Below are 41,350 nucleotides of genomic sequence, written 5' to 3'. Positions count from 1 at the left end.
GCGGAGAAGGCCGCGGCCGAGCGTGCCGCGCGCCAGGCCGCCGCACAGGGCCGTCCACCGCCGCCGCCCACCAAGGTTCCGCCTGCGGTGGCGTCGGCGCCGGCGCCGAAGGTCGGTGGCCTGGGCTGGCCGTTGTCCGGCAACCTGCTGGCCCGTTATGGCGGCAAGCTGCCTGACGGCCGCACCAGCAGCGGCGTGCTGATCGGTGCGCCGGCCGGCAGCACCGTCACTGCGGTCGCCGACGGTACCGTGGTGTTCTCGGACTGGATGACCGGTTACGGCATGATCCTGATCGTCGACCACGGCAACGGCTATATGAGCCTGTACGCGCATAACGACACCCTGCTCAAGGATGCCGGTGCACGGGTCAGCCGCGGCGATGCCGTGGCCAAGGTCGGCAATTCCGGTGGCCAGGGCGTCACTGCGCTGTACTTCGAGCTGCGCCGTGGCGGGCAGCCGGTCAATCCGGACAGCTGGCTGCAGCGGCGCTGAATCCGGCGTCGCCGCGTGCACGGCGGATTCAACGGGAATTTAGCCGTGCTTCGCGCATAATCGGGCCATGTGCCTTGGGCACGATGCCAACGTCGACAGGAGTGATCCATGCGCGCAGCCCGTACCGCCACCCTCTTGCTGGCCCTGTTGCCAGCGCTGTCCTGGGCGCAGCAGACCGCGCCCGCCCCGAGCCAGGAAACCAGCGGGCAGACGGCGAACAGCGAGGAGGCGGTGACCTCGAAGGTGCCGCTGGAGGAAATCCGCCGCTTCGTGGCCGTATACAATGCGGTGCGCGCCGCCTATGTCGATCCGGTCGACGACAAGAAGCTGATGCAGTCCGCGGTGCGTGGCCTGCTGCTCGATCTCGATCCGCACAGCACCTATTTCAACAAGGAAGATGCGCAGGCCTTCGACGAGCAGGCCAATGGTGCCTACGAGGGCATCGGCGTGGAGCTGCAGCAGCAGCCGGACAACGCCAGCATGAAGGTGATCTCGCCGATCGACGACACGCCGGCGGCCAAGGCGGGCATTCTCGCCGGTGACCTGATCATCGCCATCGATGGCAAGCCGATCAGCGCGATCGATGCCAGTGAACCGCTGCGTGGCCCGGCCGGCAGCAAGGTGGTGCTGACCATCGTGCGTGCCGGCAAGCCCAAGCCGTTCGATGTCAGCCTTACCCGCCAGACCATCCGCGTGACCAGCGTGCGCAGCCGCCTGCTGGAGCCGGGCTACGGCTACATCCGCCTGAGCACGTTCCAGGCCGACACCGGTTCGGATTTCCAGAAGCATGTGCAGCAGCTGCAGAAGCAGTCCGGTGGGCAGCTCAAGGGCCTGGTGCTGGATCTGCGCAGCAACCCGGGCGGCCTGCTGACGGCCGCCGTGCAGGTGGCCGATGACCTGCTCGACAAGGGCAACATCGTCAGTACCCGCGGCCGCATCAGCATCAGCGATGCACGATTCGATGCGACGCCGGGCGACCTGCTGAAGGGCGCGCCGGTGGTGGTGCTGGCCGACGCCGGTTCGGCCAGCGCGTCGGAAGTGCTGGCTGGCGCGCTGCGCGACAACAAGCGCGCGCGCGTGGTGGGCAGCCGTACCTTCGGCAAGGGCTCGGTGCAGACCGTGCTGCCGCTGGACAACGGCGATTCGGTGAAGCTGACCACCGCGCGCTATTACACGCCCAGCGGCAAATCGATCCAGGCCACCGGCATCGTGCCGGACGTTGAACTGAAGCCCGCCGCGCGCCCGCAAGACGACGCGTTGCCGGCCAGCCTGAGCGATTACAGCGAAGCGACCCTGCCGGGCCACCTGCGCGGTGACGATGAAGGCACCGAGGGTTATCACGCCGGGGCGGTGCTGCCGGGTGATGGCCCGATCAACGATGCGCTGGCCGAACTGAAGAACCCGGGGTCGGTGGCGGCGCGGCTGAAGGCCGAAGCGGCCAAGGCGGACGCTGCCAGGGCGGCGAAGGCCGCGGCAGCCAAGCCTGAGGCGAAGCCGGAAGCCAAGCCCGAAGCCAAGCCCGAAGCCAAGCCCGAAGCCAAGCCGGACGCCAAGCCCGCCCCGGTGCCGGCCAAGCCCTGACGGTAGCGCCGGCGTTGGCACAGAGGGTGTCGGCCTGCGGCCGGCACCCGCCGCAGGGTCAGAACCCGTGCCGCTTGCGCAGCCGGCGGGCGATCGCGGCTCGCACGTAGACCCCATACACCACGCCGAACACGAAGCCCCCGATGTGCGCCCACCAGGCCACCATGCCGAAGCTGGGCCCGATATGGGCGAACACCACCTGCAGCGCGGCCCATACGCCGATCAGCAGATAGGCCGGGGCGCGCACGAACTCCAGGAACAGGCCGAGCGGGATCACCACGCCCAGCCGCGCCCCCGGGAACAGGGCCAGGTACGCGCCGATCAGTGCCGACACCGCGCCACTGGCACCGATGATGATCTGGTCGGGGCTGCCCATGGTGTAGATCGCCACCAGGTTGGACACCGCGCCGCCGACCAGGAACAGCAGCAGCAACCGCCACGGCCCCAGTACCCGCTCGGCGGGCAGGCCGAAGATCAGCAGGAACACCAGGTTGCCCAGCAGGTGCGACCAGTCGGCGTGCAGGAACAGCGCGGTGAACAGGCGCAGCACGCTGCCGTCCTGCAGCGTCGCCCACCAGTCCAGCGGGTGGGTCAGGCCGGTGGACAGGGCGCCCCAGTCCAGCCAGAGACTGCCGCGGGCGTCATCCGGGCGCGAGATCGACCACAGGAAGGCCAGCCACAGTGCCGCAAAGAGCACGGGCGTGGCCCAGCGCAGGGCCGCCTTCTTGCGCGACGGGAGGGAGACGAACATGGCATTAGCCTAGCGCGCGGGCGCCTGCGGCGGGGATTGTCCTGTTCAGCTTTTGAGACGAAAAAACCGCCTGTCCTGTTATTGTTTCATTAACAGCTCTGGGTAATACTCGCATACGGCGTCGTATGTCGGGAGGGGAATCCGGCGCGCTCCGAAGGGCCTCAAGGCCGCTCGGGCGCAGGCGCACTCAGAGCACCATCACCGCTTACCGGAGAGAGAACTACGATGCAAACCGCTTCCACCATTGCCCGACTGACCCTGCTGGCCGTCGGCGTTGCCGGTGCGCTGGCTGCTGCCGATGCCAACGCTGCCGCCTTCCAGCTGAAGGAAAACAGTGCCAAGGGCCTGGGCCGCGCGTTCGCCGGTTCCGGCAGCGCCGAGGGCGACGCTTCGATCATCGCCGTCAACCCGGCCGGCATGCGCCAGCTGGAAGGCACGATGATCCAGGGCGACGTCAGCGCCATCAGCTTCGGTGCCAAGTTCAAGGGCACCGGCCGCACCGGCGTCAGTGCACGTACCCCGAACGGCGCTCCGGCCCAGGGCGGCAACGGCGGCGACGCCGGCATGATCGCTCCGGTTCCGGCTGCCTATTTCCACATGCCGATCGGCGAACAGGCCCACTTCGGCGTGTCGCTGACCGCTCCGTTCGGCTTCAAGACCGAATACGACAACGGCTGGGTGGGTCGCTACAGCGGCCTGAAGACCGACCTGAAGGCCATCGACCTGGGCTTCGCCGCGTCGTATGACGTCAACCCGTACGTGTCGTTCGGTGCGTCGGTGTTCGTCGAGCACCTGACCATCGAGCTGACCAACGCCATCGACTACGGCGGCATCCTGGCGGGTCGCGTTCCGGGCTTCGCCCCGGGCAACGCGGATGGCACCCTGAAGATCGAAGGCGACAACAACGCCGTGGGCTGGACCGTTGGCGGCCTGTTCTCGATTGACGAGAACACCCACATCGGCCTGAGCTACCGTTCCAAGGTCAAGCACAAGATCACCGGCGGCGATGCCACCTTCGACGGTGCCGACCGCGCTCGTGCTCTGCTGACCAACTCGCCGGGCACGATCGGCTGGTTCATGAGCACCAGCGGCAAGGCCACGGTCACCATGCCGGCCTCGGCCACCCTGAGCGTGACCCACAAGGTCAACGACCGCTGGACCGTGATGGGCGACGTGACCCGCACCGCCTGGAAGACCGCGTTCGACAGCGTCACCGTCGACTACGCTTCGCCGCAGCCGGATTCGGTGCTGAAGTTCGGTTACCGCGACACCACCTTCGTGTCGCTGGGCGCCGACTACAAGCTGAGCGATACCGTCACCCTGCGCGGTGGTGTTGCGCTGGACCAGACCCCGACCACCGACGCCCACCGCGACGTGCGCGTGCCGGATACCAGCCGCAAGTGGCTGTCGCTGGGCGTGGGCTGGACCCCGTCGGCGAACACCGAGTACAACCTGGGTTACACCCACCTGTTCACCAGCGACCCGAACGTGTACGTGCCGGCTGGCACCAACAACCAGGGCAACTCGCTGACCGGCAAGTACAAGGTCCGCGGCGACGTGCTGGCTGCTTCGTTCCAGTACAAGTTCTGATCCAGGCGTTGGCCTGACGCAGTACCCGGAAGGCCCCGCGCAAGCGGGGCCTTTTTTTTCGGGGGCACTGGCCATCCACGCCTGGCGTGGATCCACGACAATAGGGCGATGAACCTGTCCGACCCGAATTTCCAGCTGGAGCTGGCCGCCAACATCGCCGTTGCCGGCTCGATCCTGCTGGCCGGCCGCAACAATGTGCACACCTGGTGGCTCGGCATCGTCGGCTGCGCGCTGTTCGCCGCTGTGTTCGAGCGCTCGCACCTGTATGCGGACATGGTGCTGCAGGTGTTCTTCATCGCCATCAGCGTGCTGGGCTGGTGGCAGTGGCTGCGTGGCGACCACGGTGCGCCCTTGCCGATCACCACGCTGCGACCTCGGGCCTGGACCTGGCTGGTACCGCTGGCGGTAGTGGCGACCTTCGGCTACGGCTGGATGCTGACCCGGCTGACCAACGCCTATGCGCCCTACATCGATTCGGCGGTGCTGGTGCTGAGCGTGATCGCGCAGATCCTGATGATGCGGCGCAAGCTGGAATCGTGGTGGCTGTGGCTGCTGGTCAACACCGTGGCCGCGCCGTTGTACTACAGCCGTGGCCTGCACCTGACCTCGATCCTGTACGTGGGTTTCTGGATCAATGCGCTGGTCGCATTGCGCCATTGGCGACAGCTGATGCGGGGGTAGAGCCGGGCCCATGCTCGGCTTGCATTGCTTGCCCGCCAGGAGCAGCCGAGCGTGGGCTCGGCTCTACAGCAGACGAGGCACAAAAAACCCCGCTTTCGCGGGGTTTTTCGTTTACCGGATCACTGCGGCGATCAGTCGCCCAGGGTCAGCAGCGAGGCGTTGCCGCCGGCGGCGGTGGTGTTCACCGTCACCGTCTTCTCGGTGGCGAAGCGCAGCAGGTAGTGCGGGCCGCCCGCCTTCGGGCCGGTGCCGGACAGGCCCTGGCCGCCGAACGGCTGCACGCCGACCACCGCGCCGATCTGGTTGCGGTTGACGTAGACGTTGCCGACGTGGACACCAGTGCTGATGCGGTCCACGGTTTCGTCGATGCGCGAATGCACGCCCAGGGTCAGGCCGTAGCCGGTGGCGTTGATCTGGTCGATCACCGCATCCAGCTGGTCGCCCTTCCAGCGGATCACGTGCAGGATCGGCCCGAACACTTCCTTGTGCAGCTGGCCGAGGTCCTTCAGTTCATACGCACGCGGTGCGAAGAAGGTGCCATTGGCGGCCTCGCTGGACAGTTCGGCGGCGGCGATCAGGCGTGCCTCACGGTCCATGCGAGCGGCATGGTCCTGCAGCAGCTTCAGCGCGTCGGCGTCGATCACCGGGCCGACGTCGGTGGACAGCAGGCCGGGGTTGCCGACCTTCAATTCCTTCATCGCACCGGCCAGCATGGTCATCACCTTGTCGGCGATGTCGTCCTGCACGAACAGCACGCGCGCGGCCGAGCAACGCTGGCCGGCGGAAGTGAACGCCGAACCGATGGCGTCCTTGACCAGCTGTTCCGGCAGCGCCGAGGAGTCGGCGATGAAGGCGTTCTGGCCGCCGGTCTCGGCGATCAGCACGCCGATGGCGGCGTCACGGGCAGCCATCGCGCGGTTGATCGCACGGGCGGTCTCGGTGGAGCCGGTGAAGGCAACACCGGCCACGCGCGGGTCGGCGGTCAGCGCCGCACCCACGGTGGCGCCGTCGCCCGGCAGGAACTGCACCACCTCGGCCGGCACGCCGGCGTCGTGCAGCAGCTTCACCGCGTAGTAGCCGATCAGGTTGGTCTGCTCGGCCGGCTTGGCGATGACGCTGTTGCCGGCCGCCAGCGCCGCGGCGACCTGGCCCAGGAAGATCGCCAGCGGGAAGTTCCACGGGCTGATGCACACGAACACGCCGCGGCCGTGCAGCTGCAGCTCGTTGGATTCACCGGTCGGGCTCGGCAGCTTCTCGGCGTGGCTGAACTGCTCGCGCGCCTGCTTGGCGTAGTAGCGCAGGAAGTCCACCGCTTCGCGCACTTCGGCGATGCTGTCGGGCAGGCTCTTGCCGGCTTCCTTCACGCACAGTGCCATGAACTCCGGCATGCGCGCTTCCAGCTGGTCGGCGGCGTGTTCGAGGATGGCGGCGCGGCTGGCGGCCGGGGTGCGGTTCCAGGCCGGCTGCGCGGCCACGGCATTGGCCAGCGCCTTCTGCACGGTGGCGGCATCGGCGGCCAGCCACTGGCCAACCACCTCGCGGGTGTCGGCCGGGTTGGTCACCGGCAGCGCGGCGCCGGCCGGGTTGGCACCCGGCACCAGCGGCGCGGCCTGCCACGGCTTCACGGCGGCGTTGATCTGCTCGGCCAGGGCGCGCAGTTCGTTGTCGTTGGCGAGGTTGGCGCCCATGGAGTTCTTCCTGTCGTGGTTCTGGCTGCGCAGCAGGTCAACCGGCAGCGGGATCTTGGGGTGCGGAATCGATGCGAACGAAGCGACCATCTCGACCGGATCGCGGATCAGGTCGGCGATCGGCACGCGCTCGTCGGTAATGCGGTTGACGAAGCTGGAGTTGGCGCCGTTTTCCAGCAGGCGGCGCACCAGGTACGGCAGCAGGTCTTCATGCGAGCCGACCGGGGCATACACGCGGCAGGGCAGGCCGAGGCGATCGGCCGGCACCACTTCGGCGTACAGGTCATCGCCCATGCCGTGCAGCTTCTGGTGCTCGTACACGCCACCGTTGGCAATGCTGCGCACCGCGGCGATGGTGTGCGCGTTGTGCGTGGCGAACATCGGGTAGATCGCGTCGGCGTGGGTGAACAGGCGCTTGGCGCAGGCCAGGTAGGAAACGTCGGTGTTCTGCTTGCGGGTGAACACCGGGTAGCCCGGGTAGCCTTCGATCTGCGCGCGCTTGATCTCGGCATCCCAGTAGGCGCCCTTGACCAGGCGGACCTGCAGGCGGCGACCGGCGCGGCGTGCCATGTCGGCCAGATGGTCGATCGTGTACGGGGTGCGCTTCTGGTAGGCCTGCACGACCACGCCGAAGCCATCCCAGCCGGACAGCGAGGCATCGGAGAAGACCTGCTCGATGATGTCCAGCGACAGTTCCAGGCGATCGGACTCTTCCGCGTCGACCGTGCAGCCGATGCCGTAGCTCTTGGCCAGCTGCGCCAGTTCAAGCACGCCCGGAACCAGGTCCTTCAGCACGCGCTCGCGCTTGGCGTGCTCGTAGCGCGGGTACAGCGCCGACAGCTTGATCGAGATGCCCGGCGCGTTGTTGACGTCGCCGTCGGCGCGGCCACCGCGTGCCTTGTGGTCACCACCGATGGCGTGGATCGCACGACGGTAGTCTTCCAGGTAGCGCAGCGCGTCCTTCATGGTCAGCGCGCCTTCGCCCAGCATGTCGAAGGAGTAGCGGTAGCTGGCGTTGTCGCCCTTGTGCGAGCGCGACAGTGCTTCGCTGATGGTGCGGCCCATGACGAACTGGTGGCCCATGATCTTCATGGCCTGGCGCACGGCCAGGCGCACCACCGGCTCACCGACGCGACCGACCAGGCGCTTGAACGCGCTGGGCGCATCGGCGCGGGTGGCGTCGTTCATCTGCACCAGCTTGCCGGTCAGCATCAGGCCCCAGGTGGAGGCGTTGACCAGCACCGAGTCGCTGCCGCCCAGGTGCTTTTCCCAGTCGGCGTCGGCCAGCTTGTCGCGGATCAGCTTGTCGGCGGTGTCCTGGTCCGGAATACGCAGCAGCGCTTCGGCCACGCACATCAGCAGCACGCCTTCTTCGCTGCCCAGGTCGTACTGGCGCATGAAGGCTTCGATCGCGCCCTGGTCCTTGGCGCGCACGCGCACGCGGCCGACCAGGTCGGCGGCCAGCGCCTGCACCTTGGCCTGCTCGTCGGCGGGCAGGCGGGCCTGCGCCAGCAGCTCGCGGACGTGGCTGGCCTCGTCCTTCAACCAGGCATCGGTGATGGCCTGGCGGAACGGGTTGGGGGGCGCCGGCAGTTCCGGCGACAGCAGCGCGCCGGGACGCGGGGCGTCGCTGGCGGCAGGGGAGGAGGAAGGTGCGTTCATGCCGGTCCGGCCAGTGGAAAACTTGGCGATTTTAATCATTTTTGCGGCCACAGGAAGTGCCTTGCGGGCCCCTTCGTGAAGCGCTGATAGCCCCTAACTGCGGTGGGTTCAGCGTGTTCAGCAGGCTCGACAGCATTTGTGCTGAATTCGTCATTCGTGCCGCCGACCTCATGCTGTGTTGCAGCATCGGAAAAAGTGTGAATGCACCCTTGCTACGGGCGAGAGGGCAGGGCTACCATCGAGACGTTTCCCGCGGCAGGAACGCGGTTGCGACATGATCGAGGTGCTTACAGCTCCGGATGGGTCAGGTACGCAGCTGCGGCTGCGTCCCCCACGGGCGCTCGATGCCCGGCAGTTCGTCCTGTTGTTCACCGTGTTGTCGGGAGCGATGTGGCTGGTGTCCGCCCTCGGGTGGTTGGCCGGCAATGCATTCGCTCCCCTGTTCGCGCTGCTGTACAGCCTGGTGCTGGCGGCGGCGCTGCGTGCCTTGTGGCGCAGTGGTGAACGGCAGGAGGAGATCCGGGTAGTGCCGGCGTACGTGGAGGTCATCCCCGTACCCGGTGGATCGCCGGTGTTCCGGGCCCACCCGCACTGGGTGCGCCTGCTCACCGACGATGAGAGGGTCCGGCTGGCATCCAGCGGCCGGCAGGTGGAGGTGGGGAGTTTCCTCGCGCCGGCCGAACGTCAGACGCTCGCAGAGACACTTGAAAGCTTGCTCGCCGCCAGCGATGGCGGCAACCGACGACGCTAAGGGTCTAGGCAATGAAGCAAAGCAGCAGGTGGGGCACGAAGTGCGTCAACGCGGCCATCACAGTGATGGCCGGGGGACTGATTCCGGCATTGGCCTGGGCCCAGGCGGCCGATCCCAAGCCGTGGCAGCTGAACATGGGCAAGGGGGTCACCCAGACCTCGCGCCTGGCCTGGGAATCGAACAACCTCTCGCTGATCATCTGTACGGTGATCGGCGTCATCGTGTTCGGTGCGATGGCCTATGCCATCTTCAAGTTCCGCAAATCCAAGGGCGCGGTCGCCGCCACCTTCAGCCACAACACCAAGGCCGAGGTGATCTGGACGGTGATCCCGGTGATCATCCTGATCGTGATGGCCTGGCCGGCCACGGCCAACCTGATCAAGATGTACGACACCCGCGATGCCGAGATGACGGTCAAGGTCACCGGCTACCAGTGGATGTGGAAATACGAATACCTCGGCGAGAACGTCACCTTCACCAGCCGCCTGGACCGCGAGTCCGACCGCGTGCGGCAGAGCGGCATCGTGCCGACCCGTGAGAGCCATCCGCACTACCTGCTGGACGTGGACAACCGGCTGGTGCTGCCGGTCGATACCAAGGTGCGCTTCGTGATCACCTCCGACGACGTGATCCATGCCTGGTGGGTACCGGCGCTGGGCTGGAAGCAGGACGCCATTCCCGGCTTCATCAACGAAGCCTGGACCAGCATCGAGCAGCCCGGCGTCTACCGCGGCCAGTGTGCCGAGCTGTGCGGCAAGGACCACGGTTTCATGCCGATCGTGGTCGAGGCGGTGTCCAAGGAACAGTTCAAGCAATGGCTGGCGCAGCGCAAGCCGGCCCCGCCCGCAGCCCCTGCGGCACCGGTTGAGCCGGCCGCACCTGCGGCGGAGACACCCGCTGCACCGGCCGCGGCGGACACCGGCAGCGCGCCTGCCCCCGCCGCCAGCGGAGCGTGATGTAAAGCCCGCGGCCGCTCGCGGCCGTGGTGACAACCGATTCTGAGAGGTGTTTTGCAATGGCGCACTCGGCAGTTGGGCACGACGATCACCATCACCACCCGAGCTTCTTCGAGCGTTGGTTCTTCTCGACCAACCACAAGGACATCGGCACGCTGTACCTGGGTTTCAGCTTCATCATGTTCATCATCGGTGCGGCGATGAGCGTGGTGATCCGGGCCGAGCTGGCGCAGCCGGGCCTGCAGTTCGTCAAGCCCGAGTTCTTCAACCAGATGACCACCGTGCATGCGCTGGTGATGATCTTCGGCGGCGTGATGCCGGCCTTCGTCGGCCTCGCCAACTGGATGATCCCCTTGCAGATCGGCGCGCCGGACATGGCGCTGCCGCGCATGAACAACTGGTCGTTCTGGCTGCTGCCGGTGGCCTTCAGCCTGCTGCTGCTGACCCTGTTCCTGCCGGGTGGCGCGCCGGCCGGTGGCTGGACGCTGTACCCGCCGCTGTCGTTGCAGGGCGGCTACAACGTCGCCTTCAGCGTGTTCGCGATCCACGTAGCCGGCATCAGTTCGATCATGGGCGCGATCAACATCATCGCCACCGTGCTGAACATGCGGGCGCCGGGCATCGATCTGCTGAAGATGCCGATCTTCTGCTGGGCGTGGCTGATCACCGCCTTCCTGCTGATCGCGGTGATGCCGGTGCTGGCCGGTGCAGTCACCATGCTGCTGACCGACAAGTTCTTCGGTACCAGTTTCTTCAACGCCGCCGGTGGTGGTGACCCGGTGATGTACCAGCACATCTTCTGGTTCTTCGGCCATCCCGAGGTCTACATCATGATCCTGCCCGCCTTCGGCGTGGTCAGCGAGATCATTCCGACCTTCAGCCGCAAGCCGCTGTTCGGCTACCAGGCGATGGTGTACGCCACCGCCGCGATCGCGTTCCTGTCGTTCATCGTCTGGGCCCACCACATGTTCACCGTGGGCATGCCGCTGGGCGGCGAGATCTACTTCATGTTCGCCACCATGCTGATCTCGATCCCGACCGGCGTGAAGGTGTTCAACTGGGTCAGCACCATGTGGCGCGGCTCGCTGACGTTCGAGGCGCCGATGCTGTGGTCGGTGGCCTTCGTCATCCTGTTCACCATCGGTGGTTTCTCCGGCCTGATGCTGGCCATCGTGGCCGCCGACTTCCAGTACCACGACACCTACTTCGTGGTTGCCCACTTCCATTACGTGCTGGTCACTGGCGCGGTGTTCGCGCTGATCGCCGCGGTCTACTACTGGTGGCCGAAGTGGACCGGGCGCATGTACAGCGAGAAGTGGGCCAAGGTGCATTTCTGGTGGTCGATCGTGTTCGTCAACCTGCTGTTCTTCCCGCAGCACTTCCTCGGCCTGGCCGGCATGCCGCGCCGCATTCCGGACTACAGCGTGGCCTTCGCCGACTGGAACCTGATCAGCTCGATCGGCGCGTTCGGCATGTTCGTCACCCCGTTCATGATGGCCGCGATCCTGCTGTCGTCGCTGCGCAATGGCGAGAAGGCCGAGGCCCGTTCCTGGGAGGGCGCGCGCGGCCTGGAGTGGACGCTGCCGTCGCCCGCACCGGCGCATACCTTCACCACGCCGCCGACCATCCGCCCGGGTGATCTGGCCCACGACGACATCACGCATTGAGGTGGGGCATGCATAACGAAAGCCCGATCGCCCCTTGTAGAGCCGAGCCATGCTCGGCTGAAGCCGCGTCGCGAACCCTGGAGCAGCCGAGCATGGCCCGGCGCTGCAACAGCGAAAGCGAAGCCCGGAACCCGGGCCTCGAGCAGCAGCGCCAGCGCGCGCGGCGCACCGCGATGTGGGTCGGCGCCATCGCCGTGCTGGTCTACGCCGGCTTCATCCTCAGCGGGGTGATCGGCCGATGAGCGAGGCACCGGCCAGTCCCCCGTCACGCAGTGCCGGGCTGCCACGCCTGATCGGCGTGGCGGTGGCCGTGTTCCTGCTGACCTTCTCGCTGGTGCCGCTGTACCGCATCGCCTGCGAAAAGGTGTTCGGCGTGCGCCTGGAGCGCGGCCCGGGCGGCGAAGCCAGTGCCGGCGCGGCCGCCGGCAAGCGCACCGTGCGCGTGGAGTTCGATGGCGGTGTCAATTCACGCCTGCCGTGGTCGTTCCATCCCGAGCAGCTGACCATGGACGTGGTGCCGGGCGAGCTCAACGAAGCGCTGTACTTCGCCCGCAACGACAGCCGCCAGGCGGTGGTCGGCAGCGCGGTACCTTCGGTGGCCCCGGCGCGCGCATCGGGCTTCTTCAGCAAGACCGAGTGCTTCTGTTTCACCGCGCAGACGCTGCAGGCCGGCGAGAAGCGCGACATGCCGGTGCGCTTCATCGTCGATCCGGACCTGCCGCCGGAAATCAAGACGATCACCCTGTCCTACACCTTCTACCGCAACGATGCGTTGTCCGATCGGCTGGCCCCGGCCGCCACCTCGGAAGGCGCACACGCCGCACCCTGACCCGGATACCGACATGGCCCAGACACCGACCGACGCCAACGTGTACTTCGTCCCGGCCCAGAGCAAATGGCCGTTCGTGGGCTCCATCGCAATGATGGTGACCATGGTCGGCGTGGCCAGCTGGCTCAACGATGCCAGCTGGGGACGCTGGACGTTCTACATCGGCATCGCGATGCTGGTGCTGACCCTGTTCTGGTGGTTCAGCGACGTGGTGCGCGAGTCGCAGGCCGGCAACTACAACCACCAGGTCGACGGGTCGTTCCGGATGGGAATGATCTGGTTCATCTTCTCCGAGGTGATGTTCTTCGGTGCCTTCTTCGGCGCGCTGTTCTACACCCGCAATCTCGGCCTGTCATGGCTGAGCGGCGAAGGCCGCGGGGTGATGACCAACGAACTGCTGTGGCAGGGCTATTCCGCCGGCTGGCCGACCAATGGCCCGGCCGCGATCGGTGGCGCGTTCCAGACCATCCCGGCCTGGGGCCTGCCGCTGATCAACACGCTGATCCTGCTCACGTCCGGCGTGACCCTGACCATTGCCCACCACGCACTGAAGGCCGGCAACCGCCGCCAGCTGCTGATCTGGCTGGGCCTGACCGTGGTGCTTGGCCTCGGCTTCCTGACCCTGCAGGCGGAGGAGTACATCCACGCCTACAAGGAGCTGAACCTGACGCTGGGTTCGGGCATCTATGGGTCGACGTTCTTCATGCTGACCGGCTTCCACGGCGCACACGTTCTGCTCGGCACGATCATGCTGATCGTGATGTGGCTGCGCTCGGCCAAGGGACACTTCACCCGCGACAACCATTTCGGTTTCGAAGCCGCCGCGTGGTACTGGCACTTCGTCGACGTGGTGTGGCTGATGCTGTTCCTGTTCGTCTACGTGCTCTGACTGTGCCGGCGCTGGCGGCGTCAGCCGCCGATGCCATGCGGTTTGATCCAGCCCATGTAGATGCTCACGATCACCAGCAGGATCAAGGCCACCGACACCGAGATGCGGCGCGTCAGTGCGTTGACCGTGCGCTTGGTCTGGCCGCGGTCGACCAGCAGGTAATACAGGCCGGCGCCCAGATTCCAGACGATGACGATCAGAAACGCGATTACCAGCAGGGTCTTCAGCGAATCACTCATGCGCGGCTCGAGGGCAGGGTGGATGCGCCTATCTGACCGCGTTTGCACGGACTTGTCATGATGCGCCAGCACACACGCCTGCTCGGATGGCTGCTGGCCCTGCTGGCGATGGCCGGATTCACTGCGCTGGGGCTGTGGCAGCTGCAGCGCATGCATGCCAAACAGGCAATGTTGGATGCGCAGGGTCCAGCTGCAGCGCAGGTGCTGACCCTGGCGCAGGCACTGGCGGCGCCGGGCGCGTTGCACGGCGTGGCCGACCACGGCCGCTTCCTGCCCGGCGTGGTGCTGCTGGACAACCAGACCCGGCATGGCCGCGCCGGAGTGAAGATCTACCGCCCGTTCCGCAGTGACGATGGCAGCGTACTGCTGGTTGATCTCGGCTGGCGCGCGCTGCCGCCGGATCGCACCCTGCCGGAGGTGCCGGCGCCCCCTTCGCCGGTGGCGGTGCGCGGACTGCTGGCGCCGCCGCCCTCGGCGGGCCTGGCACTGGGGCCGGCGTTCTCGGCCACCGGTGCAGCCGGGCGCTGGCTGGCCAGCCGGCTGCCGGCGCAGGGGCTGGCCGGCGCGCTCGGGCTGCCGGCGTTGCCCGAGCGCGTGCTGCGGCTCGATCCGGCGCTGCCATTCGGCGATGAGCGCGACCTCGACCTGCTGCCGAACACGCTGCCGCCGCAACGCCACCTGGGCTACGCCGTGCAGTGGTTCGGGCTGGCGCTGACCGTGCTGGTGGTCGCGCTGGTGCTGGAGCGGCGCAGGAGGCGCCCGATTGCCCAGTAGTGCCGGCCGCTGGCCGGCTCCGCTGGTTTCCTGGATGCCGGCCAGTGGCCGGCGCCACCGGGGCACCCCACCCGCATCCCTTTCCCAACCATGAGAAAATGCCCCGCATGAACACTGCTACGTCCCCGCAGGCGCGCGGCTCCGGCCGCCGGACCCTGGTGCTGCTGTTTGCCGTGTTCTTCGGGGCGATGGCGCTGGCCGCCGTGCTGCGCTTTTCCGGCTGGCAGCCGACCGCGCACCGCAATGCCGGCCAGCTGCTGAAGCCGCCGGTGGACCTGCGCCAGCAGGCGCCGACCCTGGCCAGCGGCCAGCCCTACCCGTGGAATCCCGAGGCCCGTACCTGGCGCTTGCTGGTGGCGCCGGGCGGCGCCTGCGACGCGCAGTGCGTCACTTTGTCGCAGGGACTGGGCAAGGTGTGGCAGCTGTTCGGCCATAACGCCGATAATGTCGAGATCCTGTGGCTGGGTACGCCACCGGCGTCGATCGCCTCGCTGCCCGCGCTGCGGCCGCTGGCTCCGTCGCCAGCCCTGCGCGCGGCGTTGCCGGGCGTCGATGATCCGGCGGGACTGCCGGTCTACGTGATCGATCCGAACGGCTTCGTGATCATGCGCCATGCCCCGGGTTCCGACCTCGGGGGCCTGCGCAAGGACATGGCCACGTTGCTGAAACTGAAGTGAGTCCCGTTTGATGAGCCTTTCCGCGCGTCCGGCGCTGCACCGCAATTTCCACCGCCTGGCGTGGTTCGCCATGATCATGACCGCGAGCACGATCATGTTCGGTGCCTTCGTTCGCCTGTCCGATGCCGGCCTGAGCTGCCCCGACTGGCCGACCTGCTATGGGCAGGCCACCTGGCCGCAGCACGTGGAAGAAACCCTGGGCCACCCGGCGGCGGAGATCCGCCCGCTGGAGACCCACAAGGCCTGGCGCGAGCAGGTGCACCGCTTCCTGGCGGGTGCGCTGGGCATCGAGATCCTGACCCTGGCCCTGCTGGCCACGCGCAAGCGCCGTTTCGGAACCACGGCGGTGGTGACCGCCTGCGTGCTGGTGGCCGCCGGCATACCGCTGTACATGATGGGCTGGCATGCAACGGCCAGTGCCCTGGCCTTGATCGGCGAAGCGATCCTGCTGATCGCCGCGCTGCGCTGGAGCAACATCGACCTGGCACGGGCGGCCCTGCTGACGCTGGCGGTGGTGATCTTCCAGGCGCTGCTGGGCATGTGGACGGTGACCCTGCTGCTCAAGCCGATCGTGGTGATGGGCCACCTGCTGGGAGGCATGCTGATGTTCGCGCTGCTGGCCTGGATGGCCTGGCGCGCCACGCACCGGCCGATCACCCTGGCCGAGGCACCGAAGCTGAAGTGGCTGCTGCGCATCGGCGTGGCCGTGCTGGTCACCCAGATCGCACTGGGCGGCTGGGTCAGCGCCAACTATGCGGCGCTGGCCTGCGGTGGCGGCAGTGCCTCGCTGGACAACTTCCCGCGCTGTGCCAACCAGTGGTGGCCGCAGCACAACTTCGCCGAGGGCTTCACCCTGTGGCGCGGCATCGGCGTGGACTATGAAGGGGGCGTGCTGGACGGTGCCTCGCGCATTGCCATCCAGATGGCGCACCGCCTGTTCGCGGTGGTGGTGGCGGTCTACCTGCTGTGGCTGGGCGTGCGCCTGTTCCGCCTGCCGAGCATGCGTGGCTGGGCTAGTGCGCTGATCGCGCTGCTGCTGCTGCAGGTCACCCTCGGCATCCTCAATGTGAAGCTGGCGCTGCCGCTGGAAGTGGCAGTGGCCCACAACGGCGTGGCCGTTGCCCTGTTGTTCGTGCTGGTCAGCCTGCTGGCCCGCCTGCGTGCCCCGGACTGATTCCATGTTTTCCAATTACCGCCAGTACTGGGACCTGACCAAGCCCAAGGTCGTCGCCCTGATCGTCTTCACCGCCCTGGTCGGCATGGTCCTGGCCATCCCCGGTGTGCCCAGCTGGGAGCAGGTGCGCGCCGGCGTGCTCGGTTTCCTTGGTATCTGGCTGGCGGCGTCGGCCGCAGCCGCGATCAACCAGCTGCTCGACGCGCACATTGATGCGCAGATGGCGCGCACCTCGTGGCGCCCGCTGGTGGTGGGCAAGGTCAAGCCGTGGCAGGTGCTGGTGTTCGCCGGCGTGCTGATCGTGCTGTCGATGACCATCCTGGTGCTGTGGGTGAACCTGATCACCGCGGTGCTGACCTTCGCCTCGCTGATCGGCTACGCGGTGATCTACACCGTGTACCTGAAGCGCGCGACCTCGCAGAACATCGTCATCGGCGGCCTGGCCGGCGCCATGCCGCCGATGCTGGGCTGGGCCGCGGTGACCGGCATGCAGGGGTCGTCGGACTGGGCGTACTCGTCGCTGCTGGTGCTGATCATCTTCATCTGGACGCCGCCGCATTTCTGGGCGCTGGCGATCTTCCGCCGCGAGGACTACGCCAAGGCGGAGATCCCGATGCTGCCGGTGACCCATGGCGTGGTGCACACCCGCAAGCAGATCATGGTGTATTCGGTGGTGCTGGCGCTGGTCTGCCTGCTGCCGTACCTGGTGGGCATGAGCGGAATGTTCTACCTGGGCGGCGCGATCGTGCTCAACGCCGTGTTCCTCTGGTACGCCTGGCGCATGCTGGACCCGCCGGACGAGCTGTTCTCGATGAAGATGTTCTATTACTCCATCGTCTACCTGATGGCGCTGTTCGCCTTCCTGCTGGTCGACCACTGGATCCTGCCCTGGTTGTGACCTCGGGGTCGGATCCCCGAAGGGGCTCTGACCTCCTCTGATACCGGACGCATCCACGCATGGCGTGGATCTACTTCTGGATCCAGGGTCGGATCCCCGAAGGGGCTCTGACCCCGTCTGATATCGGGCGCATCCACGCATGGCGTGGATCTACTCCGGATCTCAGGCGTCAGCCGAGCATGGGCTCGGCTCTACAGTAGATCCACGCCATGCGTGGATGGATTCCGGCTCAGGGCTTGCGCCTGGCGTAGCGCTGCGCGATCACGCCGCAGACGATCAGCTGGATCTGGTGGTAGATCATCACCGGCAGCACGATGGCGCCGAGGCTGCCACCGGCGAACAGCACCTTGGCGATCGGCACGCCGGTGGCCAGGCTCTTCTTCGAGCCACAGAACACGATGGCGATCTCGTCCTCGCGGCCGAAGCGCAGCCGGCGGGCGATGAAGGTGATCAGCGGCATGGCGATGCCCAGCAGCACCGCGGCCACCACCGCCACGGCCAGCAGCGACAGCAGCGGGGTCTTGCTCCAGAGCCCCTCGGTGACGGCTTCACCGAAGGCCGAATACACCACCAGCAGGATCGTGGCCTGGTCGGTGTAGCGCAGCAGCGCGCGCTGCCGCTCGACCCAGCCGGCAATCCACGGCCGCAGCAGGTGGCCGGCCACGAACGGCACCAGCAGCTGCAGCATGATGCCGCCGATCGCATGCAGCGGGTCGTGCACGCCGCCGGACGTGCCGGCCAGCGCGGTCAGCAGCAGCGGGGTCAGGAACACGCCGAGGATGCTCGACAGCGAGGCGCTGCATACCGCTGCGGGCACGTTGCCATGTGCCATCGAGGTGAATGCGATCGATGACTGCACGGTGGAGGGCAGGGTGCACAGGAACAGCACGCCGAGGTACAACTCCGGGGTCAGCAGCCAGCCCGACAGCGGCTTGAACATCAGCCCCAGCAGCGGGAACAGGATGAAGGTGCAGGCCAGGATGGTCAGGTGCAGCCGCCAGTGCAGCATGCCGCCGATGATCGACTCGCGCGGCAGGCGCGCGCCATGCAGGAAGAACAGCGCGGCGATGGCGATGGTGGTGACATCGTCGAGGACGATGGCGGCGGCGCCCTTCATCGGCAGCAGCGAGGCCAGGCCGACGGTGCACAGCAGGGCGAGGGTGAAGTTGTCCGGTCGCAGGCGCGACCACCAGCGGGTCATGGCGGGCAGGGTCCTTGGTGCGGAGGGGTCAGGGCGAAGCGGCTGGCAGGTCCAGGCGCTGGCGGGTGGCGGCTTCCAGGGAGGTCAGGCCGGCACGCTGGCCGAGCTGCAGCGCCTGTTCGGCGCTGGCGTGTTCGTAGCGTGCATTGACCAGGCCGAGCACGGCACCGGCGCGGTTGCCGGAGGCGCAGTGCAGCAGCACCGGGCCCTGGCTCTGCTGCAGGGCCTGATGCACGGCGCGGATGTTGGCCGCGTCCAGGCCTTCGGCGCCCGCCACCGGAATGCGCACGTAGCGCAGGCCGAGCGCTTCGGCGGCGCGGGCTTCATCGAAGCCGCGCTCCTCGCCGGGCTGGCGCAGGTCGATCACGGTGCGCACGCCCTGCGTGGCCAAGGCCCGCAGCTGCTCGGCGCTGGGCTGGCCACCGCTATACAGGCCGGGGCGGACTTCGGGCAGGGCAGGGGCTTCGGCCCAGGCAACCCGGGGCAGGCAGAGCGACAACAACAGCAGGCAGGTCAGGCGCAGCAGCATGGTCTCTCCGCAGGGGGCTGCCGCTACAGGCGCAGTGTGGCGCGTGCCTTCAGCAGTTCGCGCAGTTCGTACTTGTCAGTATCGTCCAGACCCTGTTGGCGCTGCTTTGCCAACAATTCTTCCAGACGTTGCACCAGCAGCTGTTTCTCCAGCTGGGCGACGGCATCGTGCAGTTCCTGGGTCCACATCGCGTCGTCGCCGGGCATCGTCTGCGCCGCCAGCGTGTGCAGCGCGGCCTGCTCTTCACGCCCATCGAAGTGCTCCAGCAGGGCGCCGGTGCTGATGTCCGGACGCTGCTCGACCAGGCCCAGCAGCTCCAGCAGCAGTTCCACGCCGGGCAGGCGCAGGCCCTGGAAGTGGTGCTTGCCGCCCAGCGTCAGGCCCAGCGACGGCTGCTGCAGCAGCACCGCGATCGCGCCGCGCACCAGGCTGCGCTTGGCCACCGGCTGGATCGTGCGTGGCGGCTGCCGTTGCGGCATCGCCGGGCGCGTGGCCTGGGCGTTGCCACCAAGGCCGGTCAGCTGCGCCAGCTGCTGCTTCATCAGGTCGCCGAAGGCACCGTCGGGGATCTGCGCCAGCATCGGCTTGGCGCGCTCGGCCAGGCGCGCCTTGCCATCGAGCGTGCCGAGGTTGATCTCGCGGGTCAGCTCGTCGAAGAAGAACTGCGACAGCGGCGTGGCCTGCTTCAGGCGTTCGTCGAAGGCCTCGGCGCCTTCCTTGCGCACGATGCTGTCCGGGTCCTCGCCATCGGGCAGGAACAGGAAGAACGCCTGGCGGCCATCCTTCATGCGCGGCAGTACCGACTCCAGCGCCTTCCAGCCGGCGCGGCGGCCGGCGGCATCGCCGTCGAAGCAGAAGAACACGTCCGGCGCGTTGCGGAACAGCAGCTCGGCATGGTCCGGCGTGGTCGCGGTGCCCAGTGTTGCCACCGCCTGGGTGACCCCGAACTGGAACAGCGAGACCACGTCCATGTAGCCCTCGACCACGATCAGCCGCTCGATCTTCTGGTTGGCCTGGCGCACCTGCCACAGGCCGTACAGCTCGCGGCCCTTGTGGAACAGCGCCGTCTCGGGCGAGTTGAGGTACTTGGGGCCGTCGTCCTTCTCGAACACGCGGCCACCGAAGGCGATCACCCGGCCACGACGGTCGAAGATCGGGAACATCACCCGGTCGCGGAACTTGTCGTAGACGTGGCCGCGGTCGTTCTTGGAGAACAGGCCTGCGCGGTCGAGCAGCTTCATGCGCCGCTCGTCCTTGCCCAGTGCATCGCGCAGGCCGCTGTAGCCGTCCGGTGCGTAGCCGATCTGGAAGCGCGCGCGGTTGGCTTCATCCACGCCGCGGCCATCGAGATAGCTGCGCGCCTTGTCGCTGCCTTCCAGGTTCTTCTGGAAGAACTTGGTGGCGGCGTCCAGCGCCGAGTACAGCTCGCGGCTGTCGTCCTGCTGCTGGGGGCTGCGCGGGTTCTCGTTGCGTGGCACTTCCATGCCGGCGCGCTTGGCCAGCTCATCCACCGCGTCGAGGAACTCGAGGCGGTCATAGTTCATCAGGAAGCTGATCGCGGTGCCGTGCGCGCCACAGCCGAAGCAGTGATAGAACTGCTTGGTCGGCGAGACCGTGAACGATGCCGAGCGCTCGTCGTGGAACGGGCAGCGCGCCGCGTACTCCTTGCCCTGGCGCTTCAACGGCACGCGACTGCCCACCACCTCGACGATGTCGGTGCGGGCCAGCAGGTCGTCGATGAAAGCGTCGGGGATACGGGCCATGGGCAACAGGGCAGGGCGCGGCCGCCAGGGCGCGCAGCAGGGGCGGCAGATTCCCCCTAGTTTACTCGCTGGCGGCGCCGGGGCCGGGCTGATGCGCGTCGAGTTCGGCCGTGGCCAGCTGCGCCCGTGCCTCCAGGCGCTCGTCGATCACCGCCGTCATCAGCGCGCCGACGAAGAACACGGCGGTGGCGTAGTAGATCCAGACCAGCGAGATCACCAGCGCGCCCATCGAGCCGTAGGCGCTGCCCGGGGCCACGGTGGCGATGTAGAGGCCGATGCCATAGCGGCCGAGGGTGAACAGCACCGAGGTGATGGCGCCGCCGATGAAGGCCTGGCGCCAGGCCACGCGGCGGTCCGGCAGGTAGTGGTAGAGGAAGGCGAAGGCCATCGCATACAGCAGCAGCGAGGTCAGGTAGCCGATCGCGGGCAGCACCGAGGGCAGCTGCGCGAACACCACCTGCAAGGCGGTGGTCGCGGTCATCGACAGGATCAGCAGGAAGCCCAGGGCCAGCACCACGCCGAACGAGAACACGCGCTTGCGCAGCCAGGCCTTGACGCCTTCCAGGCGCTGGCCGCTGGTGTGGAAGATCCGGTTCAGTGCGTTCTGCAGCTGCGCGAACACCGCCGTGGCACCGACGAACAGCAGCAGCGTGCTCCACAGCCCGGCCAGCGAACCGACGCTGGGCTGGCTGTTGGCGTTGTGCAGTACGGTGTCGGCGACGCTGGCCACGCTGCTGCCGGCCACCGAGCCGATCTGGCCGATCAGGGCCTGCTGCGCGGGCGGGTACAGCGAGGCGGTCAGCCACAGCAACAACACCAGCAGCGGTGCCATCGACAGCAGGGCGTAGAACGAGACCGAGGCGGCCTGGGTCAGCACGTCGATTTCAACGAAGCGCTTGGCGACGGCCATCGGGAAACTGGCCTGCAGGCGCTCGGCGTAGTGGCGCAGCCGCGCAGGGATACCGTGGGGACGCGTGTCGGCAGGGGCGTGCGATTGCTCGACCATGGGGGTGTTGTAGCAGCCGGAGGTCGAAGGGACGGTGAAGCGGGTGCATCGATGGGGTCAGAGCCCTTTCGCGCGGCGAAAGGGATCCGACCCCGGCCATGGCTCAGGCCAGCAGCTGCTTGACCAGCTTGGAGACCAGGCCCATGTCGGCCTGGCCAGCGAGCTTGGGCTTCAGTGCGCCCATCAGCTTGCCCATGTCGGCCGGACCGGACGCACCGGTTTCGGCGATGGCGGCCTGGATGGCGGCGACGATCTCGGCTTCGCCCATCTTGGCCGGCAGGTAGGCTTCGATGACCACGATCTCGGCGCGCTCGATCTCGGCCAGGTCTTCGCGGTTGGCGGCTTCGTACTGACTGACCGAGTCCTTGCGCTGCTTGACCATCTTGTCGAGCACGGCGATCACCGCGGTGTCGTCCAGCTCGATGCGCTCGTCCACTTCACGCTGCTTGATGGCGGCGTTGATCAGGCGGATCACGCCCAGCTTGTGCTTCTCGCCCGCCTTCATGGCGGCCTTCATGTCTTCGGTGAGCTGCTGCTTCATGCTCATGAGGAACCTCGTAGTGGTGGTGGGGCGGATGCCCGGACCCGGAAACGCAAAAAGCCGGCGACGCTCGCGCGTGCCGGCTTCGGCTCCATCGCGACAGGCAGGCCCGCCGCAATGAAGATGCGTCCGATCAGTACAGGCGCTGACGCTTGGTGACGTCGCGCGACGAGCGGCGCAGCTGACGCTTCACAGCAGCGGCGGCCTTGCGCTTGCGCTCCTGGGTCGGCTTTTCGTAGAACTCGCGCTTGCGGGTTTCGGCCAGCACACCGGCCTTTTCGCAAGTGCGCTTGAAGCGGCGAAGAGCAAACTCGAAGGGCTCGTTCTCGCGGACTTTGACGCTGGGCATGGAATCTCCGGGACACAGTAGAACCGGGTCACGCCCGGCGAGCCGCACATTATAGCGGCGAAACGACAAACTGCAAGCGTCCAACCCTGAATACGGGCCGGGGGTTCGAAAGCAGTGAGATCTGCACGTCCCCCGAGGGGGCGGCAGGGGCGTCATAATAGCAGGCATGCGAGTCCTTGGCATCGAATCTTCCTGTGATGAGACCGGCGTGGCGGTGTATGACACCGACCTGGCCGGCAGCGCGGCCCTGCGCGCCCATGCGGTCTACAGCCAGATCGCCCTGCACGCCGAATACGGTGGTGTGGTGCCCGAGCTGGCCAGCCGCGACCACGTCCGCAAGCTGTTGCCCTTGGTGCGCCAGACCCTGGCCGAGGCCGGCCTTGGCGTGGGCGACATCGATGGCGTGGCCTATACGGCCGGCCCCGGCCTGGTCGGCGCGCTGCTGGTGGGGGCGGGCGTGGCCCGCTCGCTGGCCTGGGCGCTGGAGGTGCCGGCAGTGGGCGTACACCATATGGAAGGCCACCTGCTGGCCCCGCTGATGGAGGACGATCCGCCGCAGGCCCCCTTCGTGGCGCTGCTGGTGTCCGGTGGCCACACCCAGCTGGTGGCGGTGGACGCGATCGGCCAGTACCGCTTGCTGGGCGAGACCCTGGACGACGCGGCCGGCGAGGCCTTCGACAAGACCGCCAAGCTGATGGGCCTGCCGTACCCGGGCGGCCCGCAGCTGGCCCGGCTGGCTGAGCAGGGCACGCCGGGCGCGTACCGCTTTGCGCGGCCGATGACCGATCGGCCGGGGCTGGATTTCAGCTTCTCCGGCCTGAAGACCCAGGTCCTGATGGCCTGGCGGGACAGTGACCAGAGCGAGCAGACCCGCGCCGACATTGCGCGTGGCTTTGAAGATGCGGTGGTCGAGACCCTGTCGATCAAGTGCGAGCGCGCGCTGGAGGCGGCCGGGACCAACGTGATCGTGGTGGCCGGCGGCGTCGGTGCCAACAAGCGCCTGCGCGCGCGCCTGCAGCAGATGGCCGAGCGGCTGGGCGGACGGGCCTGTTTCCCGCGCCCGGCACTGTGCACCGACAACGGCGCGATGATCGCCTTCGCCGGTGCGCTGCGCCTGCAGGCTGGCCAGCACAGCCCGCCGAAGGTGGATGTGACCCCACGCTGGGACATGGCGACCCTGCCGGCGGTGTAAGCGGCGGCGGCTGGCGTCGGGCAAGCCCCGGCGCTACCGGCGGCGGCGCCGCTGCGATCGCGGCCTCGCCCAGTGTCTTTGCAGGATCCGCCCAGTGCCCGTTCCGGGCAGGGTCACTGCCGTGCCGTTACCATGACCGCCTGTATTCGCGCTGGTAACCGCAATGGACAAGGTTTTCATCGAGGGGCTGACGATCGACGCCCTGATCGGTATCTACGATTGGGAACGACGGATCCGCCAGGACCTGGTGTTCGACCTGGAAATGGGTTTCGACAACCGTCGTCCCGCGGCTACCGATGACATCGCGCACACGCTGAACTACAAGGCGGTGAGCAAGCGCCTGGAGCAGTTCGTGCGCGAGTCGGAATTCGGGCTGGTGGAAACCCTGGCCGAGCGCTGCGCGCAGATCGTGCTGGCCGAATTCGATGTGAAGTGGCTGCGCCTGAAGCTGAGCAAGCCGGGTGCGGTGCGCGGCGCGCGCGCAGTCGGCGTGATCATCGAACGCACCCGGGACTGACCCGGCAGTGCCGCCCGCGGGCCGGCAACCCAGCAACAACCCAAGAGAAAACAGCTAAGGAGACAACGGATGGTGGACGCGGTGGTGGCGGTACAGTGGCTGGAACGGCTGCAGAACACACTGGAACCCTATCCTGGCGCCTACCTGGCGTTGATGATCTCAGCGCTGCTGATCGCGGCGGGCCTGGCCAACTGGGTGACCAAGCGGATCCTGCTGCGCGGGCTGCGGCGCCTGCTCAACCGCCTGCCGGGGGCCGACACGGGCCGTGGCAGCCATCTGCTGCGGGTAATCGCGCGGCTGTCGAACGTGGTGCCCAGCCAGGTGATCGCCTCGGGCATCCGCATCGTGCCGGACCTGCCGCCGGGCCTGGTCGGTTTCATCATCGGTGCCTGCCAGGCCTGGGCGATCCTGACCGTGGTGATGGCCATCTCGCACGCGCTGGATGCCGCAAACGACCTGTACGAGCGCCGCCCCGAGGCGCGCAACAAGCCGATCAAGGGCTACCTGCAGGTCGCCAAGATCGTCATCTTCGTGATTGCCGGCCTGTCCATCGTCGCCACCCTGGCCGGGGTCGACCTGCGCTATCTGGTGACCGGACTGGGCGCGGCCACGGCGGTACTGATGCTGATCTTCCAGGACACCATCCTGTCGCTGGTGGCCAGCGTGCAGATCAGCGGCGACGGCCGCGTGCGCATCGGCGACTGGATCGAGATGCCCAGCCAGAATGCGGATGGCGATGTCATCGACATCGCGCTGCACACCGTCACCGTGCAGAACTTCGACAAGACCATCACCACCATCCCGACCAAGAAGCTGGTGACCGAGTCGTTCAAGAACTGGCGCGGCATGCAGGAGGCCGGTGGCCGCCGGATCAAGCGTGCGCTGTACCTGGACCAGCACAGCGTCGGCTTCCTGGACGAGGCGGACCTGGCCTTCCTGAGCGAGTTCGCGCTGCTGCGCGACTACCTGCAGGACAAGCAGCAGGAGCTGGGGCAGTGGAACGGCCGCCTGCGCGAGCAGGGCGTGGCCGAGGTCAACAGCCGCCGGGTGACCAACCTCGGGACCTTCCGGGCCTATGTGGAGCGATACCTGCGCAGCCACCCGGGCATCCATACCGACATGACGCTGCTGGTACGGCAGCTGCAGCCGACCACCGAGGGCCTGCCGCTGGAGCTGTACTGCTTCACCCGCAGCACGGCGTGGGGAGAGTATGAGGCGGTGCAGTCGGACATCTTCGACCACCTGCTGGCCATCCTGCCGGCCTTCGGCCTGCGGGTGTTCCAGGCCTCCAGCGACGCCATGTTGATGGCCGGGCAGCGCCAGCTGGCTGGCTCGGAGTAAGCTGCGATGCCTCCGGCGGGGCCATACGGACCCCGCTGGTGGCTGAAACTGAATGACGAAACCTCTCGCCAAATGGCTCGGGATCGCTAGAATGCCGGGCTTGTAAACGTTTTCATCAAGGACTGCTGGTGGCCTCCGATCGCATCGAATCCCTCATTGCCCAGATGACCGTCGAGGAAAAGGTCGGCCAGCTGGGTGTCTTCGCGGACATGGTCCGCCCGTTCGCCCCGGACGTGAACCCGGAAGCCAACGTGCGCAACGCCGACCAGGTGCTGCAGCAGGTACGTGAAGGCAAGGTCGGATCCCTGTTCAACGGTGTCGGCGCCGAACTGGGCCGCCGCATCCAGCAGGTGGCCACCGAGGAGAGCCGCCTGGGCATCCCGGTGATCCTGGCGGCCGATGTCATCCATGGCATGCGCACCGTGTTCCCGATCCCGCTGGGCGAGGCTGCCAGCTTCGAGCCGGACCTGGCCGAGCGCACCGCACGCGCCACCGCGGTCGAGGCCACCGCCGCCGGCCTGCACTGGACCTACGCACCGGCCGTGGACATCGCCCGCGACCAGCGTTGGGGCCGTGGCGCTGAAGGAGCTGGTGAAGACGTGGTGCTGGGCTGTGCGTTCGCCGCCGCCCGCGTGCGCGGCTTCCAGGGCAGCGACCTGCGTGCCGCCGATTCGCTGCTGGCCACGCCCAAGCACTTCGCCGCCTATGGCGCGGTGATGGCCGGCATGGAATACAACATGGTGGACATCTCGCCGCAGACCCTGCGCGACGTGCACCTGCCGCCGTTCAAGGCCGCCTTCGACGCCGGTGCGATCACCGTGATGTCTTCGTTCAATGACATCAATGGCGTGCCCGCCAGTGCCAACGCCGAACTGCTGACCGACATCCTGCGTGGCGAGTGGAAGTTCCCGGGCGTGGTGATCTCCGATTACACCGCGGACATGGAGCTGGTCGCCCACGGCTATGCCGCCGACGATCGCGATGCCACCGCCAAGGCGTTCACCGCCGGCCTCGACCTGAGCATGCAGAGCGGCTTCTACGCCGAGCACCTGCCGGGCCTGGTCGAGAGCGGCGAAGTGCCGATGGAAGTGCTGGACGAGGGCGTGCGCCGCATCCTGTGGCTGAAGGAAACCATCGGCCTGTTCGATGACCCGTACCGTTCGCTGGACCCGGCGCGCGAAGCCGACACTTCGCACCTGGCCGCGCATGACGCGTTGTCGCGCGATGCCGCACGCCGTTCGATCGTGCTGCTGAACAACCGCGACAACGTGCTGCCGCTTCAGAAGAGCGGGCAGAAGATCGCGCTGATCGGGCCGTTCGTGCAGGACCGCGAGAACATCGAGGGCTGCTGGACGCTGTTCGGCGACAAGCAGCGCTATGTGGACCTGGAAACCGGCGTGCGCGCTGCCATCGGCGATGCGTCGCTGCTGGAGATCGTGCCCGGTTGCGAGCTGGAGACGGCGATTCCGGGAGGCACCGAAGCCGCCGTGGCCGCCGCGTTGCGCGCCGACGTGGTGGTGCTGGCACTGGGCGAGCCGCAGCGTTACAGCGGCGAGGCGCAGTCGCGGGTGGAGATCACCCTGCCGCCGGCACAGCAGGCATTGGCCGAGGCGGTGGCGATGACCGGCAAGCCGCTGGTGGTGCTGCTGCGCAATGGTCGCGCGCTGGCGCTGCAGGGCGCGGTGCGCAATGCGCAGGCGGTGGCGGTGACCTGGTACCTGGGCACCCAGACCGGCCATGCAGTGGCCGATGTGCTGTTTGGTGACTACAGCCCGTCCGGCCGCCTGCCGGTCAGCTTCCCGCAGGTGTCGGGCCAGCAGCCGTACTTCTACAACCACCCGCGTACCGGCCGCCCGGAGCTGCCGACCATGTCGGAGTTCAAGGCGCGCTGGCGCGAGATTCCGAACGAGCCGCTGTATCCGTTCGGCCATGGCATCGGCTACACCCGCTTCGCCTATGGCGTACCGCAGCTGAGCACGGCCCAGCTGGGCTGGGATGACACCCTGACCATCACCACCACGCTGACCAACAGTGGCGCGGTGGCTGGCGAGGAAGTGGTGCAGCTGTACATCCACGATCGCGTGGCCAGCCGCGTGCGTCCGGTGCGCGAGTTGAAGGATTTCCGCAAGGTAGCGCTGCAGCCGGGCGAGTCGACCGAGGTGGTGTTCACCCTGGGCCGCGAGCAGCTGGCCTTCACCGGCCGCGACGGCGTGCTGCGTGCCGAACCGGGCCAGTTCGACCTGTGGGTCTGTGCCTCCTCCGCCGCCGGCGACGCCGTGCAGTTCGACCTGCTGAAGGCCTGACCCCACAAGAAAAGGGGACGGAGGGAATTAAGTCGTAAATGCATAAACGACTTAATCCCCTCCGTCCCCTTTTTTGTACCATCGGTGTTCCTGATCTGTTGGAGGCTCCGCGCATGCGCACGATCGCCGTGTTGATTCCCGCCCTGCTGCTGGCGGCCTGCTCGCAGCCGGCACCGCCGGCCGAGCCCGCTGCCGATGCGCCGCCGCCGATGCAGGCCAGCGCTGCGGCGACGCCTGCGGCCGAGCCGACCACGCCTGCTGCGGAACCGGCGGTAGCCGCACCGGCCGCGCCGGCTGCGGCGGAACCTGCCGAGGATGTGCGTGCGCGTATCGAAACCGTGCTCGGCGATGCCGCGCAATACGAGAAGGTGTTCAACGCCTTCAAGACGGCCGTCGTCGGCGGTGACCGCGCGGCGGTGGTCGAACAGCTGCGCTTCCCGCTGAACATTGCCGGTGGAAAGAAGATCAGCGGCCCCGGCGAGTTCCAGCGCAGCTACGAGAAGATCATCACCCCGGCCGTGCTCAAGGCGGTATCCGAGCAGTCGTTCGACACGGTCTTCGTCAACCAGCAGGGCGTGATGATCGGCAGCGGCCAGGTGTGGTTGAACGGGCAGTGCCTGGACAAGGCCTGCACCAGGACCGAGGTGAAGGTCATCACCATCCAGTGAATGCGAACGGCCCCGCGAGCGGGGCCGTTGCAGAGGGGCAATGCCGGCCAGCGGCCGGCACTACCGTGTTGTCAGGTCTTCGGAGTCAGTTTCAGCAGGCGTGCCTTGCTGCCATCTTCCAGCAGCCACAGCGCGCCATCCGGGCCCTGTTCCACTTCGCGGATGCGCTCGCCCATGTTGAAGCGCTCGGCTTCGCGCGCGCTGTCCCCATCGAAGGCCACGCGCACCAGCGAGGTGGAGGACAGGCCGCCGATGAAGGCACTGCCCTTCCACTGCGGGAACAGGTTGCCACTGTAGATCACCAGGCCGGCCGGCGAGATCACCGGCGTCCAGGTCACCTTCGGTGCGGCGAATTCCGGGCGGGTATCGTGGTCGGGAATCGGGCGGCCGTCGTAGTGGTCGCCGTTGGAGACGATCGGGTAGCCATAGTTGGCGCCGCGCACGATCAGGTTCAGTTCGTCGCCGCCGGCCGGGCCCATCTCATGCGCCCACAGCTTGCCGTTGCCGTCGAAGGCCATGCCGAGGATGTTGCGGTGGCCGAGCGACCACACCTGCGCGGCGACGCCACCCTGCGAGGCGAACGGATTGTCGGCGGGCAGGCTGCCATCGTCATTGAGGCGGATGATCTTGCCGAGGTTGCTGCCCATGTCCTGGGCCGGGTCGAACTTCTGCCGCTCGCTGGAACTGATCCACAGCTTGCCGTCCGGGCCGAACGCGAGGCGGTGGCCGTAATGGCCCTCGCCGCTGACCTTGGGGCTCTGCCGCCAGATTACTTTCAGATCCTTGAGCTGGCCGGCGCCGTCGGGTTGCAGCACCAGCGTGGCACGCGCCACTGCGGCGCCACGGGTATCGAGCGTGCCTTCCTCGGCATAACTGACGTAAACAACATGGTTGCGCGCGAACTGCGGATGCAGGATCACGTCGCCGAAGCCACCCTGGCCACCGTAGGCGACCTTGGGCACGCCGGTGATCTCGTGCTTCTGGCCGCTGGCCAGGTCCAGGTGCTGCAGTTTGCCGCGCTTTTCGGTGACCAGCAGGCTGCCGTCAGGCAGGAAGGTCATCGCCCACGGCTGGTCGAAGCGGTTGACCTCGGTGGCGGTGAACGGCCGCTGGTCGGCCGCGGCAGACGCTGGTGCAGCGGCCTGCGCGGCGCTGGCGGGCGGGTCGGCAGCGTTGCAGGCGGAGGTGGCGAGGATCGGCACCAGGCCGAGGGCGAGCAGCAGGGGCGTGCGGGTCATGGGTATCTCCAGGGCGGGGATGCGGATGGCCGGGCTGTCCCTTGTATACCACTGGTGGCGTGACCGTCGTGGCCCGAAGGTCCTGCCACCCCTGTGCGGCGGCGGCGCGATCGTCTAGGGTGGGCACGCCCGGGCAAAGCATGCCCGTCTGCCTGCCAAGGATCTGCAATGAACACTGCCATACCCCACAAGCCGTCCACCGCCTTCATCGCCGCCTCGTGGGTGGCCCTGCTGCTGGGAGCGGCGGCGTACCTGATCGGCCTGTTCAACGCCGCGACGATGGCGCTCAACGAGAAGGGCTACTACCTGACCCTGCTGCTGTTCGGCCTGTTCGCGGCGGTGTCGCTGCAGAAGAGCGTGCGCGACCGCGTCGAGGGCATTGCGGTGAGTGGCCTGTACTACGCGTTGTGCTGGTTCGCGCTGCTGTCGGCGCTGATGCTGTTGCTGGTTGGCCTGTGGAACGCGACCCTGGCGTCGAGCGAGAAGGGTTTCTACGGCATGGCCTATGCGCTGTCGCTGTTCGGCGCGGTGGCGGTGCAGAAGAACACCCGTGACCTGATCGCGGCCGGTGGCGGTGACGGCAGGCGCAGCGCGGTGGTGCCGCCGCTGCCGGAACAGGATTGATCCACCCCCTGTAGAGCCGAGCCACGCTCGGCTCACGGGCGTCAAGCAGCCGAGCCTGAAGCAGCCGAGTGAAGCAGCCGAGCATGGGCTCGGCTCTACAGGGGCCGCGGTCAGCTGCGATGCGGCACGCCGTTGTCCAGGCGCGGATCAAGATTCAGCGCTTCGTCCCAGCCTCGGCGCACGGCGTTACGTGCCTGCGCCCATTCCAGGCGGCTGCGGCCACGCTCGCTGGCCCAGCGTGACTCCAGCTCGCCTTCCACCTCCTCGTAGGCGCGGATCATGTCCTGCGCGCGTGCGGCGTGGCCGATGCGGTAGGCCGGCTCGTAATCCTCGAAGAACAGCTGGTCGTCGTAATACGGCTCGGCGGTGTAGCGTTCGCGCCAGTAGTTGCTGACCGCGTCGCGCGGCGTGCTGTCGTCCGGTACGCGGCCGGGGATCTGGTATTCGGTCATGCGAGGGCTCCGTGGTGGACGAAGCCTGATCGTGCCTGCGCGGCGGTTAACGGCCCGGTCCGGCAGCGTGAAGGCCGGGTCTGTAGCGCCGAGCCTGGGCCCGGCACTACCTCCATCGGTCACCCGCCGTCGGCGTCCTTGCGCGGCAGCCTGTAGATCACCGCACCGATGGCGAAGGCGACCAGCGCGGCGGCGATGTTCTGCCAGCTGGCACTGGCGAACAGGGCCAGGCACAGCAGCAGCGCCAGCACCGGAATCAGCGGGCCGCCGGGCAGCTTCAAGGCGCCGGGGCGGTCGGCATAGCGCTTGGCCAGCACCAGCACCGCCGCTGCGGTACCGATGTAGGCGAACAAGCGGGTGGTCATCGACAGCAACGCCAGCTGCACGAACGAGCCGGACAGGGCCAGGCCGAGCGCGATCAGGCCCTGGCACAGGATCGACGCCGCCGGAGTGTGGAAGCGCGGATGCACCTGGGCCAGGATCTTCGGCCCGTAGCCATCGCGGGCCAGCGCGAACAGGAAGCGCGGCCCCATCATCATGGTGTTGCTGTTGGTGCCGAGGATGGAGATGGTGGCGCCGATGGTCAGGATCAGCGCCAGTGCTTCGCCACCGAAGCCGGCGGCGGCGTCGGCCAGCGGCGTGGCCGAACTGGACAGGCCCGCCAGCGTGCCCTGTGCCACCACCTGCACCGCGCCGTAGATGACGGTGACGGTGATGATCATGGTGATCAGTGCGAACGGAATATCGCGGCGCGGATTGCGGTACTCGCCGGCGGCGGCCGGGATGTTCTCGAAACCGGCATAGGCGTACAGCAGCAGCAGCGCGGCTTCGCCCATGCGCTGCAGGTCGTGCGGGTCCGGGCGCTGGCCGGAGAAGGCCAGCTGCGGATCGATGTAGAACGCGCCGATGGCCACGAACAGCAGCAGCGGCAGCATCTTGCCGATCACCAGGATCACGCCGGTACGTGCCGCCGAACGCACGCCGATGATGTTGACTCCGGTAAGGAAGCCCAGCGACACCACGATCACCGCGATGCGGCCCAGGCCGGCACCGGCCCACGGCCAGAAGCGCGCGACGGCATCGGCCAGCGCGTTGCTGAGCGCGGCGGCCGAGCTGATCCGGGTCAGCCAGATCATCCAGCCGATCTCGAAACCCGCGAAGCGGCCGAATGCCTCGCGCGCATACAGGTAGCTGCCGCCGGGTTCATCGAAGTAGCTGGCGGCCTGCGCGTAGCACAGCACCAGCAGGGCCACGACGATGCCGGCGGCAACCACGCCCCACAGGCTGAAGGGGCCGAGCAGGGCCACGGTGGCGGCCGGCAACAGGTAGATGCCGCTGCCGATCACGTCGTTGATCGAGAGGCCGACGATCTGCCAGCGGCTGACCGCGCGCTGCAGCTGCGGTTCGTCCTGCGCGCTCAACGGGCGTCTCCGTGCAGTGCGGGCAGCTGCCATTGCGCCTGCAGGCGCTTGTACTCGGCGCGCGGCAGCAGCACGAAGCGCGGCGTATCCTGCGGCCGCAGCCAGTCCAGCAGCGCCTGCATGCGCGCTTGCGGCATGGCCGTGCAACCGGCCGTGGCCTCCCCGGGCTGGCGCCACAGATGGGCAAAGATGCAGCTGCCCTTGCCGGGCTGGTTGTCCGGGTTGTGGGCGATCACGAAGCCTTCCTGGTAGCGCACGTCGCCCTTGTTGTGCAGGTCCAGCCGCATCGGCTCGGTCGAGCCCTTGATCGCTGCGCTGCCGACCTTCTTCGCATCGACGATGCGGTTGTAGAACGGCGAGCCGGGCACGTCCATGCAGTAGCTGCTGTCCAGCATCGGCTGGTAGGCCATTGCGGTGCCGGGACGGGTGATGGCATAGCCGAATGCGCTGCCGAGCGCGAACACGCCGGCCGGGCTGCGACCATCGCCTTCCTGTTTCTGCGGGCCATTGGGCTGCGCCGGATGCAGGCCCAGGCCCCATGCGCTGCCGGTGCGGCCAAGCGCAACCGGGAAGGCCGCGCCATGCGCGTGCCAGCCCTTGCCATCACGCACATAGGCCTGCAGCTGCCCCTGGGTGCTGTCCCAGTTCTCGCTGGTGACCACGATCAACTGGCGTGCACCTTCCAGCGGCGCAGCATGGACGGACAGCGCGGCGGCAAGCAGCAGCGCAGCGGTGGCAAGACGGGCCAGCGGGTTCATCAACATGCGCTCCGGTCAGGAATCCAGCAGGTGGTCGATCCGCTCCAGGTTCACCGCCAGCTGCTGCTGGCGGTCCGGATTGGCGTGGCAGAGCAGCACGAACAGGAAGTCGAGCAGGGCGTGCATGGCGCTACGGTACAGCAGCTGCGCGACCTGCGGCGTGCGGTCGTGCGCGCACACCGCCAGCGCGGCATCCGCATGCGCGCGCAGCGGGTTGGCGGTGTGCCGGGTGATGGAAATCACCTTGCCGCCCATGTCCTGGAACTGCCGCGACAGCTGCGACAGCTGCGCCAGGTTGCCGAACTCGGAGAACACCAGCAGCACATCGCCGGGGCGTGCGGCCGACAGGTTGGCCAGCATCAGGATCGGGTCGGTATGCGGTACCACCAGCAGCCCCAGCAGCGACAGCCGCATGGCGAACTCGCGGGCGAACAGTCCGTCGTCACCCAGGCCATGCACGAACAGCTTCGGCGCGCCGTCGAGCAGCTGCACGATGCGTTCGATTTCCTCGCGCGGGTTGGCCTGGCGGGTTTCCTCTTCGGCCTGTGCCTTGCTGCGGCGCAGGGCTTCACCCAGGCGCCGGTAGTCGTCGCCGCCGTCGGGCTCGCTCGGCGCCTGCTGCGGATCGGCGCCGGCGCGGGCGACATCCTGGCCGATCGAATACTTCAGGTCCGGGTAGCCCTTGAACCCCAGCTTCTGGCTGAACTTCACCACGCTGGACTGGCTGATGCCCAGCGCACTGGCCAGCTGCTGCGACGAGTAGTCGCGCAGCAGGTGCGCGTTGTCGAGGATGAAGTCGGCGATGCGGCGTTCGATGGCCGACATCTGCCCGCGCTCGGAACGGATCTTCAGCAGGGGCGGCATGTCGGGTGTCCGGGCATGGATAGGCGCGTTGCGGTTGGCAGCGTGGAGCAGGTCATGGGGTGGATCGCGCGCGTGCCAGCCGCGAAGGGGCTACGGGGTCGGGCAGAAGCAGGGGCGGAAGCATCCACGCATGGCGTGGATCTACCCGGTCTTTCCGCGGAAAGAAAAGTAACGCCCGACCCAAAGTCAGTTGTACGCCAGGCCAGCCGCAAGGCAGAGATCAACCCAGCATCTCCAGTCCGCGCACTTCGGTGATGCCCAGCCCGGGCACGTCGCTGATACTGATCTCCGATTCGTTGAAATGCACGCCGCCGCTGACCGGGTCGAACTGGCCCAGCGAAGGGCCATCCAGGTCGACCTTGGTGATCACATCGCTCTTGGCCACCGCCAGGTGCACCGCCGCCGCCACGCTGATACTGGACTCGATCATGCAGCCGATCATGCAGGGCACGCCGTAGATGCCGGCGATGTCGGCGATGCGGATGGCGTTGGACAGGCCGCCGGTCTTCATCAGCTTGATGTTGATGATGTCGGCTGCGCGGTGCTGGATCAGGTCCATCACCTGGCTCGGGCTGAACACGCTTTCGTCGGCCATCACCGGCGTGTTGACCCGGTCGGTGACGTACTTCAGTCCGTTGATGTCGGCCGCCTTCACCGGCTGCTCCAGCAGTTCCAGCACCACGCCGGCGTCTTCCAGCGTGCGCATCGCATGCACGGCCTGCTTGGCGGTCCAGCCCTGGTTGGCATCCAGGCGCAGCAGCGCGCGACCCTGCACGGCGGCATGGATGGCCTTGACCCGTTCGATGTCCAGGCCGATGTCCTTGCCGACCTTGATCTTCAGCGATTCGAAGCCGCGTTCGATCGCCGACAGCGAGTCGGCCACCATCTTGTCGATGTAGTCCACGCTGATGGTGATGTCGGTGGTGATCACCGGGTCACCGCCGCCCAGCATCTGGTACAGCGGTGCGCCGTGCAGCTGCGCCCAGAGGTCGTACAGGGCGATCTCCACGGCGGCCTTGGCGCTGGTGTTGCGCTCCATCGCGGTCTGCACCAGCCCGCACAGCCGGTTGAGGTTGACCACCTCCTGGCCGATCAGGCGCGGGGCGATGAAGTGACGGATCGCTTCGATGATCGAGCCGTGGGTATCGCCGGTGATCACGGCGGTTGCCGGTGCCTCGCCGTAGCCGGTATGGCCGCTGTCGGTCCGGATCAGCACCACCACGTCCTCGACGGTCTCCACCGTGCGCAGGGCGGTCTTGAACGGTGTCTTCAGCGGCACGCGCAGCATGCCCAGTTCGATGGCAGTGATCTTCATTCAGGGAGTCTTGGCGCGCAGGCGCTGGATGTTGGTGATGCGGTCGATGTAGCGGACGGTATCGCTGGCCATCATCGGCTCCAGCGGCGTGACCGAAACACCATTGAGATGGGCCTGCACGCGCTTGCCGTCGGCACCGTACCAGCTGCCGCCCGCCGTATCGTGGATGACCCAGGTGCGGCCGTCGACGTGGCCGATGGCCATCATCACGTGGCCCGGGATGTACACCAGGTCGCCTGCCTGCAGGTCGGCGACGGCGCGGTCGCGCACGGCCTTGCCGTCCTTTCCGGTGAACGGCAGGCGGTCCAGCGCGGGGCTGACCGCCTGTGCGCTGGTATTGCGCGGCAGCAGCACACCGAAGCTGCGGTAGATCTCGGATACGAATCCGCTGCAGTCACGGCTGTCGTAGTCGTGGCCCCACCCGTAGCGTTCACCGAGGAACTTGAAGGCCTGCTGCAGCAGCAGGCGCGGGGTCAGCGGCAGGTAGTCGGCGGCGGTGTCCTGCGAGCGCGGCAACAGCGCCGGCAGCAGCTTCAGCCGACCATCGGCCTCGCGTACCGGTAGCTGCACCACCCACGAGGCATGTGCCTGCTGGCCGTTCACCGGCTCGGCGGCCGGCCAGTCGGCCAGCACCGGCAGGCGCACGCCCATGTCCAGCTGCAGGCGCGAGACGCGCGGTTCCTGCGGGGTGTAGGCGGTCTGCGCGATGGCGCCGGTGACAATCCGGTAGGGGCCTTTCGTGCCGTAGCCGAGCACCGTGGCCTTGTCGCCGCTGGCCACCGCATCGGCCTCGATCCATGCGCTGTAGCGTTCGCTGTGCACGAACAGCCAGCGGCCATCGGCGCTGCGGTGGACCACGGCGACCTTGTCACCGGGGAACAGCGCCGATTCCTGGAAGCGATCGATGTCGGTGTCACCCACGCTGCTGAACACGCGCTCGCGGGTGGGGAAGGTGCGCAGTGCGGCACGCTTCACCACCAGCCCATACTGCGGTGCCGTCTGCGCGGCAATGGCATCCAGGCCGAGGTTGGCCTCGATCGCGCTGCGCAGGCCCGGCGCAATGGCCTGGCCCTTGTCGTTGTAGAGGGCGCGCGTGGGCCAGCTCGACAGGGCACCGATGCTGGCACGCACCTGCGCGGCATCAAGCTGGGCGGGCAGCGCCGCGATATCCTGGATATGGCTGTCCTGCGCCCGCATGCGCGCGTTCTGCGCATCGATCTGCGCGCGGTCGAGGATCAGCGCATCGGCGTTCGGCAGGCGTTCGGCCCAGTACTGCGGGGTCAGGTAGGCCTCATGCAGGCCGAGCACATAGGGCAGCGGCGCGCCGGGGTCGGGGGCCGGCGCGGCCAGTGCAACGCCCGGTGCGGCCAGCAGGCACAGGGCCAGGGTCAAGCGGCGCGGCCAGGGCCGATGCCGTTCGCGGGAAGCCAGGATCATGCGCAGCACACCCTCCTCGAATGCCAGTAGGAATATTTATTCCTTTCTTCGGCGAAAGCAAGAATAAATTATTGACCGGTTCCCCGGCCCGTGTTACACAGCCGTTACCACCCGCGCTGGGGAAGTGTCGCTGTGGATCCTGCCGTTCGCAAACCGCGTCTGCCTGCCGCCGGCCTGTGTGCCGCGCTGCTGCTGTGTGCGTCGGTTGCCGCGGCTGCAGGTGAGCACGACGCCGAGGCGCGTGCGCGCGAAACCCGGCTGATCGACCTGATCGACAGCGGCCGCTTCGGCGCCGCCGATGTGCTGCTGGCGAGCGCAGGCGGATCCACCAGCGCCGCCTTCCAGCGCGAGCGCATGCGCCGCATCCGCCTGGATTTCAGCCTGGATGAAGCCGCCGCCAAGGCCGCGCTGCGGCGCTGGATTCCCGATCTGAGCGACGAGGAGTTCGCGCGTTGGGACCAGCAGGGCCTGATCGAACATGCCGACATCGATGGCACGCGCTGGTACTTCAAGCGCGCGCCGTCGAACCTGTTCCTGCTCAGCGACGAGGCCCGTGCACGCCGTCGCACGGATGCGCCGATGCCATCGCCGGGACCCAATGAAGTGCTCAATCCGCATCACGCGCGGGTGGTCGCGGCGGCCGCGCAGAGCGCGCAGCCAGCGGTGCTGCCGCAGCGCATCGCCTTCACCCAGTCGCTGACGGTGCAGGCCGATGCCGTGCCGGCCGGCGAAACCATCCGCGCCTGGATTCCGTATCCGCGCGAGCTTCCGGGCCAGCAGGAACAGGTGCAATGGCGTGGCAGCGTGCCGGGCAGGGCGCAGCTGGCGCCGGCCGATACACTGCAGCGCACCGCCTACCTGGAGGCGAAAGCGGTGGCGGGGCAGCCGACCCGCTTCGAGATCCGCTACGCGGTGACGATCTTCGCCCGGCATACCGCGATTGATCCGGCCAAGGTGCAGGCCACGCCGGCCGATCCGGCGCTGGCGCCCTTCCTGGCCGAGCAGCTGCCACATGTGCGCTTCACGCCTGCGCTGAAGCTGTTCTCCGACCAGGTGCTGCAGGGCGAGACGCGTCCCTACGAGAGGGTGCGCAGGCTGTTCGCGGCGGTCGATCGCATTCCGTGGGCCGGTGCCCGTGAGTACTCCACCCTCAGCAACATCAGCGACCATGCGCTGCATGCCGGGCATGCCGACTGCGGCCAGCAGACCCTGCTGCTGATCGCGCTGCTGCGGATGAACGGCATTCCCGCGCGCTGGCAGTCGGGAATGGTGTTCTCCGACGATGGCAGCGGCTACAGCAACCTGCACGACTGGGGACAGGTTTACCTGGCGCCGTATGGCTGGTTGCCGATGGACGTGACCACCGGGGCGCTGGCCAGCAGCGTGCCGGCACTGCGCGACTTCTACCTCGGTGGCCTTGATGGCTACCGCATCGCCTTCAACGACGATTTCGGCCAGGCCCTGGTGCCGGCCAAACAGCATTTCCGCTCGGAAACGGTCGACTCGCAGCGCGGCGAGGCCGAGTGGGCAGGCGGCAACCTGTACTTCGACCAATGGAGCTACGACTTCCAGTGGCGGGTACTGCCAGCCGGGCAACGCTAGCGCGACACATCGCATTCCACACCATTCAATTCTTGCAGGAGAGAGCAGGGGATGAAGGCTTACAGCATCAAGCGGGCGGCGTTGAGCGTCGCCCTGGGAGCGTGTCTGGGCGCAATGCTGCCCGGTATCGCAATGGCACAGAACGTGAGTGGCGCAGTGGCGGGCCGCGCCACCGCCGGCGACCAGGTGACCGTGGTCAGCAGCAGCACCGGCCTGACCCGCAGCGTGACGGTCGGCGCCGATGGCAGCTATCGCCTGGGCCAGCTGCCGGTAGGTGACTACCAGCTGCAGCTCAGCCGCGCGGGCCAGAAGCTGGGCGACCAGGTCGCGGTCAGCGTTGCGGTCGGCGGTACCACCACGGTCAACCTGGCCAGTGGCGGTGGCGTCACCAACCTCGACGCCCTGCAGGTGGTCGGCACCCGCGTAGTCAACCGGGTGGACGTGTACTCCACCGAGACCTCGTTCAACATCAACCGGCAGGAGATCTCGCGCCTGCCGGTGGCGCAGGACCTCGCCGCGGTGGCGCTGATGGCGCCGGGCGTGGTCGGTGGCAACTCCTCGTTCGGCGGCCTGTCATTCGCCGGTTCCTCGGTGGCCGAGAACGCGGTGTTCATCAACGGCCTGAACGTCACCGACATGTATACCCGTCGTGGCTTCAGCACTGCGCCATTCGCCTTCTTCAAGGAATTCCAGGTCAAGACCGGCGGTTACTCGGTCGAGTTCGGTCGTTCCACCGGCGGCGTCATCAATGCGGTGACCCGTTCGGGCAGCAACGAATTCGAGGGCGGTGTGGAAGTGACCGCCGAGCCGAGCGCCTGGCGCGCCAGCGGGGGCGACCACTTCCATCGCGATGGCACGCCGCACTCCTATGGCAGCCGCGACAACAACTCGTTCCTGAAGACCAATGTCTGGGGATCGGGACCGATCATCAAGGACAAACTGTTCCTGTTCGCGATGTACGAGGACCGCGATGACCGCGGCCACAACACCTCGTCCGACGGCAGCACCTGGTTCAAGAACACGTCCGGCAATGGCTTCTGGGGCACCAAGCTGGACTGGAACATCAACGACAACCACAGCCTTGCGCTGCTGGCGTTCTCCGACGAGGGCGACGTCACCAATGCGTCGTACGGCTACAACTGGAACAGCGACCGGCTGGGCGCCTGGGGCGGTGATTCGGTCACCGAGACCGGTGGCCGCAACTGGTCGGCGACCTATACCGGCCACTTCGGCCAGAACTTCACTGCGCGCGCGATGGTCGGCCAGAACAAGCAGCGTGCCTTCACCAGTTCGTCGCTGGACCAGGCGTGCAGCCCGGTGTTCACCGACAGCACCTATGGCCCGCGCCTGGGCAAGCTGCAGGGCCTGCGCGCCGGCTGCCACCCGACCGGTGCGGCGGTGGCGGAGCGCGACGATACCCGTGACGTGGCGCGGCTGGATTTCGAATGGCAGCTGGGCGATCACCTGCTGCGCTTCGGTGTCGACCGTGAACTGATGACCACCAAGCAGTCCACCCGTTATCCGGGCCCCACCGAGCTGAGCTACACCGCGTACGTGGCGCGGCCGGGCGATGAGGTGTGGGACGGCGCCAATGCCTATGTGCCGGCCGGTGTCACCGAGATGCTGCGTGCGCGCAACCGCAGGTCGGGCGGCACTTTCGAGACCGAAGCCAATGCGCTGTACGTGGAAGACATCTGGAACATCACACCGAACCTGATGCTGAACCTCGGCGTGCGCTGGGATCGCTTCGAGAACCGTACCGCAGCCGGCAAGGCGTTCATCAAGATGGACGACCTGATCGCACCACGGGTCGGCTTCTCGTGGGACATGCGCGGTGACGGCAGCACCAAGCTGTTCGGCAACGCCGGCCGCTACTACCTGCCGGTGACCAACAACATCAACGTCAACTTTGCCGGTGGCCTGACCGACGAATACAGCTACTACGTGCTCAACGGCTGGGAGCAGAAGACCTCGCCGACCGGCTCGGCGTACATGGCACCGGTCATCGGCCAGCAGATCGGGCCGACCGACACCCGCATGAACACCGGCGGTGCCGACCTGCGCCAGAGCGTGGACCGCGACCTGAAGGCGGTCTACCAGGACGAGTACATCCTCGGCTTCCAGAACATGATCAACCAGGCCTGGTCGTGGGGCGTCAACGCCACCTACCGGCGCATGACCCGCGCGCTGGATGACATCCGCATCAACTACACGCCGTGTGGCCCGACCCCGAGCACGCTGTGGCCGATCGCCAATCCGGGCGAGAGCCTGACGATCTGGGGCGACAAGAGCATCGGCTGCGCCAACGAAGGCTGGATCACCATCGACACCGCCAACAGCGGCTATCGCAAGGGCGGCAGCGGCGAGGTGGTCGGCTATTCCAAGCCCAAGCGCACCTACAAGGCACTGGAGTTCCAGATCGACCGTGCCTGGGACGAAAAGTGGATGTTCAACGCTTCGTACCTGTGGTCCAAGAGCGAAGGCAACTTCGAAGGGCCGGTGAACTCCGATACCAACTACGGCGATACCGGCATGGTCCAGTTCTGGGACCATCCGTCCACCAACGAGCGTTACGGCGTGCTGTTCAACGACTTCCGCCACCAGTTCAAGCTGCGTGCCGCGTATGCGCTGAACAAGCAGTGGTCGTTCGGCACCACGCTGCAGGTGCAGTCCGGTGGCCCGATCACCGCCTATGGCGTGATGTGGCCGAACGACACGATCGCGGGTGGCAGCACCTCCAGCGAAGGCAGTGGCGGTGGCACCGGCTGGCTGTGCGTGGCCAACTGCTCGGGCCCGTATGACAAGCGCCAGTTCGACTACAGCCCGCGCGGTGCGTTCGGGCGCCTGCCGTGGACCTGGACCATGGGGGCCAACGTGACCTGGCGCCTGCCGGTGGAAGGGATCGACCTCAGTGCACGGCTGTCGGTGTA

The 41,350-nt window shown here is 67.5% G+C and carries 38 protein-coding genes (1 of these 38 only partly in view); 22 read left to right on the top strand and 16 right to left on the bottom strand.

The annotated features are described in order from the left end of the window. A partial coding sequence (locus Q0P60_RS13175; RefSeq protein ID WP_294994016.1) for a peptidoglycan DD-metalloendopeptidase family protein occupies nt 1–492 on the top strand: 492 nt, incomplete at its 5' end. 108 nt (nt 493–600) lie between these two features. Next, entirely contained in the window at nt 601–2,073 is a 1,473-nt protein-coding gene (locus Q0P60_RS13170; RefSeq protein ID WP_294994013.1) for a S41 family peptidase, read from the top strand. Between the two features lie 58 nt (nt 2,074–2,131). Here the strand turns inward: Q0P60_RS13170 and Q0P60_RS13165 are convergent, their stop codons facing one another. After that, nucleotides 2,132–2,824 carry a rhomboid family intramembrane serine protease gene (locus Q0P60_RS13165; RefSeq protein ID WP_019662230.1) on the bottom strand — a complete coding sequence of 231 codons (693 nt, stop codon included), beginning with the start codon at nt 2,822–2,824 and terminating at the stop codon, nt 2,132–2,134. A 225-nt stretch (nt 2,825–3,049) separates the two neighbouring features. Between Q0P60_RS13165 and Q0P60_RS13160 the strand changes: the two genes are divergently transcribed. Together Q0P60_RS13160 and pnuC are read left to right on the top strand one after the other, a co-directional pair. Continuing rightward, nucleotides 3,050–4,414, top strand: coding sequence for an outer membrane protein transport protein (locus Q0P60_RS13160; protein WP_294994009.1), 1,365 nt, complete (start codon nt 3,050–3,052; stop codon nt 4,412–4,414). Nucleotides 4,415–4,522: 108 nt separating this feature from the next. After that, on the top strand, nt 4,523–5,095 hold the full coding sequence (pnuC, locus tag Q0P60_RS13155; RefSeq protein WP_294994006.1) for a nicotinamide riboside transporter PnuC: 573 nt from the start codon (nt 4,523–4,525) through the stop codon (nt 5,093–5,095). A gap of 131 nt (nt 5,096–5,226) precedes the next feature. On the opposite strand, the gene putA is transcribed toward pnuC, so the two are convergent. Further along, nucleotides 5,227–8,445 carry a bifunctional proline dehydrogenase/L-glutamate gamma-semialdehyde dehydrogenase PutA gene (gene putA, locus Q0P60_RS13150; protein WP_294994004.1) on the bottom strand — a complete coding sequence of 1,073 codons (3,219 nt, stop codon included), beginning with the start codon at nt 8,443–8,445 and terminating at the stop codon, nt 5,227–5,229. 274 nt (nt 8,446–8,719) lie between these two features. On the opposite strand from putA, the gene Q0P60_RS13145 reads away from it, so the two are divergent. Genes Q0P60_RS13145 through Q0P60_RS13120 form a run of 6 tightly spaced genes read left to right on the top strand, consistent with a single transcriptional unit; the run spans nt 8,720 to nt 13,537 of the window. Continuing rightward, nucleotides 8,720–9,196 carry a DUF2244 domain-containing protein gene (locus Q0P60_RS13145; RefSeq protein WP_294994002.1) on the top strand — a complete coding sequence of 159 codons (477 nt, stop codon included), beginning with the start codon at nt 8,720–8,722 and terminating at the stop codon, nt 9,194–9,196. Nucleotides 9,197–9,207: 11 nt separating this feature from the next. Continuing rightward, nucleotides 9,208–10,152: a cytochrome c oxidase subunit II gene (gene coxB / locus Q0P60_RS13140; RefSeq protein WP_294994000.1), complete on the top strand. Its 945-nt coding sequence runs from the start codon at nt 9,208–9,210 to the stop codon at nt 10,150–10,152. 59 nt (nt 10,153–10,211) lie between these two features. Continuing rightward, nucleotides 10,212–11,819, top strand: coding sequence for a cytochrome c oxidase subunit I (gene ctaD / locus Q0P60_RS13135; protein WP_294993998.1), 1,608 nt, complete (start codon nt 10,212–10,214; stop codon nt 11,817–11,819). A gap of 8 nt (nt 11,820–11,827) precedes the next feature. Then, nucleotides 11,828–12,061 carry a hypothetical protein gene (locus Q0P60_RS13130; protein ID WP_294993995.1) on the top strand — a complete coding sequence of 78 codons (234 nt, stop codon included), beginning with the start codon at nt 11,828–11,830 and terminating at the stop codon, nt 12,059–12,061. Continuing rightward, nucleotides 12,058–12,648 (top strand): cytochrome c oxidase assembly protein, encoded by a 591-nt coding sequence (locus Q0P60_RS13125; RefSeq protein ID WP_294993992.1) that lies wholly within the window; start codon nt 12,058–12,060, stop codon nt 12,646–12,648. The genes Q0P60_RS13130 and Q0P60_RS13125 overlap by 4 nt, the downstream gene beginning before the upstream one ends. Nucleotides 12,649–12,661: 13 nt before the next feature. Then, nucleotides 12,662–13,537 (top strand): cytochrome c oxidase subunit 3, encoded by an 876-nt coding sequence (locus tag Q0P60_RS13120; protein WP_005407793.1) that lies wholly within the window; start codon nt 12,662–12,664, stop codon nt 13,535–13,537. Between the two features lie 20 nt (nt 13,538–13,557). On the opposite strand, the gene Q0P60_RS13115 is transcribed toward Q0P60_RS13120, so the two are convergent. Further along, nucleotides 13,558–13,776 (bottom strand): twin transmembrane helix small protein, encoded by a 219-nt coding sequence (locus Q0P60_RS13115; protein WP_005407794.1) that lies wholly within the window; start codon nt 13,774–13,776, stop codon nt 13,558–13,560. 57 nt (nt 13,777–13,833) lie between these two features. Between Q0P60_RS13115 and Q0P60_RS13110 the strand changes: the two genes are divergently transcribed. The 4 genes from Q0P60_RS13110 (at nt 13,834) to cyoE (ending at nt 17,299) form a co-directional block, all read left to right on the top strand. Beyond that, on the top strand, nt 13,834–14,550 hold the full coding sequence (locus tag Q0P60_RS13110; protein ID WP_294993987.1) for an SURF1 family protein: 717 nt from the start codon (nt 13,834–13,836) through the stop codon (nt 14,548–14,550). A gap of 107 nt (nt 14,551–14,657) precedes the next feature. Further along, the gene (locus Q0P60_RS13105; protein WP_294993983.1) at nt 14,658–15,227 is read left to right on the top strand and encodes a hypothetical protein; all 570 of its coding nucleotides are present in this window, start codon (nt 14,658–14,660) and stop codon (nt 15,225–15,227) included. Between the two features lie 10 nt (nt 15,228–15,237). Further along, complete coding sequence (locus Q0P60_RS13100) at nt 15,238–16,401, top strand: COX15/CtaA family protein (protein ID WP_294993980.1); 1,164 nt, start codon at nt 15,238–15,240, stop codon at nt 16,399–16,401. A 4-nt stretch (nt 16,402–16,405) separates the two neighbouring features. Then, on the top strand, nt 16,406–17,299 hold the full coding sequence (gene cyoE / locus Q0P60_RS13095; RefSeq protein WP_294993977.1) for a heme o synthase: 894 nt from the start codon (nt 16,406–16,408) through the stop codon (nt 17,297–17,299). A 229-nt stretch (nt 17,300–17,528) separates the two neighbouring features. Here the strand turns inward: cyoE and Q0P60_RS13090 are convergent, their stop codons facing one another. From Q0P60_RS13090 to rpsU, 6 genes are all read right to left on the bottom strand, one after another. Next, nucleotides 17,529–18,500, bottom strand: a complete 972-nt coding sequence (locus tag Q0P60_RS13090) for a bile acid:sodium symporter family protein (protein WP_294993974.1) — start codon at nt 18,498–18,500, stop codon at nt 17,529–17,531. Between the two features lie 28 nt (nt 18,501–18,528). Next, nucleotides 18,529–19,029, bottom strand: coding sequence for a protein tyrosine phosphatase family protein (locus Q0P60_RS13085; RefSeq protein WP_294993971.1), 501 nt, complete (start codon nt 19,027–19,029; stop codon nt 18,529–18,531). Nucleotides 19,030–19,052: 23 nt separating this feature from the next. Beyond that, nucleotides 19,053–20,792 (bottom strand): DNA primase, encoded by a 1,740-nt coding sequence (gene dnaG, locus Q0P60_RS13080; RefSeq protein ID WP_294993968.1) that lies wholly within the window; start codon nt 20,790–20,792, stop codon nt 19,053–19,055. A 61-nt stretch (nt 20,793–20,853) separates the two neighbouring features. After that, nucleotides 20,854–21,798, bottom strand: coding sequence for a YihY/virulence factor BrkB family protein (locus Q0P60_RS13075; protein WP_294993965.1), 945 nt, complete (start codon nt 21,796–21,798; stop codon nt 20,854–20,856). Nucleotides 21,799–21,901: 103 nt separating this feature from the next. Then, nucleotides 21,902–22,345, bottom strand: a complete 444-nt coding sequence (locus Q0P60_RS13070; RefSeq protein WP_005412032.1) for a GatB/YqeY domain-containing protein — start codon at nt 22,343–22,345, stop codon at nt 21,902–21,904. A gap of 127 nt (nt 22,346–22,472) precedes the next feature. Next, entirely contained in the window at nt 22,473–22,688 is a 216-nt protein-coding gene (gene rpsU, locus Q0P60_RS13065; RefSeq protein WP_002808376.1) for a 30S ribosomal protein S21, read from the bottom strand. 166 nt (nt 22,689–22,854) lie between these two features. On the opposite strand from rpsU, the gene tsaD reads away from it, so the two are divergent. The 5 genes from tsaD to Q0P60_RS13040 all read left to right on the top strand — a co-directional run bounded on the left by tsaD (nt 22,855) and on the right by Q0P60_RS13040 (nt 28,709). Further along, nucleotides 22,855–23,880 carry a tRNA (adenosine(37)-N6)-threonylcarbamoyltransferase complex transferase subunit TsaD gene (gene tsaD, locus Q0P60_RS13060; protein ID WP_294993957.1) on the top strand — a complete coding sequence of 342 codons (1,026 nt, stop codon included), beginning with the start codon at nt 22,855–22,857 and terminating at the stop codon, nt 23,878–23,880. 163 nt (nt 23,881–24,043) lie between these two features. Then, nucleotides 24,044–24,397 carry a dihydroneopterin aldolase gene (gene folB / locus Q0P60_RS13055; RefSeq protein ID WP_294993954.1) on the top strand — a complete coding sequence of 118 codons (354 nt, stop codon included), beginning with the start codon at nt 24,044–24,046 and terminating at the stop codon, nt 24,395–24,397. A 69-nt stretch (nt 24,398–24,466) separates the two neighbouring features. Next, complete coding sequence (locus tag Q0P60_RS13050) at nt 24,467–25,738, top strand: mechanosensitive ion channel domain-containing protein (protein ID WP_294993951.1); 1,272 nt, start codon at nt 24,467–24,469, stop codon at nt 25,736–25,738. Between the two features lie 128 nt (nt 25,739–25,866). After that, nucleotides 25,867–28,041: a glycoside hydrolase family 3 N-terminal domain-containing protein gene (locus tag Q0P60_RS13045; protein ID WP_294993949.1), complete on the top strand. Its 2,175-nt coding sequence runs from the start codon at nt 25,867–25,869 to the stop codon at nt 28,039–28,041. Between the two features lie 113 nt (nt 28,042–28,154). Then, nucleotides 28,155–28,709, top strand: coding sequence for a hypothetical protein (locus tag Q0P60_RS13040; RefSeq protein WP_294993946.1), 555 nt, complete (start codon nt 28,155–28,157; stop codon nt 28,707–28,709). 71 nt (nt 28,710–28,780) lie between these two features. Here the strand turns inward: Q0P60_RS13040 and Q0P60_RS13035 are convergent, their stop codons facing one another. Then, a complete protein-coding gene (locus Q0P60_RS13035; RefSeq protein WP_294993943.1) occupies nt 28,781–29,947 on the bottom strand; it encodes a PQQ-dependent sugar dehydrogenase in 1,167 nt (388 codons plus the stop codon). Between the two features lie 168 nt (nt 29,948–30,115). Between Q0P60_RS13035 and yiaA the strand changes: the two genes are divergently transcribed. Further along, nucleotides 30,116–30,571, top strand: coding sequence for an inner membrane protein YiaA (yiaA, locus tag Q0P60_RS13030; RefSeq protein WP_294993941.1), 456 nt, complete (start codon nt 30,116–30,118; stop codon nt 30,569–30,571). A gap of 110 nt (nt 30,572–30,681) precedes the next feature. Here the strand turns inward: yiaA and Q0P60_RS13025 are convergent, their stop codons facing one another. The 6 genes from Q0P60_RS13025 to Q0P60_RS13000 form a co-directional block, all read right to left on the bottom strand. Then, entirely contained in the window at nt 30,682–31,023 is a 342-nt protein-coding gene (locus Q0P60_RS13025) for a hypothetical protein (RefSeq protein ID WP_294993939.1), read from the bottom strand. A 119-nt stretch (nt 31,024–31,142) separates the two neighbouring features. Further along, nucleotides 31,143–32,444 carry an amino acid permease gene (locus Q0P60_RS13020; protein ID WP_294993936.1) on the bottom strand — a complete coding sequence of 434 codons (1,302 nt, stop codon included), beginning with the start codon at nt 32,442–32,444 and terminating at the stop codon, nt 31,143–31,145. Continuing rightward, nucleotides 32,441–33,202: a L,D-transpeptidase family protein gene (locus Q0P60_RS13015; RefSeq protein ID WP_294993933.1), complete on the bottom strand. Its 762-nt coding sequence runs from the start codon at nt 33,200–33,202 to the stop codon at nt 32,441–32,443. The genes Q0P60_RS13020 and Q0P60_RS13015 overlap by 4 nt, the downstream gene beginning before the upstream one ends. A gap of 15 nt (nt 33,203–33,217) precedes the next feature. Beyond that, on the bottom strand, nt 33,218–34,066 hold the full coding sequence (locus Q0P60_RS13010) for a MurR/RpiR family transcriptional regulator (RefSeq protein WP_294993930.1): 849 nt from the start codon (nt 34,064–34,066) through the stop codon (nt 33,218–33,220). Between the two features lie 220 nt (nt 34,067–34,286). Further along, nucleotides 34,287–35,381 carry a dipeptide epimerase gene (locus Q0P60_RS13005; protein ID WP_294993927.1) on the bottom strand — a complete coding sequence of 365 codons (1,095 nt, stop codon included), beginning with the start codon at nt 35,379–35,381 and terminating at the stop codon, nt 34,287–34,289. Next, nucleotides 35,382–36,818 carry an SH3 domain-containing protein gene (locus tag Q0P60_RS13000; RefSeq protein ID WP_294993924.1) on the bottom strand — a complete coding sequence of 479 codons (1,437 nt, stop codon included), beginning with the start codon at nt 36,816–36,818 and terminating at the stop codon, nt 35,382–35,384. A gap of 132 nt (nt 36,819–36,950) precedes the next feature. Here Q0P60_RS13000 and Q0P60_RS12995 point away from each other — a divergent pair, with 132 nt between their 5' ends. Together Q0P60_RS12995 and Q0P60_RS12990 are read left to right on the top strand one after the other, a co-directional pair. Further along, nucleotides 36,951–38,420: a transglutaminase-like domain-containing protein gene (locus Q0P60_RS12995; RefSeq protein ID WP_294993921.1), complete on the top strand. Its 1,470-nt coding sequence runs from the start codon at nt 36,951–36,953 to the stop codon at nt 38,418–38,420. 51 nt (nt 38,421–38,471) lie between these two features. Beyond that, nucleotides 38,472–41,350 carry the 5' portion of a TonB-dependent receptor gene (locus tag Q0P60_RS12990; protein WP_294993918.1) on the top strand. The gene runs 145 nt beyond the window's last position, so only the first 2,879 of its 3,024 coding nucleotides appear in the window; the start codon lies at nt 38,472–38,474; its stop codon lies beyond the right edge, outside the window.

The organism is uncultured Stenotrophomonas sp. (assembly GCF_945952405.1).
In the GTDB taxonomy this organism is placed as follows: Bacteria; Pseudomonadota; Gammaproteobacteria; order Xanthomonadales; family Xanthomonadaceae; genus Stenotrophomonas.
This window is presented reverse-complemented; position numbering and strand designations above follow the sequence as displayed.

Coding starts and splice junctions, on each gene's coding strand:
- rpsU (WP_002808376.1), bottom strand. CDS start 22,688: ATGCCCAGCGTCAAAGTCCGCGAGAACGAGCCCTTCGAGTTTGCTCTT.
- dnaG (WP_294993968.1), bottom strand. CDS start 20,792: ATGGCCCGTATCCCCGACGCTTTCATCGACGACCTGCTGGCCCGCACC.
- Q0P60_RS13085 (WP_294993971.1), bottom strand. CDS start 19,029: ATGCTGCTGCGCCTGACCTGCCTGCTGTTGTTGTCGCTCTGCCTGCCC.
- Q0P60_RS13145 (WP_294994002.1), top strand. CDS start 8,720: ATGATCGAGGTGCTTACAGCTCCGGATGGGTCAGGTACGCAGCTGCGG.
- Q0P60_RS13000 (WP_294993924.1), bottom strand. CDS start 36,818: ATGATCCTGGCTTCCCGCGAACGGCATCGGCCCTGGCCGCGCCGCTTG.
- ctaD (WP_294993998.1), top strand. CDS start 10,212: ATGGCGCACTCGGCAGTTGGGCACGACGATCACCATCACCACCCGAGC.
- Q0P60_RS13070 (WP_005412032.1), bottom strand. CDS start 22,345: ATGAGCATGAAGCAGCAGCTCACCGAAGACATGAAGGCCGCCATGAAG.
- Q0P60_RS13040 (WP_294993946.1), top strand. CDS start 28,155: ATGCGCACGATCGCCGTGTTGATTCCCGCCCTGCTGCTGGCGGCCTGC.
- Q0P60_RS13110 (WP_294993987.1), top strand. CDS start 13,834: ATGATGCGCCAGCACACACGCCTGCTCGGATGGCTGCTGGCCCTGCTG.
- Q0P60_RS13125 (WP_294993992.1), top strand. CDS start 12,058: ATGAGCGAGGCACCGGCCAGTCCCCCGTCACGCAGTGCCGGGCTGCCA.
- Q0P60_RS13015 (WP_294993933.1), bottom strand. CDS start 33,202: ATGAACCCGCTGGCCCGTCTTGCCACCGCTGCGCTGCTGCTTGCCGCC.
- Q0P60_RS13115 (WP_005407794.1), bottom strand. CDS start 13,776: ATGAGTGATTCGCTGAAGACCCTGCTGGTAATCGCGTTTCTGATCGTC.
- Q0P60_RS13035 (WP_294993943.1), bottom strand. CDS start 29,947: ATGACCCGCACGCCCCTGCTGCTCGCCCTCGGCCTGGTGCCGATCCTC.
- Q0P60_RS13075 (WP_294993965.1), bottom strand. CDS start 21,798: ATGGTCGAGCAATCGCACGCCCCTGCCGACACGCGTCCCCACGGTATC.
- Q0P60_RS13170 (WP_294994013.1), top strand. CDS start 601: ATGCGCGCAGCCCGTACCGCCACCCTCTTGCTGGCCCTGTTGCCAGCG.
- Q0P60_RS13120 (WP_005407793.1), top strand. CDS start 12,662: ATGGCCCAGACACCGACCGACGCCAACGTGTACTTCGTCCCGGCCCAG.
- Q0P60_RS13090 (WP_294993974.1), bottom strand. CDS start 18,500: ATGACCCGCTGGTGGTCGCGCCTGCGACCGGACAACTTCACCCTCGCC.
- tsaD (WP_294993957.1), top strand. CDS start 22,855: ATGCGAGTCCTTGGCATCGAATCTTCCTGTGATGAGACCGGCGTGGCG.
- Q0P60_RS13130 (WP_294993995.1), top strand. CDS start 11,828: ATGCATAACGAAAGCCCGATCGCCCCTTGTAGAGCCGAGCCATGCTCG.
- Q0P60_RS13050 (WP_294993951.1), top strand. CDS start 24,467: ATGGTGGACGCGGTGGTGGCGGTACAGTGGCTGGAACGGCTGCAGAAC.
- Q0P60_RS13100 (WP_294993980.1), top strand. CDS start 15,238: ATGAGCCTTTCCGCGCGTCCGGCGCTGCACCGCAATTTCCACCGCCTG.
- Q0P60_RS13160 (WP_294994009.1), top strand. CDS start 3,050: ATGCAAACCGCTTCCACCATTGCCCGACTGACCCTGCTGGCCGTCGGC.
- cyoE (WP_294993977.1), top strand. CDS start 16,406: ATGTTTTCCAATTACCGCCAGTACTGGGACCTGACCAAGCCCAAGGTC.
- Q0P60_RS13165 (WP_019662230.1), bottom strand. CDS start 2,824: ATGTTCGTCTCCCTCCCGTCGCGCAAGAAGGCGGCCCTGCGCTGGGCC.
- yiaA (WP_294993941.1), top strand. CDS start 30,116: ATGAACACTGCCATACCCCACAAGCCGTCCACCGCCTTCATCGCCGCC.
- pnuC (WP_294994006.1), top strand. CDS start 4,523: ATGAACCTGTCCGACCCGAATTTCCAGCTGGAGCTGGCCGCCAACATC.
- folB (WP_294993954.1), top strand. CDS start 24,044: ATGGACAAGGTTTTCATCGAGGGGCTGACGATCGACGCCCTGATCGGT.
- Q0P60_RS13025 (WP_294993939.1), bottom strand. CDS start 31,023: ATGACCGAATACCAGATCCCCGGCCGCGTACCGGACGACAGCACGCCG.
- Q0P60_RS13010 (WP_294993930.1), bottom strand. CDS start 34,066: ATGCCGCCCCTGCTGAAGATCCGTTCCGAGCGCGGGCAGATGTCGGCC.
- putA (WP_294994004.1), bottom strand. CDS start 8,445: ATGAACGCACCTTCCTCCTCCCCTGCCGCCAGCGACGCCCCGCGTCCC.
- Q0P60_RS13105 (WP_294993983.1), top strand. CDS start 14,658: ATGAACACTGCTACGTCCCCGCAGGCGCGCGGCTCCGGCCGCCGGACC.
- coxB (WP_294994000.1), top strand. CDS start 9,208: ATGAAGCAAAGCAGCAGGTGGGGCACGAAGTGCGTCAACGCGGCCATC.
- Q0P60_RS13005 (WP_294993927.1), bottom strand. CDS start 35,381: ATGAAGATCACTGCCATCGAACTGGGCATGCTGCGCGTGCCGCTGAAG.